48 protein-coding genes and 1 tRNA gene (1 of these 49 running past the window's edge) are annotated in these 57,671 nt (G+C 61.3%); 28 read left to right on the plus strand and 21 right to left on the minus strand.

From position 1 onward, the window contains the following. Positions 1 to 98: EF-Tu C-terminal domain-related protein (locus ACR0FC_RS07460; RefSeq protein ID WP_480636862.1), on the plus strand; the 98-nt coding region annotated here is incomplete at its 5' end. Between the two features lie 6 nt (positions 99 to 104). Here ACR0FC_RS07460 and ACR0FC_RS07465 read toward each other — a convergent pair. Continuing rightward, complete coding sequence (locus tag ACR0FC_RS07465; protein WP_170339496.1) at positions 105 to 494, minus strand: hypothetical protein; 390 nt, start codon at positions 492 to 494, stop codon at positions 105 to 107. A gap of 45 nt (positions 495 to 539) precedes the next feature. Continuing rightward, positions 540 to 1,244, minus strand: coding sequence for a lysophospholipid acyltransferase family protein (locus tag ACR0FC_RS07470; RefSeq protein WP_170339498.1), 705 nt, complete (start codon positions 1,242 to 1,244; stop codon positions 540 to 542). 144 nt (positions 1,245 to 1,388) lie between these two features. Between ACR0FC_RS07470 and ACR0FC_RS07475 the strand changes: the two genes are divergently transcribed. The 8 genes from ACR0FC_RS07475 (at position 1,389) to lptF (ending at position 14,107) form a co-directional block, all read left to right on the plus strand. Further along, positions 1,389 to 1,464, plus strand: a tRNA-Trp gene (locus ACR0FC_RS07475). A gap of 204 nt (positions 1,465 to 1,668) precedes the next feature. Further along, entirely contained in the window at positions 1,669 to 4,983 is a 3,315-nt protein-coding gene (locus ACR0FC_RS07480; RefSeq protein ID WP_170339499.1) for an AAA family ATPase, read from the plus strand. Positions 4,984 to 5,106: 123 nt separating this feature from the next. After that, a complete protein-coding gene (locus ACR0FC_RS07485) occupies positions 5,107 to 6,666 on the plus strand; it encodes an FAD-binding oxidoreductase (RefSeq protein ID WP_170339501.1) in 1,560 nt (519 codons plus the stop codon). A 44-nt stretch (positions 6,667 to 6,710) separates the two neighbouring features. Beyond that, positions 6,711 to 8,411 (plus strand): hypothetical protein, encoded by a 1,701-nt coding sequence (locus ACR0FC_RS07490; RefSeq protein ID WP_170339503.1) that lies wholly within the window; start codon positions 6,711 to 6,713, stop codon positions 8,409 to 8,411. Further along, complete coding sequence (locus tag ACR0FC_RS07495; RefSeq protein WP_170339505.1) at positions 8,404 to 10,161, plus strand: ferritin-like domain-containing protein; 1,758 nt, start codon at positions 8,404 to 8,406, stop codon at positions 10,159 to 10,161. Before ACR0FC_RS07490 ends, ACR0FC_RS07495 begins: the two co-directional genes overlap by 8 nt. Continuing rightward, positions 10,158 to 11,465 (plus strand): radical SAM/SPASM domain-containing protein, encoded by a 1,308-nt coding sequence (locus ACR0FC_RS07500; protein WP_170339507.1) that lies wholly within the window; start codon positions 10,158 to 10,160, stop codon positions 11,463 to 11,465. Before ACR0FC_RS07495 ends, ACR0FC_RS07500 begins: the two co-directional genes overlap by 4 nt. 11 nt (positions 11,466 to 11,476) lie before the next feature. Beyond that, positions 11,477 to 12,916 carry a flavin-dependent monooxygenase QhpG gene (qhpG, locus tag ACR0FC_RS07505; protein WP_170339509.1) on the plus strand — a complete coding sequence of 480 codons (1,440 nt, stop codon included), beginning with the start codon at positions 11,477 to 11,479 and terminating at the stop codon, positions 12,914 to 12,916. A gap of 51 nt (positions 12,917 to 12,967) precedes the next feature. Then, positions 12,968 to 14,107, plus strand: a complete 1,140-nt coding sequence (lptF, locus tag ACR0FC_RS07510) for an LPS export ABC transporter permease LptF (protein WP_170339511.1) — start codon at positions 12,968 to 12,970, stop codon at positions 14,105 to 14,107. Positions 14,108 to 14,109: 2 nt separating this feature from the next. Here the strand turns inward: lptF and ACR0FC_RS07515 are convergent, their stop codons facing one another. Then, positions 14,110 to 14,952 (minus strand): LysR family transcriptional regulator, encoded by an 843-nt coding sequence (locus ACR0FC_RS07515; RefSeq protein ID WP_170339513.1) that lies wholly within the window; start codon positions 14,950 to 14,952, stop codon positions 14,110 to 14,112. A 98-nt stretch (positions 14,953 to 15,050) separates the two neighbouring features. Here ACR0FC_RS07515 and ACR0FC_RS07520 point away from each other — a divergent pair, with 98 nt between their 5' ends. Beyond that, positions 15,051 to 15,641, plus strand: coding sequence for an HD domain-containing protein (locus tag ACR0FC_RS07520; RefSeq protein ID WP_170339515.1), 591 nt, complete (start codon positions 15,051 to 15,053; stop codon positions 15,639 to 15,641). On the opposite strand, the gene speB (ACR0FC_RS07525) is transcribed toward ACR0FC_RS07520, so the two are convergent. The 10 genes from speB (ACR0FC_RS07525) to ACR0FC_RS07570 all read right to left on the minus strand — a co-directional run bounded on the left by speB (ACR0FC_RS07525) (position 15,638) and on the right by ACR0FC_RS07570 (position 26,728). Then, positions 15,638 to 16,480: an agmatinase gene (speB, locus tag ACR0FC_RS07525; RefSeq protein WP_170339517.1), complete on the minus strand. Its 843-nt coding sequence runs from the start codon at positions 16,478 to 16,480 to the stop codon at positions 15,638 to 15,640. The two genes, ACR0FC_RS07520 and speB (ACR0FC_RS07525), sit on opposite strands and share 4 nt — an antisense overlap. After that, complete coding sequence (gene nspC, locus ACR0FC_RS07530) at positions 16,477 to 17,646, minus strand: carboxynorspermidine decarboxylase (RefSeq protein ID WP_170339520.1); 1,170 nt, start codon at positions 17,644 to 17,646, stop codon at positions 16,477 to 16,479. The genes speB (ACR0FC_RS07525) and nspC overlap by 4 nt, the downstream gene beginning before the upstream one ends. Positions 17,647 to 17,776: 130 nt before the next feature. Next, the gene (locus ACR0FC_RS07535) at positions 17,777 to 18,988 is read right to left on the minus strand and encodes a saccharopine dehydrogenase family protein (RefSeq protein ID WP_170339522.1); all 1,212 of its coding nucleotides are present in this window, start codon (positions 18,986 to 18,988) and stop codon (positions 17,777 to 17,779) included. A gap of 23 nt (positions 18,989 to 19,011) precedes the next feature. Beyond that, the gene (gene speA, locus ACR0FC_RS07540) at positions 19,012 to 20,901 is read right to left on the minus strand and encodes a biosynthetic arginine decarboxylase (RefSeq protein ID WP_170339524.1); all 1,890 of its coding nucleotides are present in this window, start codon (positions 20,899 to 20,901) and stop codon (positions 19,012 to 19,014) included. A gap of 99 nt (positions 20,902 to 21,000) precedes the next feature. Next, on the minus strand, positions 21,001 to 22,089 hold the full coding sequence (locus ACR0FC_RS07545; protein ID WP_170339525.1) for a DUF1513 domain-containing protein: 1,089 nt from the start codon (positions 22,087 to 22,089) through the stop codon (positions 21,001 to 21,003). Between the two features lie 3 nt (positions 22,090 to 22,092). Next, positions 22,093 to 23,103, minus strand: a complete 1,011-nt coding sequence (locus tag ACR0FC_RS07550; RefSeq protein WP_170339530.1) for an imelysin family protein — start codon at positions 23,101 to 23,103, stop codon at positions 22,093 to 22,095. Positions 23,104 to 23,106: 3 nt separating this feature from the next. Next, entirely contained in the window at positions 23,107 to 24,654 is a 1,548-nt protein-coding gene (locus ACR0FC_RS07555; RefSeq protein ID WP_437342517.1) for a di-heme oxidoreductase family protein, read from the minus strand. Next, positions 24,614 to 25,099, minus strand: a complete 486-nt coding sequence (gene bfr, locus ACR0FC_RS07560; protein WP_149776400.1) for a bacterioferritin — start codon at positions 25,097 to 25,099, stop codon at positions 24,614 to 24,616. The genes ACR0FC_RS07555 and bfr overlap by 41 nt, the downstream gene beginning before the upstream one ends. Beyond that, positions 25,047 to 25,340 carry a (2Fe-2S)-binding protein gene (locus tag ACR0FC_RS07565; RefSeq protein WP_093964444.1) on the minus strand — a complete coding sequence of 98 codons (294 nt, stop codon included), beginning with the start codon at positions 25,338 to 25,340 and terminating at the stop codon, positions 25,047 to 25,049. The genes bfr and ACR0FC_RS07565 overlap by 53 nt, the downstream gene beginning before the upstream one ends. A 116-nt stretch (positions 25,341 to 25,456) precedes the next feature. After that, complete coding sequence (locus ACR0FC_RS07570; RefSeq protein ID WP_170339532.1) at positions 25,457 to 26,728, minus strand: imelysin family protein; 1,272 nt, start codon at positions 26,726 to 26,728, stop codon at positions 25,457 to 25,459. 284 nt (positions 26,729 to 27,012) lie between these two features. Between ACR0FC_RS07570 and ACR0FC_RS07575 the strand changes: the two genes are divergently transcribed. Continuing rightward, positions 27,013 to 27,531, plus strand: coding sequence for a ZrgA family zinc uptake protein (locus tag ACR0FC_RS07575; RefSeq protein ID WP_170339533.1), 519 nt, complete (start codon positions 27,013 to 27,015; stop codon positions 27,529 to 27,531). Between the two features lie 12 nt (positions 27,532 to 27,543). Here the strand turns inward: ACR0FC_RS07575 and speB (ACR0FC_RS07580) are convergent, their stop codons facing one another. After that, complete coding sequence (speB, locus tag ACR0FC_RS07580; protein ID WP_170339534.1) at positions 27,544 to 28,509, minus strand: agmatinase; 966 nt, start codon at positions 28,507 to 28,509, stop codon at positions 27,544 to 27,546. A gap of 350 nt (positions 28,510 to 28,859) precedes the next feature. Between speB (ACR0FC_RS07580) and ACR0FC_RS07585 the strand changes: the two genes are divergently transcribed. Beyond that, on the plus strand, positions 28,860 to 32,528 hold the full coding sequence (locus ACR0FC_RS07585; RefSeq protein WP_170339543.1) for a flavoprotein: 3,669 nt from the start codon (positions 28,860 to 28,862) through the stop codon (positions 32,526 to 32,528). On the opposite strand, the gene ACR0FC_RS07590 is transcribed toward ACR0FC_RS07585, so the two are convergent. Next, positions 32,509 to 33,681: a hypothetical protein gene (locus ACR0FC_RS07590; protein ID WP_170339545.1), complete on the minus strand. Its 1,173-nt coding sequence runs from the start codon at positions 33,679 to 33,681 to the stop codon at positions 32,509 to 32,511. The two genes, ACR0FC_RS07585 and ACR0FC_RS07590, sit on opposite strands and share 20 nt — an antisense overlap. Positions 33,682 to 33,722: 41 nt before the next feature. Beyond that, positions 33,723 to 37,022 (minus strand): adenylate/guanylate cyclase domain-containing protein, encoded by a 3,300-nt coding sequence (locus tag ACR0FC_RS07595; protein WP_170339547.1) that lies wholly within the window; start codon positions 37,020 to 37,022, stop codon positions 33,723 to 33,725. Positions 37,023 to 37,303: 281 nt separating this feature from the next. On the opposite strand from ACR0FC_RS07595, the gene napF reads away from it, so the two are divergent. From napF to ACR0FC_RS07635, 8 genes are read left to right on the plus strand one after another with little or no spacing between them, the layout of a single operon-like run. Further along, positions 37,304 to 37,816, plus strand: coding sequence for a ferredoxin-type protein NapF (napF, locus tag ACR0FC_RS07600; protein WP_170339549.1), 513 nt, complete (start codon positions 37,304 to 37,306; stop codon positions 37,814 to 37,816). Then, complete coding sequence (locus ACR0FC_RS07605) at positions 37,813 to 38,106, plus strand: chaperone NapD (protein WP_093964450.1); 294 nt, start codon at positions 37,813 to 37,815, stop codon at positions 38,104 to 38,106. Before napF ends, ACR0FC_RS07605 begins: the two co-directional genes overlap by 4 nt. Next, on the plus strand, positions 38,103 to 40,595 hold the full coding sequence (gene napA / locus ACR0FC_RS07610) for a nitrate reductase catalytic subunit NapA (protein WP_170339551.1): 2,493 nt from the start codon (positions 38,103 to 38,105) through the stop codon (positions 40,593 to 40,595). The genes ACR0FC_RS07605 and napA overlap by 4 nt, the downstream gene beginning before the upstream one ends. 27 nt (positions 40,596 to 40,622) lie before the next feature. Then, positions 40,623 to 41,441 carry a ferredoxin-type protein NapG gene (gene napG, locus ACR0FC_RS07615; RefSeq protein WP_170339552.1) on the plus strand — a complete coding sequence of 273 codons (819 nt, stop codon included), beginning with the start codon at positions 40,623 to 40,625 and terminating at the stop codon, positions 41,439 to 41,441. Next, positions 41,438 to 42,355 carry a quinol dehydrogenase ferredoxin subunit NapH gene (gene napH / locus ACR0FC_RS07620; protein WP_170339554.1) on the plus strand — a complete coding sequence of 306 codons (918 nt, stop codon included), beginning with the start codon at positions 41,438 to 41,440 and terminating at the stop codon, positions 42,353 to 42,355. Before napG ends, napH begins: the two co-directional genes overlap by 4 nt. A 12-nt stretch (positions 42,356 to 42,367) precedes the next feature. Beyond that, positions 42,368 to 42,805, plus strand: a complete 438-nt coding sequence (locus ACR0FC_RS07625; protein WP_170339556.1) for a nitrate reductase cytochrome c-type subunit — start codon at positions 42,368 to 42,370, stop codon at positions 42,803 to 42,805. Positions 42,806 to 42,835: 30 nt separating this feature from the next. Continuing rightward, a complete protein-coding gene (locus tag ACR0FC_RS07630) occupies positions 42,836 to 43,531 on the plus strand; it encodes a NapC/NirT family cytochrome c (protein WP_170339558.1) in 696 nt (231 codons plus the stop codon). 12 nt (positions 43,532 to 43,543) lie between these two features. After that, positions 43,544 to 43,801 (plus strand): hypothetical protein, encoded by a 258-nt coding sequence (locus tag ACR0FC_RS07635; protein WP_093964456.1) that lies wholly within the window; start codon positions 43,544 to 43,546, stop codon positions 43,799 to 43,801. Positions 43,802 to 43,815: 14 nt separating this feature from the next. Here the strand turns inward: ACR0FC_RS07635 and ACR0FC_RS07640 are convergent, their stop codons facing one another. From ACR0FC_RS07640 to ACR0FC_RS07650, 3 genes are all read right to left on the minus strand, one after another. Next, positions 43,816 to 44,286, minus strand: a complete 471-nt coding sequence (locus tag ACR0FC_RS07640; RefSeq protein WP_170339560.1) for a phage holin family protein — start codon at positions 44,284 to 44,286, stop codon at positions 43,816 to 43,818. Positions 44,287 to 44,297: 11 nt separating this feature from the next. Continuing rightward, the gene (locus ACR0FC_RS07645; RefSeq protein WP_170339561.1) at positions 44,298 to 44,573 is read right to left on the minus strand and encodes a hypothetical protein; all 276 of its coding nucleotides are present in this window, start codon (positions 44,571 to 44,573) and stop codon (positions 44,298 to 44,300) included. 72 nt (positions 44,574 to 44,645) lie between these two features. Next, the gene (locus ACR0FC_RS07650; protein WP_170339564.1) at positions 44,646 to 45,728 is read right to left on the minus strand and encodes an AI-2E family transporter; all 1,083 of its coding nucleotides are present in this window, start codon (positions 45,726 to 45,728) and stop codon (positions 44,646 to 44,648) included. 173 nt (positions 45,729 to 45,901) lie between these two features. On the opposite strand from ACR0FC_RS07650, the gene ACR0FC_RS07655 reads away from it, so the two are divergent. The 4 genes from ACR0FC_RS07655 (at position 45,902) to ACR0FC_RS07670 (ending at position 51,575) form a co-directional block, all read left to right on the plus strand. Then, positions 45,902 to 47,395, plus strand: a complete 1,494-nt coding sequence (locus tag ACR0FC_RS07655) for a BCCT family transporter (RefSeq protein ID WP_170339566.1) — start codon at positions 45,902 to 45,904, stop codon at positions 47,393 to 47,395. A 474-nt stretch (positions 47,396 to 47,869) separates the two neighbouring features. After that, a complete protein-coding gene (xylB, locus tag ACR0FC_RS07660; RefSeq protein ID WP_170339568.1) occupies positions 47,870 to 49,324 on the plus strand; it encodes a xylulokinase in 1,455 nt (484 codons plus the stop codon). After that, positions 49,324 to 50,277 (plus strand): aldose epimerase family protein, encoded by a 954-nt coding sequence (locus ACR0FC_RS07665; RefSeq protein WP_302476844.1) that lies wholly within the window; start codon positions 49,324 to 49,326, stop codon positions 50,275 to 50,277. Before xylB ends, ACR0FC_RS07665 begins: the two co-directional genes overlap by 1 nt. After that, positions 50,274 to 51,575 (plus strand): cytochrome-c peroxidase, encoded by a 1,302-nt coding sequence (locus ACR0FC_RS07670; protein ID WP_170339572.1) that lies wholly within the window; start codon positions 50,274 to 50,276, stop codon positions 51,573 to 51,575. Before ACR0FC_RS07665 ends, ACR0FC_RS07670 begins: the two co-directional genes overlap by 4 nt. Here the strand turns inward: ACR0FC_RS07670 and ACR0FC_RS07675 are convergent, their stop codons facing one another. Continuing rightward, complete coding sequence (locus tag ACR0FC_RS07675) at positions 51,576 to 53,087, minus strand: CRTAC1 family protein (RefSeq protein WP_170339574.1); 1,512 nt, start codon at positions 53,085 to 53,087, stop codon at positions 51,576 to 51,578. Then, positions 53,077 to 54,294 (minus strand): ROK family transcriptional regulator, encoded by a 1,218-nt coding sequence (locus ACR0FC_RS07680; RefSeq protein WP_170339576.1) that lies wholly within the window; start codon positions 54,292 to 54,294, stop codon positions 53,077 to 53,079. The genes ACR0FC_RS07675 and ACR0FC_RS07680 overlap by 11 nt, the downstream gene beginning before the upstream one ends. Before the next feature lie 151 nt (positions 54,295 to 54,445). Here ACR0FC_RS07680 and xylF point away from each other — a divergent pair, with 151 nt between their 5' ends. The 4 genes from xylF to xylA all read left to right on the plus strand — a co-directional run. After that, the gene (gene xylF, locus ACR0FC_RS07685) at positions 54,446 to 55,465 is read left to right on the plus strand and encodes a D-xylose ABC transporter substrate-binding protein (RefSeq protein ID WP_093965002.1); all 1,020 of its coding nucleotides are present in this window, start codon (positions 54,446 to 54,448) and stop codon (positions 55,463 to 55,465) included. 63 nt (positions 55,466 to 55,528) lie between these two features. Further along, positions 55,529 to 56,827 (plus strand): sugar ABC transporter permease, encoded by a 1,299-nt coding sequence (locus ACR0FC_RS07690; RefSeq protein WP_170339578.1) that lies wholly within the window; start codon positions 55,529 to 55,531, stop codon positions 56,825 to 56,827. Between the two features lie 71 nt (positions 56,828 to 56,898). After that, positions 56,899 to 57,630, plus strand: a complete 732-nt coding sequence (locus tag ACR0FC_RS07695; RefSeq protein ID WP_093965003.1) for an ATP-binding cassette domain-containing protein — start codon at positions 56,899 to 56,901, stop codon at positions 57,628 to 57,630. A gap of 9 nt (positions 57,631 to 57,639) precedes the next feature. Further along, positions 57,640 to 57,671: the 5' end (the start) of a xylose isomerase gene (gene xylA / locus ACR0FC_RS07700; protein WP_170339580.1), read on the plus strand. Its footprint extends 1,276 nt past the window's final position; the window shows 32 of its 1,308 coding nt (coding positions 1–32); it begins with the start codon at positions 57,640 to 57,642; its stop codon lies beyond the right edge, outside the window.

Consider the following 57,671-nt stretch of genomic DNA (forward strand, 5'->3'; position numbering starts at 1 on the left):
TGATCGCCCCGATCGCCATGGAAAACGGTCTGCGCTTCGCCATCCGCGAAGGCGGCCGCACCGTCGGCGCAGGCGTCGTGTCCAAAATCATCGAGTAAGGCGCATCAGCGCATATTGATGAAAAGGGCGTCCCTTGGGGCGCCCTTTTTCTTATTGGGAAGCCGATCAGACGGTTCCAAGTCTGCCAGTGTTTTCGATTTGATGGTGCCCCCGACCCTCGGCTTGAGAAATCTTAACCTTCCGCCCATCTGCTCCAGAAGCTGAACGTCTACCTGATGTGCAACGCCGAAAGCGACCTGTGCACGCTCGGCAGAATGCCCGAACAGCAGGAGGACGCGATGTTTGGCTTTGAGTTTCTGAAATACGGGGCGCAAATCCTTCACAACAAGGACCTGGAAGATATGCGCGAGGCCATTCTCAGCGATGATGATCACGAAGTCGACTGCACCGTCAGAGATTTTTTTCGGGAACGCAGAAGGCTTGGGGGCAAGCAAACCGGTGCCCTTCGCCGTGACTTTGGCGGAAAGCAGGCGGGCTGATCAGAGCTTTGGTTCCCACGGGGCGCGACCGACCATACGATCGGCCTCGGCGGTGATGTCATTCATGTGCTTCTCGAGGCTTTGGCGCAGTTGCTCGATCTGCTCGTCCGTGGCCTTGCGGGGTACGGTCTCAGTCCATTCGCGGCACAGAAAGACGCCTTCGTTGCGCCAGGGGCGCGGCAGCAGCAGCCGGTCCCAGGTGCCTGCCTCACGGCCATGGCGGGCCGAATAGGTGATGCCAAAAACGCGTTTTCCTGAGCTGCGCGCCCAGACCAGCGGGACGGTCGAGCACACCCGTTCCGGGCCGCGTGGACCGTCGGCAGCTATGCCGATCGAGATCCCTTGTTTCATCTTGCCCAGCACTTCACGCGACAGGGCCACGTGACGCTTGTGGCTGGACATGGCGATGGTGTCCATGCCGAAGAGCTTCTGCACCCGGCCCACCATGCTGCCGGCGCGCGCGGCCGATGTGATCGAGCAGATGCGCCCTTTGTCCAGCGGAAAGAAATAGGGCGATTGTGCCAGCCGCTGGTGCCACAGCACGACGATGACCGGCTCGCCCTGTTCCGCGAGCTTGTCCAGTTCATCATAGCCGATCCGCTTCCATTTGGTGTTACGATGGACCATCCTGATGTAGCTGGCGATGCGGCGCGCGGCCCAGTTCAGGGTCGTCTCGCTGTCGGCAATCTTCTTGCGAAGGCTCAAGGGTAATTTCCTCTCGGTGGGCCGAACCTTGTCTTATAGAACTGCACGACGCACGCAACTTCTTTGTCGATTGCATATGTGTCCGAGAAACTGAAAAAGCCTCTTGAGTCCGTCGCGCCGCTGGCATATCTGATGGCGCACCACAGGGGTATAGCTCAGTTGGTAGAGCGACGGTCTCCAAAACCGTAGGTCGCGGGTTCGAACCCTGCTGCCCCTGCCATTCTCCAAGCAATTCAGCAATGCTGCCTCCAAGGTCAACCGTGCTGTGCCGGTTTGGTTCGCCAAACCTCTTGACGTGCGGGTAAAGAACGAAAAGGCTGTTCAGTCAGTTGGATAATGAACGGGTCACGGTTTGCGACGCGCGATCTGCGCGGGGTGGACCGAGCCAAAACAAACCGGCGTTGGACAGGCCGTTGGGGGAGAAATGACGGATATCGCCGCTTTTCTGGAGAAGTTGGGGCTGTCCAAATACGCCCCCGCTTTCGCTGCGGCAGAAGTGGCCTTGTCCGACCTCGTTCATCTGTCCGAGCATGATCTGATCGATCTCGGGCTGCCGCTGGGTCCGCGACGTCGCCTAATTGCCGCAACCGCGCGTTTTGCCCAGGATACGGCCGGTGACGCCGTGCACACTCGCCGACAGGGGAAAATCGTGGCCGAGCGCCGGCAATTGACGGTCATGTTCGTTGACCTCGTCGGCTCGACGGCAATGTCCGAGCGCCTGGATCCGGAAGACCTGGGCGAACTGGTGCGTCGATTCAAAGAGACTTGCACAACCGCCGTCTCGAAATTCGGTGGTCACATCGCCTGTTTCATGGGGGATGGTGCGATGATCTATTTCGGCTATCCGCACGCGCAGGAGGATGCGGCCTCGCGTGCGATCGAGGCCGGGTTGCAGATTTTGGACGAACTCCCCGCGATCGACCGAAAGGAAGAGCTGCAGGCGCGGATCGGAATCGCCACGGGACTTGTGGTGGTCGGCACAATCTATGGGGACGGGTTGCGGGAAAACGACGTGGTCATGGGGCGGACGCCGAATCTGGCCGCCCGCCTGCAGGGTTTGGCCGAACCAAATTCGCTGATCATCAGCCCCTCGACGCGCCGCCTGATCGGGGGCGCTTTCCGGCTGAAGGATGCGGGCAGGCATGTTCTGAAGGGGTTTGCGGACGAGGTTCAGGCCTGGACCGTGGAGGGTGCCGCACGGATCGAACGGCGGTTCGAGATCAATCCCGAAGCGGGTTCCGGCCGTCTGATCGGTCGCGGCTCCGAGTTTCGCAAGCTGTGTGACAAGTGGAACGAAGCCAGTCACGGGGCGGGTCAATCCGTTCTGATCTCAGGTGAGGCGGGGATCGGAAAGTCCCGGCTGATCGAAGGGTTGGCGCACGAGTTGCAGGGTCAGGACATTCTGCGTCTGAATTTTCAATGCTCGCCGCTGCACTCAAGCAGTGCTCTGTATCCGATCGTGCAGCAACTGGAACGTTCAGCCGGGTTCGCGCCGGCGGATACGGACGCCCAAAAGCTGGACAAGCTTCTGCCGCTGCTGCGGTACCTGACGTCCGAACAGCAGCGCCTGATTGCGGATTTGTTGAGCATCGATGCCGATGATGCACTAGGACCCTTGGACTTGCCGCCGCAGGTCAAGTTGGAAAAGACGCTGGAAGCCGTAACGCAGCAATTGGTGTCGATGGCCCGAAGCAAACCCGTTCTGTTGCTGTTCGAAGACGCGCATTGGGTGGACCCGACCACGCTTTCGCTGACGGATAGGGTGATCGAGCGGATTCGTGACCTGCCGGTTCTTATCGTGGTCACGGCCCGGCAGGGGTTTGACCCCAGCTGGGGGCACCACCACAACACGTTGCACATCCCCCTGACCCGATTGTCGAATGCCGAGGTGGCGGAAATCGTCACGGATGTCGCGGGGGGCAAGCCTTTGCCGGGACCGGTCTGCGACCTGATTGCCGCCAAGACCGATGGGATCCCGCTCTTTGTACAGGAGGTGACGCGCGGCCTTCTGGAATCCGGCCAGTTGCGGCTGACCGAGGATGGCTATGTCCTGCGCGGTCCGCTGCCGTCGCTGTCGGTGCCCAGCACGCTCAAGGATTCGCTGATGGAGCGACTCGACCGCCTGGGTATGGCAAAGGACGTGGCGCAGACCGGCGCCGTGTTCGGGCGACGCTTTTCGGTGGCTCTGGTCGCGGCGGTCTCCATGCTGCCGGCGGCGTCGATGCAGGCCAGCCTGGAACAATTGGCAATGGCGGGCATCATCCAGCGGCCACCGGACGGGGCCGAGGACGAATACCTGTTTCGCCATGCCCTGATCCGGGACATGGCCTATGACAGCCTTCTGCGATCCGAGCGGCAGGTCCTGCACGACCAGGCTGCGGGTGTATTGCTGGACCAGCAACCCTATCTTGCACAGACCCAGCCCGAAGTTCTGGCCCAGCACTATACGCTGGCAAATCGCCCCGAAGAGGCCGTTACTCATTGGCAAAACGCCGGTCAGAGAGCGATCGAGCGGTCGGCCCTGTCCGAAGCACTGACCCATTTGTCCAAGGCGCTCGGTCTTGTCTCAGACCTGCCGAAAAGCCGCGACCGCGACTTGCGCGAGATTGACCTGCAAGTGCTTCGGGCCGGTGTCTTGCGCTCGACTGACGGGATTGCAGGCGAAGCGACAGGCGAGGCCTATGGCCGGCTGCGCGAGCTGTGCCGTCGGGCCCGCGAGACGGAACGCCTTTTCCCGGTTCTCAATGGGCTTTATGCGTTTCACCTTGTGCGGGCCGAGTACCGCCTGGCCGGTGAGGTGGCGGACCAGATCCTGGACCTGGCTGAAGTCAGCGGCCGGACCGAGCACCGGATGGTAGGGCACCGCGCCATGGGGGCCGTACAACTGCACATCGGCAATCTGACCGATGCCAGAGCGCACCTTGAGCAGGCCTGGACCCTTTACGATTTCAAAACACATGGGAAGCTGGCCTATGTCTATGGCACCGACCATGCGGCCATCACAGCTGGCTTCCTGGGGGTCTGTTACAGCCTGATGGGTGAGCCGGCCCGTGCGCGAAAGGTTCAGGCGCAAGCTTTGGACTGGGCCAATGAATTGCAACACGCGCACAGCGTAGCCCAGGTCTTGACCTATACGTGCATGGTCCATCTGTTGCACCGTGATATCGACGCACTGATCGCGACCGTCGCACCGCTGGAGGAGATTTCTCGCGAGCACAGGTTGGCCTTCATGTCGATCACCGCCCGCATGTGGCTCGGTTGGGCGCGGGCGCACCGGACCCCGGACGCCGAGCACATCGCGGCCCTGCGGCAGGCGTCGGATGACTGGTGGTCTAGTGGCGCCGGAAACTACAAAAGCTTCTTTCTATCGCTGATCGCGGAACTTCTGGTGCGTGCCGGGGGGCTCAAGGCCGCCAAGCAGGCGCTGACGCAGGCTGAACTTTGGCGCAAAGATACCGACGAAGGCTGGGCCGATGCCGAGGTTTTCAGGGTCCGCTCGTTGCTTGACGATCATGAGCGGAAAGATCCTGAACCGATCCTCAAACAGGCGGTGTCCGAGGCGCGCAAATGCGGGGCCAGCCTGTTCGAACTGCGCGCAGCCGTGGCGCTGACGCGCCACGTTTCCAAAACCGCGGGGAAGCCGGGGCCATGGCTGTCGGATGCCCTGGAACGTTTCGACCCAAAGGCCGACATCCCGGAATTGCTTGAAGCCCGGGCATTGCTTGAAACGATCTCTTGACCGGTACGGAAGCTTTCTGCCAGCTTGGGACGGGCAGAAATGGGTTGATGGAAAGACCGTAAAACGTGCGCGCAGTGTTTTTTCCCTGCGCGTTCTGCATGTTATGCCAAGGGAGCGCCCATCATGCGCAAGATAAGCAAGACCATTCTGGCCAAGGATCGCGTCGCCTCCAGCCGAACGGACCTATCGCTGCAGCGCTATCATCCGATTACGCCCGAGCAGATACGGGAGTTTGAAAAAGGCCTGGTTGGATCGGTCGTTTTGCCGACGGACCCGAACTACAACACGGATCGCCAACTTTGGAACCCGGCCTTTCAGGACTACCCGGAAATCATTGTCTATTGCGAAACCATTCAGGACGTGCGGGCCAGTCTGGCCTTCGCGCGGGCCCATGATCTGTGGGTGGTCAGCCGATCGGGCCGGCACAGTACGGCGGGGTACTCGGTCAACAATGCGATGGTGCTGGATACCAGCAGGATGTGTTACGTGACGGTCGATCCAGATACCCCGATGGCCTATGTCGGCCCCGGTACCCCGTTCAAAGTCCTGAACTCGGTGCTGGATTCCTATCACCTGCATGTGCCGGGTGGCGCGTGTCAGGATGTCTGCGTGGCCGGATTCATGATGGGCGGAGGATACGGGTTCACGTCGCGCCTGTTCGGAATGGCCTGCGACAATGTCCTGGGCGTGACGGTTATGCTGTGGGATGGCAGTATCGTAATCGCGGATGACACGACCAACCCCGATCTTTTCTGGGCGATCCGGGGAGGCACCGGCAACAATTTCGGGGTGCTTCTGGAAATCCGGTTCAAGCTGCACAACCTTTACGAAGTTTGGGGCGTTCATATCAAATGGCCGCTGGACAGGGCTGCCAAGGCTTTGGAGTTTCTGCAGGCCAACTACATGAAGGACGGACTCTCGGACAAATTTGGGGCCTACATCTTTCTGGCTTATCAAGGAGACCAGAAGGTTCTTTTGGTCTCGGCCCTATATCACGGCCCCGAAGACGAAGGGCGCCGGGTCATCCAGCCGCTGCTGGACGAACCCATCGGCGGCCACATGGAAAACAGCAAGACAGGAACCTACCAGCAGATCAATTCCTGGCTGTATGACGAGAAATACGACATCCCGGTGGTCCCGGATCAAGCCCGCGAAGACAAGCAGGGCGGGTATATCGCCCGCCAGTTGTCGCAAGATGAATGGCAAAGGGTCGTCGATTATCTGGACAGCACGCCGAACGCCTACGGGGCGGTGGCGATCGAGCCGTATGGCGGGGCGATCAACCGAATGCCGGTTGGCAAACAGGGAAACGCCTTCATTCACCGCGACGTGTCGATGAATTTCTACGTTGACGTGTTTTGGTTGTCCGAGGATGAGAAAGACGTCGTGGTCCCATGGCTGGATGGGTTCATGCAGATGATGACGGACGAGGGCTTCTTCATCGACCGCTGTTATCAAAATTATCCGCGGCGCACTCAGCTGAACTATCGATGGCTCTATTGGGGCGACAACTTCAACTCACTTCTGTTCGTGAAGCAGAAATTCGACCCCCAGAACTTCTTTCACTACCAGCAGAGCATTTCTCCGGTTCCGGACGACGCGCCGCCGGACATCATTCGGGATAAGTCGACTCCGTTCTTCTCGGACCCGACGATCACCTATCAAAGCTATTCGTACCCCTGAAAACAGGTTGCGGAGCGGCATGGCCAAACTGGAGAGGGCCCGGCATGGACACGATACAGGAAATCTTCTTTTTGCCGCCGATGGCCGTTGCCAGGCTTGGTCCGGGCGAGACCCCGCTGGAAAGCTACGAATGGCAGCAGGATCTGGACGCGCATGGCAACAACAAGACGGTCATACGCTCGAACGTGACTTTGCGGGAAAACGAGGATGGGAGTGTCTCGGCCCACCTGCCGGACCCGCGGAAGATCCGATTTCGGGATGAAGGCACCGGCGCCCTGCGCCCGGTCGCGCCGTTCTTTGAGCTGTGGGCGCGGATGTTCGATGCTGAAACCGGCGAGGCCTATGAAACTCCTGTCACTCTGAACCTTCTTGAAGGGCAGGGGCTGTCGCTGAAGAACATCCGCTACACTGTCGCTGTAGGCAATCAGAAAGCCGCCCGCCGCACCGGAGATGCAGCCTGCGGGTTTCGCGCCCGGGTCGAGATCGCGGCCGAGGACTTTTCTCCCAAACCCTTGCTGGCCTTCAGCCCGCACACGTCGGAACAGCAGCCGCTGGTCTATGAACACAACCCGATCCCGCTGGGCTCGGTGCGGGTTGTCCGCCCGGTCCAAGGGACGGACGAGCCGGTGCCCGGCGAGATGGTGGACCGCAGTCTTCTGCGTTTGCGGTTCACTCCGCCCAAGGGCGAGGTATACGGCCCGCCCGATGCCGCCTTCGGCCCTGCAACCCTTGCTGTGCCGGGATACAAGAATGACCCGCCCAAATCGGAATATGGCCGGATTCATGAGATCGTGCCGGCGCAGAACCGCATCCTGAACCCGGACACGCCCTGGTCGAAATGGATCATGATGTCGGGGTTGTCTGATGATCCCGAACCGCATGACAGTTATGATGGTGCCCGAGTCGGCAACGATCAGTCCTGGGGGGTGGTTGACGACACCTGTGATGGAACGATCGAAGCCACGCTGGCTGTTCGAGGTCAGCGTTTGGTCGCCCGGGCGCGCATCTTCACCGGACCGCCGGATTTCGCTCCGGATTGCCGGCCTTTCTACAGCCTCGAAGACGATCTGGCGGATCGCGACATGTCGTTGATCTCGGTCACCGCAGAAAACTACCTTGATGCAAAAACCGAAGTGGTCGACATCTTCCGAAAGGCGTTCGAGACCAACAGCCTGATCAATCTGGATGACATCCGGGCACAAGGCCTCAAAGACAACGCCTCTCTTCAGGCTCAGACCAATATCGCTCCCACACCGGGCCTGCCGTCCACCGATGCGGCATCGATGACGGAAAAGGACGCGGTGCCTCCCGACAAGATCGACGAGTTGATCCGCCCACAGCCGGTGTCGGTTTTCTCGAACTCGGTCCCGAATGAACAGCTGCCCTATACGGTCGCCACCAAGTTTGTGCACGAGCAGTTGATCGATGAGGAAAACCTTTTGGACTTTCTGCGCCGCAGGCCTGATTTCGTGCGGCGATTGATGCGCCCGCCCTTTGGCATTCTGGCCCAGTTCGAAGAGGATCCGAACCCTGACCAGACACCCGATCCCGCCTTCCGCGACCCGCGGATCGTGCGCGACATGATGCACGACGCCCGCATGCCGCCCTACATGCGGGATTCCAACTATTTTCCGCTCTCGCTGTCACGGCGGCAGTACCATCTGGTGATGTCTTTCATCGATTACCTCGAGGCGCACCCGCCCGCGCCCGGAACCGAACCGGTAGGAGAGCCTCGGGATGTCTGACAAACCAGCGCCGATCCGCATCAAACCCCGCAATCTGACGGCCCGTGCGGCCTACAAGGTGCCCGGCAACCCTGACAACACCCGGCTGGACGGGTCGGTCGGAAATTGTTTCCCGGGGCTGGAAATGGACGTACGCGACCTTGATCGCCGGTTCTTTCCGGGATTGGTTTTCAATGCCGTACGTGTCCCACTGAACCCGGTTCCGGAAGCACCCGAAAACACGCAAGGGTTTCATCTGGTCTATGTCGACTATTTCTATGACCCGATGTTGCCCGATGACAGTTCGGCACCTTGGGTGCAGGACTTGCTGGACGCCTATCGTGGCGAAATCGGCGCCGAGCTGTCCAGCGGCCGGTGGTTTCTGGCCTGGGTCGAACAAGGCGGTCGACGTATCTCGTTCCGCGACGACAAGGGCAAACCCTACGACGGCATGCTGGTCTGGCGGTTCATCCGCAGCCTTGAATGCGGCGACGACCATCCGGTGACCATCGCACTGGAGCGGCGCAATCACGACGGTGTCGTCGACGCACCGCCGGTCGTCCTGCATGGATACCGCCGGCAGTACCGCACCGAAGCCGGCGTGTTCGATACGGCCTACGACCCCGGAGAGCTGACCCAAAGCCTGTGCAATCCCTGGTCGCATGACTTTCGGGATTGCGGCTGCCACTACTGGCCATCAAACCACCCGGATGTGGTCACTGCCGAAGTACCGCATGACACCCGCCTGCCGACTGGTGCGCCCGACGATCCGGTTGTGGCCGAAACCTATCTGGATTGGCTGCGCTCGGACAAATCGCCCTCGGGCAATGTGGCGGCGTTGAATACCGTCGAACAGAACCGCCCGTTTCAGATCGACCATTACGAGGTCAACCAGATGTGGAGCGACCTGCCGATCGTAGTCGAGGGACGCGAGACCGGCGAAGTCTATGAGGCCGACACGGACCTGCCCGGTGTCGAACCGTATGAAAGCGTAGCGGCGATGGTCAAAGACCTGCAGACCCGTCTGGCGCCGATGGAGATGACGCTCAGCCTGCAATACCTCTATGCCTATTTTTCGCTGGCCGATCCCGAAACCGTCGGTTCCGAGCGCTGGCCAACGCTGAAGGATGATCTGATCTTTGCGCGGCGCGCCCTGCTTGAAGTTGCGATCGGCGAGATGACCCACATGCGCTGGGCAAACCAGTTGCTGTGGTCGTTGCAGGGCAAGGATTACGAACCGGTGCTGACGCCCGCGCTTGCCCTGCCCATCGGACCCAAGCGGATCATCCCACGGTCGTTGCGCCCTTTGACGCCTGAGGCCATCGACGACTTCATCGAGATCGAACGCCCCGACGGGTTCATAGACCGCGCTTATGCCCAGTGCGTGGCGACACTGGAACACAAGGCGTTCACCGATCGGCGCCTGTATGCTTTGGCCGTGCGGATCGACACCGACGGCGACGAACATTTTCTGCGGTTCCGCCAGATGAAGGACGTTCTGGCCAAATACCAAACGGGCCGCGGCACACCTGCCTATCTGCGCCCGATCCAAGTGGGCTCGGAAACGCAGGCGAAAGAGGCACTGGATCTGTTCCGCCGCATCACCGATGGGCTGGAACAGGCCTATCAAAACGAGGCTCAGAACCGATTCACCGAAGCGCAGGAGTATATCCAGCAGGTGCGCGACACGATGAAAAGCTTCCGGGTCGCCGGTGAAGCCTTGGCGGAAAAGGGTATCGGTATCCCGTTCTGGCCCGAGGTCGAGACATGACCCACCCATCTGCCGAGGTGCATTTTTTCGAAACGACCTTGGGCGAGCACATGCTGGCCGTAGATGGCTCGCGCGTGTTCGACGTGCCCGACGGAACGGCGGATCACTTCGCCCGTATGACCGCCGAAGGACAGCGAGGGTTTCTGTCGAAGATGGGTCTTGATGGTGTGCCGTTCATTGACGCCGCGCCGCCGCGCCGCATGCCGGTCAGGTCTTTGTCGCTGGCGGTCGCGCAGAAATGCAACTTGGCGTGCACATATTGCTATGCCTCGCAGGGCAGCTTTGGTGGTCCTGCCCGCAGTATGGAATGGGAGGTCGCGAAAGCCTCGGTCGATCGGCTGATCATGGACGCGGAACCCCGCTCCCGGATCAATCTTGCCTTCCTGGGAGGCGAGCCGTTGATCAATCGCGACCTGATCCGAAAAACGACGATTTATGCTGCCGAACACGCGCAACGCAACAACGTGGATGTGGGCTTTTCGATCACGACGAACGGCACGTTGCTGCGCCCGGAGGACGCTGAGTTTTTCGAAGACCACGCCTTTGCCGTCACCATCAGTCTGGATGGTGTTGGCAAGGCACATGACCGGCTGCGCCCCAACCGGGGTGGGCGCGGCAGCTACGACATCATTCTGCGCAAGGTGCAGCCGTTGCTGGACAAACAACATCGCATGCAGGTGGGCGCTCGGGTCACCGTGACACCGCGCAACCTCGAGCTGCCTGAGACCCTGAACCATTTCATAGGCTTGGGTTTCCACTCGGTCGGGTTCTCACCCATGCTGGCTTCGCCAACTGGGCGCGAAGAAATGAGCAGCAAGGACATGGCCGAAATGCTTTCGCAGATGATCCGCTGCGGACGCGTTTTCGAAGACGCCGTGCTGCAGGGCCGCCGCTTTCCCTTCTCGAACATGGCCGCCGCAATGCACGAGATCCACCGTGGCACGCACCGGCCCTACGCTTGCGGAGCCGGTGGCGGATATTTCGGGGTTTCGGCGGATGGCGATCTGTTCGCCTGCCACCGCTTCGTCGAGGATGACTTGGCCGCGATGGGCAACGTCCATGACGGCCCGGATGCGCGACGAGAAGCCTGGCTGGCCGAGCGCCACGTGCACAACCAATCGCCGTGCAACACCTGTTGGGCACGGTACATGTGCGGTGGCGGTTGCCATCACGAGGTCATTCATCGTGGCCGCCCGGCATGTGATTATATCCGCGGTTGGCTGGATTTTTGCCTGCAGGCCTATGTCCGGCTGTCGGCTGCCCGCCCGGATTTCTTCGGCGACGCAGCCCGCCGTTCGGCCTGAGGGCGCAGCGGATGGCGGCCGAGATTGAAACCGAGATCTGCGTGATCGGCGGTGGTCCGGCCGGGGCTATGACGGCGATGCGGCTGGCACAGCTGGGGCGACGAGTCTGTCTGCTGGAACGCGCCATCTTCCCACGCCCACATATCGGCGAGTCACTTCCTTCCTCCATCTGGCCCATTCTGCGGTTTCTGGGTGTGGACGATGCGATGAAAGCTGCGGGATTCCTGCAATCGTCGGGTTCCGTCCTTATGTGGGGCGCGGCGTTTGAAAGGAGAGGTGAGCCAGTTGACGATCCGGGCCTTCTGGTGGATCGCAGCCGGTTCGATGCCATCCTACTGGACGCTGCACGCCAGTCGGGTGTTCGTGTGTTGCAACCCGCACGCGCCTATCGACCACGGCGCACCGGCTCCGGTTGGGAGGTTCCGATCCTGACTGCGCAGGGAAAAAGCCGACTGCGCGCCGACCTTTTGGTGGATGCGGCGGGCAAGCATGCGGGCCTGGGTCGAAGGTTCCGCCCGGCCTCAGCGCCATTGACAGCGCTCTATGCCTATTGGCAAGCCCCTCCGGGTTTTGGCACGCAGGCCCGCGTGGAGGCTGGTGATGCCCATTGGTATTGGGGCGCAGCACAGCCGGATGGTACGGTCAACGCTTGCATTTTCATTGACCCGTCGGATTGCACTGGTTTGTCGCCGGCAGCCCGGCGTGATCTGTATCTGAACCTTCTGGCACGATCGACTCTTCTGGCCGGCTGTCTGGAGCAGGCGCGGATGGGCCCGGTGCGCCGGTGTGATGCCAGCAGCCAATGTGAATTGACACCGCCCGCCGATGATCTGCTGCGTGTGGGCGAAGCGAGTTTCTCGGTCGATGCGCTGTCATCGCAAGGGGTGCAACTGTCTATGGCGCAGGCCATGCAGGCGGCAGTGGTTGCGAACACGATTCTGACTCGGCCCTGCGACACCAACATCGCGCTGGGATTCTATTCGGGACGACAGCGCGAACGCGTAGAAACCCACGCCGAATTGGCGGCGGCATTCTATGCACGTCACCACGAGGTCACCTCTGGTCCGTTCTGGAGCCAGCGCGCACAGCCTCTGGACTGGCTTCGCCGCCCGCCTGCGGACCTGCAGAACGCCGAGTTGTCCCCGGGCGAGGTGCTTCGCCGGTCGCCGGAGGCGAAGCTGATACAGGGCGGTGTGCAAGGCGACGCGTATGTTGTGCGGTCAGAGATTCTGACCCACCCCAATTTGCCGCGCCCGGTCCACTCGCTGGCGGGGGCCGAACTGGCGCCGTTGATATCCGATCTGCGCGACTCACGCTCTGTGCCCGATATTCTGCAGCGATGGTCGAGCCGCATCGGACCCACCTCGGCGGCACAGGTCCTGCGGTGGCTGTGGCACACCAAAATCCTTGTGCCGGCCGGTGAGTTGGGGCGCAATCGCGGTTCCCCTTGACTGGCGAATGGCCTAATGTCCCGCCAGGATAAAACAGCCGAAAGAGGTCACATGTCGCGCTTTGATGGGTATTTCCTGCGGCAGCTATTGGTTCTTTTCGGCTTTTTCACGCTTGTTCTGGTGGGCGTGTTCTGGATCACCCGCTCGGTCAGCCTGTTCGAACACGTCATCAGTGGCGGCCAGTCGGCTATGGTTTTTCTGGAGTTCACGGCGCTGACCCTGCCAACACTTGTCCGAACGGTCATGCCGATGGCGGTCTTTGCCGCCGCAGTCTATGCCACCAACCGGCTGAGCCGGGAAAGCGAACTGACCGTGATGCTGGCCACCGGTTCCAGCCCATGGCGGCTGGGCCGGGCGGTGTTGCTGTTTGGTCTGGTGGCGGGGCTGATGATGGCGATCGTCAGCGTCATTCTGCGGCCCGCTTCCGTAGAACAGCTGGAATTGCGCCAGGCCGAGGTGGCAGGTGACATCACCGCGCAGTTGCTCAACGAGGGGGAGTTCATGCACCCGGCTCGGGGCGTGACCGTCTATATCGGTCGGATTGATCTGGATGGCACATTGCACGAGGTGTTCGTGTCCGACCGTCGCGATCAGGAAAACCCCGCCACATACTCCAGCACGTCCGCCTATCTGGTGAACAACGGATCCGGCGTTCATCTGGTGATGGTGGATGGGGTTGCACTGCGGTTGAACAAGGAAGGCAAGACCCTGTCGTCGACCCTTTTCGACGATGCATCATACGACATTTCGGAGCTGTCCCGAAACACCGACAATGGACGCCGCAGTCTTGAGGCGATTCCGACGATCGAGTTGTTGGGCGATCTTGACGCCGTCGCTGCGGCGGATGGCTACCCGTTGGGGGAATTGGTGGAAGAGCTGCACCAGCGGTTTTCCTGGATCGCGATCTGCATCACCGTGGCGCTGGTGGGGTATTCGACTCTGATGCTGGGTAGTTTTTCCCGGTTCGGCCTTTGGCCACAGATATTCGCAGCATTCACGATTCTTGTCTTGTTGGAAGGCGTGCGTGGGTTCGTATCTCCGGTGGTGATCAAGGATGCGAAGCTATGGCCGATGCTCTATGGTCCAGCCGTTGTCGGGTTCGCAATATCGGCCGTGTTCCTGGCTTTCGCCGGAAGACCGATCATTCGCCGGCGGGTGAGAGCCGCCGCACCCGCGCCATCCCCGGTCTGAGATTAGCCCCGCAACTCCGACAGGCACTGGTGTAGTTCACCCAACAGTTTTTGGTGGTCATCCTCTGCGCGCGAGACAAGGTGGACTGGTAGAATTAGCGGTGCCGCTTCGTCGACCTTGCGAAGCGCGCCATTCGCAAGGTGTGGGGCGACGACGCTGTGCGGGAAAAAACCGCGCCCGCCGCGTTGCAGGATATAGCGCAGTGCCATCATGCAATTGCCCAGAAACACGGTTTGCCCAGCAGACAACCGGGCCAGACCGCGTACATGCTCCTGATAGCCTTCACCAAGTTCGAGGTTGATGAAAACAGGATCGCTGCCGGACTTAGCCAGATGGGGCGTCTCGACAAGGATCAAATGCTCAGGCGGCAAGTCCTGGCACGAGATCCCGGACCGCGATGGCCTCTCATGTGTGAAAGCCACGTCCAGAACGTGCGAAGCAACGGCCTCGGCCATGTTCAGCGTGTGGTCATAGTTGAGCGTCAACAGAAGTTTGCCAAACCTCTGCTCGAACCGGACGGCCAGATCGACCAGAAGCGGGTCCCAGATGCTGAGCTGAGCGCCCAGGCGAAGGGCCACACGACCTTGACTTTGGGCCGGCAGGTCTTGCGAGGCGAAGGACCAAAGCGACAGCATCTGTTCGGCATAGGGTTTGAACTGCGCCCCGAAGTCGGTGAGGCTGGTACCGCCGGCACCACGTGAAAACAGGGCTTTGCCCGTGGCCGCCTCAAGCTGGCGGATCCGTGCACTGACAGCCGTCTGTGTCACGTTCATCCGTCGGGCCGCAGCATGGAAACCACCGGCTTCCGCCACACATAAAAACGTTTCGAGCTCACGCATCTGCATGTGAAACTATTTTTTGATCGGCGTGATAAAATCAATTCATTTTTTCTATTGGGTGGTCGCGACTAGTCTGGCAGTGACCCGCAGACAAAGGACCCGCCATGCTGGACAAAAGCCACAAACCCACCTGGACCAGTTTCGAAGAGGCCACCAAGGCCGATTGGGACGCCGTCATGGAATATGAAGAGGCGTACAACGCGGCTTTGCCCGACCGGATTCTGGACGCGATCCGGTCCTTGGACGAGGAATGGACACCCTATCCGGTCAACCGGTATCAGCACAGCCTGCAGGCCGCGACGCGGGCCTACGAGGATGGCGCGGATGAGGAACTGGTCGTGGCTGCTCTGATCCATGACACCGGGGACATCCTGTCACCCTACAACCACGGCGAGCTGTCAGCGGCGATGATGAAGCCCTATGTCAGCGAACGCACCCATTGGATTTTGAAACATCACTGTGTGTTCCAGGGCTATTACTACAATCACCATCTGGGCGGAGACCGCAATGCGCGCGACAAGTATCGCGACAGCCCTTACTGGGAGGACTGCCGCTATTTCTGCCACGAATACGATCAGAAGGCGTTCGACCCGGACTATCCGACCAGGCCACTGGAGTTCTTCGAGCCCATGCTGCGCCGCGTGTTGAACAAGGGCGAGGGGCACATGGAACTCAACGAAACCGCCGAGGACTAGCAGGACGCCATCAGGCGATAAACGATCTGTGCCGTGGTGAAATCCCACGCCGCGTTGCCGTCCGGGGCCAGTTCGACCACGTCGAAGCCCACGCAGCGGCGGCCTTTCAAGGCGTGTTCGACCAGATGCAGCGCCTGATAGTATCCCAGCCCGCCCGGAACCGGCGTGCCGGTTGCGGGCATCAATGACGGGTCCAGCCCGTCGACGTCAAAGCTGACATAGACCAGTTCGGGAAAGTCCTCGGGCAGGTCGACGGCATGAATGTTGCCGGTGACCAGCTCTTCGGCATCCACATGGAAGACACGGTTCCTCAGACGGCTTTTGGCTTCTTCGGTCGAGAAGGCGCGTACGCCGAATTGCGCCAGACGGACGCCTTCCTCGGCCAGCAGGTGCATGACCGAGGCGTGGCTGTGTTTCTCGCCCTGATAGGCGTTGCGCAGGTCGGCATGGGCGTCGATTTGCACGATGCCGAGGGGCTGACCCAATGCGCGGGCCACGCCCATCACCGCGCCATAGCTCAGCGAGTGTTCACCGCCCAGCGTGACCGGCACCGTGCCGGCGCGGATCGCGGCCTCGGTGCGCTGGGCCAGACGCTCCATGACGTCCGGCAGCGGGCCGGTGCAATCCAGCGAAGGTTCGGTGAAGATGCCATCGACACAGGGTTCGGAATGTCCAGTGATGCGTTCGAGTTCATTGCTGGCTGCGATGATCGCGGCGGGGCCGCATGCAGTGCCCGAACCGTAGGAGACCGTCCGTTCCAACGGCACCGGGATGACACGGAACCGGGCGTCTTCGCTGCGTTCGGCCTCGGTCAGTTCGCTGTCGAGGAAAATGCTCATGAAAGCCTCTCTTTGAAGTCGTCGTAGCCGAATTCCCTGATGATCTTCAGGTCATCGGTTTCGCTGTTCCACAGGGCGATGGTGGGCAGAGGCACACCGTTGAACGTGTTGGTCTTGACCATCGAGTAATGCGCCTGATCGAGGAAGGCAAAGCGCTGCCCGATCTGCAGCGGCTCGGCCCAAGTGTAGTCGCCGATCACGTCGCCCGCGAGGCACGAGGGGCCGCCCAGGCGATAGGTGTGGCCGGTTTCGGCTTCGTCCATCAGGGCGGGGCGGTAGGGGGCCTCGATCACGTCGGGCATGTGGCAGGTGGCCGAGATGTCGGTGATTGCCAGATCCATGCCATTGTGCGGCAGGTCGAGGATTTCGCCCACCAGGATGCCCGCATCCAGTGCCACGGCCTCGCCGGGTTCCAGATAGACCTCGACGCCGTATTTGGCGCGGATGGTCTTGATGAACTCCACCAGCCCGTCGCGGTCATAGTCGCTGCGGGTGATATGGTGGCCGCCGCCGAAATTCAGCCATTTCAACCCGTTCAGGAAGGGGGCGAGTTTCGGTTCGATCGCCGCCCATGTGCGCGCCAGCGGCTCGAACCCCTGTTCGCAGAGCGTGTGCATGTGCAGGCCATCCACGCCCTCCAGCGCCTTGGCGTCTAGTTGGCTGACCGGGGTGCCGAGGCGCGAGCACGGGGCGCAGGGGTCGTATTTCGCAACCTCGCCTTCGGAATGCTCGGGGTTGATGCGCAGCCCGACCTGCCGCCCGGCGGCCTGTGCCTTGGCCAAAAAGCGGTCTTTCTGCGCGGGGCTGTTGAAGATGATGTGATCCGACAGCGCGAGGATTTCGTCGATATCGGCGTCCTTGTAGCCCGCGCAGAAAGTCGCGACCTCGCCGCCATATTCCTCGCGCCCCAGCCGCGCCTCAAAGATGCCGCTGGCGCAGGTGCCGCCGAGATACTGGCGCACCAGCGGGGCCAGCGCGAACATCGAAAAGGCCTTGAGCGCCGACAGGATATGCGCGCCGGAATGCTCTCCGATATCGGCCAGAACCGCCAGGTTCCGCTCCACCGCCTTTTCGTCGACGACGAAGCAGGGAGAGGGGACGCGGGTCAGGTCGAAGTGGCGGAAGGCGCCGGCGTCTCCGGCTTGTGTCTGCATCAGTTGGGTCATGTCCGGCGTCTCCGATTGGTGGATAGGCCAGGGGTGCGACTTGTCGCCATTGGCGCTCGGACCAATGGCGACCCCCCGGGATATTTTGGGCCAGATGAAGCAGGGCGGTCGCGAGGACCGCCCCGCGGGTTCAGAACTCGACCGGGCCGTCGAGTTCGTGGACCTGCCAAGGCAGGCCGTGCTTGTTCAGCATGTCCATGAAGTCATCCGGGTCGAGCTGTTCCATGTTCCACACGCCCGGCTCGCGCCAGTTGCCTTTCAGTATCTGTGCCGCGCCGATCATGGCGGGGACGCCGGTGGTGTAGCTGACGGCCTGGCTGCCGACCTCGCGGTAGCATTCCTCGTGGTCGCAGATGTTGTAGATGTAATAGGTCTTTTCGCCCGAGCCGTCCTTGGCCTGACCGGTGGCGATGTCGCCGATGCAGGCCTTGCCCTTGGTTTCGGCGCCCAGATCGCCGGGATCGGGCAGCAGGGTTTTCAGGAACTGGATCGGGATGATCTCGACGCCGTTGTGCACCACCGGGTCGATCCGGGTCATGCCGACATTCTGCAGCACCTTGGCATGGGTGATGTAGGCGTCACCGAAGGTCATCCAGAACCGGGCGCGCTCGATCTCGGGGAAGTGGGTCGACAGCGACTCCAGTTCCTCGTGATACATCAGGTACATGTTCTTCGGGCCGATACCGGGGAAGTCGAACTCGACCTTGTGGGTCATGGCCGGTGTCACCTTCCACTCGCCGCCTTCCCAGTGGCGGGCGTCGGCCAGAACCTCGCGCAGGTTGATCTCGGGGTTGAAGTTGGTGGCGAATTCCTGATCGTTCTGGCCGCCATTGGCGTCCAGAACGTCGATCTGGCGGATCGTGTCCAGCTTGTGTTTCTTGAGCCATTTGGCGAAGACGGATGTAACGCCCGGATCAAAGCCCGAGCCGAGGATCGCGGTCAGGCCGGCCTGCTTGAACTTGTCCTGATAGGCCCATTGCCAATGGTATTCGAACTTGGCCTCGTCCTCGGGCTCGTAGTTTGCGGTGTCGAGGTAGTGGCACCCGGCCTCGAGGCAGGCGTCCATCAGAACCAGGTCCTGATAGGGCAGGGCCAGGTTCACTAGAAGCTCGGCCTCGGTGTCCTTGATCAGCTTGACGGTGTCGGCGACGTTGTAGGCGTCAAGCTCGGCCGTCTTGATGTCGACGCCGGTGCGTTCCTTGACCGATTTGGCGATGGCGTCGCATTTCGCCTTGGTGCGGCTGGCCAGCGTGATCTCGGTGAAGATGTCGGAATTCATCGCCATCTTGTGCACGGCGGCGTGGCTGACGCCACCTGCGCCAACAACCAGTGTCTTGCCCATGGAAAATTCTCCTTTCGCCGGGGTTATTCGTAGTAGGTATAGCCGTTGATGCTGTCGCGGTAAGCGCTCATCAGGGTTTTGCGGTCTTTGGCCTGAAGCGTGCCGGTCGAGATCGCCTCGTCCACCATCTTGCGGAAGGCAGCGATGCAGTCGCTGGGGTCGAACTCGACATAGGACAGGACTTCGCTGATCGTATCACCCTCTTGTTCGTGCAGCAGGTCGAACCCGCCGTCGGCGCGCAGGTCAATCGTGACCACGTTCGTGTCGCCGAACAGGTTGTGCAGATCGCCAAGTGTTTCCTGATAGGCGCCGACGAAGAAGACACCCATGTAGTAATCGCGATCTTCCGGCAGGGAATGCACGGGCAGGCTGGGCGAGACGCCGTCGGCCAGGATGAACCGGTCGATCTTGCCGTCGCTGTCGCAGGTGATGTCGGACAGCACCGCGCGGCGGTCGGGGGCCTGGTCCAGCATCTGCAGCGGCACGATCGGGTGCAACTGGTCGATCGCCCAGACATCGGGCAGCGACTGGAACAGCGAGAAGTTGCAGTGATAGATGTCGGCCAGCTTCTCCAACTGGTCGTCCACATCGGTTTCGACCTCGTCCGAGGCCGCCAGTGCCTTGATCCGCGCCATAAGCGACAGGTAGATGCGCTCGGCCCGGGCCATCTGGCGCAGGTCGACATAGCCACGGCGGAACAGGGCGCGCAGCTCGTTGCGATAGAAGGTGGCGTCGTTCCAGCATTCCTGCAGCCGGTCGTGGCTGAGATAACCGTTCACCGCCGCCAGATCGGACACCATGTGGTGATCGTCGGGTTCCACCTCGGGGCCATCGGGCGCGTCATAGAGCGTGCTTTCCAGCACGTTGAACACCAGCATCGACGAGGTCGCCACCACGGCGCGGCCGCTCTCGGTCACCAGCGTGGGGTGGTCCACCTCGGCCTCGTCCATGGCATAGGCCACGGTCTCCACCACATTGGCGCAGTATTCCTCGACCGTGTAGTTGATCGAGTTCTCGGTCGCCTTCTTCTCGCCCGTGTAGTCGACGCCCATGCCGCCGCCCAGATCCAGGTGCGTCAGCGGCACGCCTTCGCGGGTCAGCTCGGTGTAATAACGGCAGGCCTCACCCACGGCGCGGCGCACGTCGTTCACGTCGGGCACCTGGCTGCCCAGATGCGAATGCTGCAGCTTCAGGCAATGCAGCAGGCCCGCATCGCGCAGCTTGTCGACGACCGCGACCAGCTGATCGGTGTTCATGCCAAAGGTCGACCGATCCCCCGAGCTTTCCTGCCATTTGCCGCTGATCTGGTTGGTCAGTTTCACCCGCACGCCAAGCAGCGGCTCGATGCCCAGCCGTTCGTAGACCTCGATGACCGTGTCGGCCTCTTTCGGGCTCTCCAACACGATGACCGTGTTGAACCCGATCTTGCGGCTGAGAATGGCCAACTCGATGAACTCTGCGTCCTTGACTCCGTTGCACACGATCAGCGCCTCCGGGGCCAGACGGTGCGCCAGGGCGATCACCAGTTCGGGTTTCGAACCGGCCTCGAGCCCGTAATTGTATTGCTTGCCGAACTCGACGATCCGGTCGACGACCTGCGCCTGCTGGTTCACCTTGATCGGGAACACGCCGCGATAGGACCCCTTGTAGCCGGTGCGCGCAATCGCATCGCGGAAGCTTTCGTTGATATGCGCGATCTCGTGCTCCAGATACGAGCTGATGCGCAGGATTATCGGCGCCTTGATCCCGCGCTGATCAAGGTCGTGCAGAATGCCAGGCAGGCTGATGGCCGCCGCATCGGGTGCCATGGGATTGCGCAGACCGATCTCGCCGTCCTCCGTCACCTCGATGAGGCCCTTGCCCCATTTTTCAACTCCGTAGATGGAATGCGGTGCGACGGGCGTCTGTTTCAATCAAGTCAGTCCTTGCGTTGCAGGCGTGGAAATTTCGCCCGCCAATACGGCAGCCGTTCGATTCTTCCAAGTGTAATCTGTATCGGAGGTTAGCCCAATTCAGATCGCAGGGCGAATGGGAACCAGATGGTTGTCCCAACGGACCCGAGGATGGGGCGATATCGCCGGGTTTGGCCCGACCAAATGCCCCACATCGCCATGCCCGGCGGTAAAGACAAAGCCGGATGGCCCGGGGCCCAACCCGCACACGTCGCTGAGCGAATGGGCGCGTTCAAAACGGGCTGCCTCGGCATCAAAGACGTGCAGCGCGTTGCCGCGTGGGCAGGTGATGGCGACCTGCCGCCCCTCGGCGGAAAAGGCGACACTGCCTGCATAGCCGGCCAGCGTCGCCTGTATGTCTTCCGGTGCGGACAGCAGGTGGTAACGGCCACCTCGCCGATGCAGCCCCAGCAGCGCCGGGTCGTGGGACAGGTCGCCCTGCCACTGCATCGCAAAGGCCAGCAGGCCATCCGCGCGAACGGCCAGATGCCGGATCGAATTCTTGTGCAGCGCCGCAGGCAGTTCGACCTGCTCCAGAACCGATCCGTCGAGGCTGACATAGGTCAGGTTCGGGCGCATGGTCGGCAGGTTCAGCTTGGTGCGGCCTGTGTCCGGATGGGTTTCGATGCCGCCGTTGGCGATGGCCAGAGATTTGCCGTCGGGCATCAACACCACATCATGGGGGCCGACCCCCGCTGAAGAAAACTCGCCCATCCGGGCATAGCCCTTGGCAGCGTCCCAGACGCCGATGACACCGGTGCCTGCCTCATAGTCGTTTTCGGTGGTGAACAACCGGCGGCCGTCGGGCGAAAACGCGCCGTGGCCGTAGAAGTGACGCCCGTCTGGCGCCTCGAGCTGGGCAAGCTGGTCCCCGGTCGCGCAATCGATCACCAGCGCAAACCGCCCCGGACGGCGCGCAAATGCAACGGCCCGCGCCAGATGGGGATGGGCGGCGGCGGCGTGCCCGCGGCCGGGCAGGGGGATCGAGAACCGAACCTCCCCTGAAATGGTCAATCCGACCAGGCGGTACGACCCATCGTCGAACAGCGCAGCTGACAGGAAATCGGGCGAACCGACCGCAGCCCAGCCCGGCAGGGGGGCAAGAGTCGCCGCTGCCAAACCGGTCAGGAATCTTCGGCGGCTGGTCATCGGTCAGTCTCCGTCCAGCGAATTGAAGCCTGCACTGATACCCAAGGTCGGACCCAACTGCGCGGCGGCAAGGCCGCGGATGTCGTTGATCGATTGCTGCAGGGCCTCGATCCGCAGCCGCCCCTGTGGCTCGGACACGCCAGCCAGCGCGGGATCGTCCAGCGCCTGCGCCCGGGCGATGCTGCGGGCAAAGGCATCATCCAGCGAGGCGGCAATCTGCGGGTGGTCGGCCGCCAGCCGCGCCGCCAGATCGCGCAGCGCCACCAGCGACAGTTCCACATGCCGCAGCGACCGCAGCGACCGCCGGGCCTCGGCCCGGTTGGGGCGGGGGCGGTCGAAACTGCCCATCGGGCGGCCCAGGCGCGTATCGGCTGTGAATTCGAGCCCGGTGACAAGGGCCTTGTAGAGCTCCTGCAGGGTTTCGTCTTCCGATCGGTAAACGCTGCCGGTACCGGGCTGGTTCAAGTTCACTGCATAATCTGCCCAGTCGGCAGCGATCGCGGCGGCATTTCGGTGAATGTCGGACGCAATCGCACGGATCAGGTCGCAGTGATATGCTGCATCTCCCCGCCTGGAAAATTCGGGGTCGTACAACATGAGTTCCAGTGCAAAAAAGCCGCGCCCCGCGATCGATGTTTCGGCAAACGCAACTGCATCGGTGACCGCAGAATCCTGAGCCGAGATCATTCCGGCCAGAGCCTTGGGCGTAAAGCCCTTGGTGTCCGGCCAGAAGGCAAGGGCAAAAGCGCGATCATCGACTTCGGACGGACCAAATCGCAAATGGCTGGCAGAAATCCATGCATCGAACGCCGAATGGAATGCAGCGCGGAGGTTTTCGGAGTCCGAAGAACAGTCCTGTTGCGCAACCTCGGAGAGTTCTGCCGATCTGTCGGAAAGCTCTTCAAATCTTGGAAGGATGTGGTTCTGCGTAACGTCCTCAGGAACTGTCGCCCGATCTTGAGCGGCAACAGCCAGGGGAACCAGAACGGCGATGATCAGGGGGACAAGGCGCATCGGTCATAGGCTTTCAAGAAATTCGATCAGGGCGTCCCGATCTGGTTTTGGCATGGAAACAACCGCATCGCGCGCGGCCTGGGCCTCGCCCCCGTGCCACAGGACCGCTTCGAGCAGCGAGCGCGCGCGGCCGTCATGCAGGAACTGGGTGTGGCCCGAAACGCGTCGTGTCAGGCCGATGCCCCATAGTGGAGCGGTGCGCCATTCTCGGCCCGTTGCGCGGGCCTCGGGGCGGTTGTCGGCCAGTCCTTCGCCCATGTCGTGCAGCAGCAGGTCACTGTAGGGCCAGATCAGCTGGAAACTGTGCTCGGGCCGGTCGGGCAGGCGGTGGGTGACGAAAGCGGGCGAGTGACAGGACGCGCAGCCAATGGTGTGGAACACCTCTTTCCCGCGCAGAACCTGCGGGTCATTCACATCGCGCCGGGCGGGAACGCCCAGGTTGCGGCTGTAGAAGGCCACCAAATCCATGCCCTGCTGGTCGATCTCGAAGCCGCGTTCGTCGCCGTCACCATGCGAGGCGGCCTGGCAATCGGCCTGCGCCGGGGTGCAATCGCCAAAAGGCGCGGGGTAAAGCGGGCTGGAAATGCCGATATCTCCGGAGAAGGCCGCGGCCGACTGCTCCATGATCGTCGGCATGCCCGCCTTCAGCCCGAACCGGCCCAGCATGGGTTCGCCGAATTCCGTCGACCACACGATGTTGGGCCGCCCCGAGATCCCGTCTCCATCGGCATCGTCGGGGTCGGCCTTGGCCAGGATGTCCTCGGCCGGGATCGCCTCGAGCAGACCCAGACCGATCATCTGCGGCGCCACGCGCGGGCTGAGCATCGCGTCGGGGTGCAATGGCCCATAGCCCAGATCCGCCGCCCTGTAGGTAGGCTTGCGCAGCGACACGGTTTCGCCATCGGACAGCTCCACTGGTATTTCCTCGTAGGTGATGTCCAGCCGGTATTCGGCCTTGTGGCCGGGTAGGGCGAAATCCTGCATCTGGCCGCCATAGCTGGGTTCGGGCAGGGTGGCGAGATACCCCTCGATCCCTTCCGGCGCGTCCGCGGGCGTCCCGGGGATGGAAACGCGCAGGAACATCGAAATGGCGTTGTCCTCCGGCCCGGCAGGGGTGTGGCCACGCCCGTCCTTGATGTGACAGCGCTGACACGACCGCGCGTTGAACAGCGGCCCCAACCCATCCGAGGCCAGGGTCGAGGACGGGGACGACACCCAGACCTTCTTGAACAGCCCGTTGCCGACTTTGAAACCCAGTTCCTGCTCAAAGCTCAGGTTGGCCGAGGGTTGCGAGAATGCATCCGCATCGGTCCGGGCGCGCACCGTTGCGGCGCCTGCCGGCAGGTCCTCATAGCGCTGGGGCTGTGTGAAATCCGACGGCGCTGCGGTGACTGTGGCAATCCGTGCCCGTTCAGCGTCGGTTCGGGGGAGGGGGTTCAAATGACTGTCCCGCAGATCCTGCGACAGGGAAGGGGTGGCCGCAAGGACGGCCACCGCCAGAAAACCAGACCTATTCGGCCTCGTCCATTTTCGATGCATTGAGTTGCGCATAATTTGCTTCGCCGAGTCTTTCGTACAGATCGAGCTGGGTTTCGAGGAAATCGATATGGCCTTCTTCATCGGCCATCAGTTGTTCGAACAGCGCCATCGACACGAAGTCGCCGGCCTGTTGGCAGTATTCGCGCGCTTCCTTGTACAGGGCCCGGGCGTCGATCTCGGCCGCCAGGTCGCATTCCAGGGTTTCCTTGGGCGTCTGGCCGATGCGCAGCGGGTCGAGCTTTTGCAAGTTGGGGTGGCCGCCCAGGAAGATGATCCTCTCGATCAGCTTGTCCGCGTGCTGCATCTCTTCGATGCTTTCCTCGCGGCTTTTCTTGGCCATGTGGCCCAGGCCCCAGTCCTCCTGCAGGCGGTAATGCAGCCAGTACTGGCTGACTGCGGTCAATTCATGCCGCAGGGACTTGTTTAGGTATTCGATGACTTTGGGGTCGCCCTTCATCTGCACTCTCCTGTGTAGCATCCACGCGCAGGGCGCGGAGTTGCATGGGTACTTCGAGGTTATCGGTTGCGCGCATCGTGTCCAGAAACAGCGGCATACACCCGCCACAATCCGCCGATTTTCCCAAAGCATGGTAAATCTTGCCCGGCGTGATGATGGTTTGAGGATCTGCCGCGCGCATCCAGTCGATTGCCGCGCGGATGTCGTGATCCGTGATGTTGGTGCAGTGGCAGACGATCATGGCGACTCGGCTCTTTTTAATTCCTAGTCAAATAGTAGGGTATTTGCTTCGGGTCCAGACACAGCTTGTCGCAGGGCCGGGCGCAAGCAGTCGCCACGCCCGGCCGCTTTGGTTCATCAGTGGAAAACGGCGTCGGGGTTGTCGAGGCTGTCGGACCCTTCGAATGCGACATTGCCCAAGCCCAGCACGGACACGATGCGTTCGATCGTCTTGGTCTGATCGATCAGACCTTCGACGCCGCCCATGATCAGCGTTTCGCCACCGACGTTCCCGCGCTCGAGCATCTGATCGTATGCAAATCCGGCCTCGGCTGCGGTTTTGATCTGGCCGAGCGCGTACATTGTGGTGGCCAGCTTGGTCTTCATCTCGGTGTCCAGAGCCGGGTCCGAGGCTGCAACCAGATCCGACAGGGACGGACCCGAAACCGGAGTGCCGTCAATCCGGACATACCGACCCAGATAGACGTTCTGAATCCCCAAACCGTCATAATAGTGGCTGTTGTGCGTGTTGTCCGAGAAACAGTCATGCTCTTCTTCCGGGTCGTTCAGCATCAGTCCAAGACGCATGCGCTCACCGGCCTGTTCGCCATAGGACAGGGATCCCATGCCTGTCAGAATTGCACTGATGCCCGAGTCGGCGTCGTCGGTCAGGGCCGCGCGTGCGGCACCGTCGTCCTGCCATTGGGCGGCCATCCACTCCAGATCCGAGACCAGCAGGTCGGTCGCCGCCACCAGATACTGGGCCCGGCGATCGCAGTTGCCGCCGGTGCAGGACTCGTCCTGCGCATAGTCCGTCCAAGGACGGTTGCCGGCGCCCTCGCCGTGACCGTTCAGATCCTGGCCCCACAGCAGGAACTCGATGGCGTGATAGCCAGTTGCCACATTGGCCTCGATCCCGTCGGCCTCGTGTAGTGTTTCTGACAACAGTTCGGGCGTGATCTCGGTCGCGTCGACCGGCTGGCCAGACAGCTCAAAGCTGGGCGAGGCAATCACGTTCAGAACCGCAAGCTCGTTTTCGTCCGTCGCGCCGCCATAGGCCGCATCCACATAGTCGATCAGACCCTCGTCCAGAGGCCACGCGTTCACCTTGCCTTCCCATTCGTCGACGATGGGATTGCCGAAGCGATAGACCTCGGTCTGTTGGTAGGGAACGCGCGCCGCAATCCAGGCCTGGCGTGCGGCGGTCAGGTTTTCAGCAGAAGGCTGTTCAACCAGTGCGGCAACGGCGGCCTGCAACCTGCGGGCAGCACGCAAACTGTCGTCATATTTTGCTTCGGCAATGTCAGCATAGGTGTCCAGGATGTCGACCTTGGCAGGGGCGTCGCCGGCGGCTGCCGCTGTTGCCATCAGCAAGGCTGCCAGGCTGGTCGTCGAAAATACGCGGGTCATGAAGTTCAGGCCTTCCTGTCGAAAAAAATGGGCAAGAGCACCCGGTGCGGGTGCAGAGATGAATATTAACTGAGTGAAATTGTAAGTTATGTCAACCCGAGTCTTTAAGTCGGGAATAAATTGGGAAACACGCCGCTGTTTTGGCCAAATGCGGATTGGCTGGATGGGTTCTCCGGATCTGTCTAGCCATTTCCGGCGGGGTCAGACGGGGTTGCGCGCCGTTGCCTGCCGATGGCGCGCAGATAAAATGATGGTGTGATTCTTGAGTTGGTGGTGGTTGCGTGATGAGATCCCTGGCGTTTGCCCTTTGCGTGTTTCCCCTTGCGTTGGACGCGCAGCAGGAAGGGGCGCCAAAGCCCGCAGCACTGGAGATCGCGTTTTTGGCTTCGGGGTACACGCTGTCTCTGTCTGTTCCCGCGTCAGAAATCGTTGACTTTGATCTTCCCGCTTCGAGCGCAGAGGAAAAGGCGAAGGTCGCGGTCGCCATTTCGGACCTGTCACAGCCCATGACCCTGTTCGCGGTCACGGCCGAGGCGGGTTGTGCCGCGTCCACGGCGAACGTGGCGCTGGTGGGCGGTGAAGCCGGGTCGGCCTTGGGGTCTGACGATCACCGGCCCGAATTTCAGGCCGAATACACGATCAGGTGCAGCAACCTTCAGGCGCTTGGTGAAATGAGATTTGATTACTTCGACCGGTTTTCGCAGGCTGAACGCGTGGACGTGCGGGTTCAGTCCCCGGGTGGTAGTCACGCCGTCGCGGTCACACGAGAGACCCCGTTGGTTGATCTCTCCGAGTTGATGTGACCGGGGTTTCTTTCATTCCTTGTGGTGAAAGATGAAGCCGATGAAGTTCAGCAACAGCTGCGCGGCAAGGATCTGCGTGCTTTCGGTCGGGTCATAGGCCGGGGCAACTTCGACGAGGTCGATGCCGGCGACCTGCCCTTTCCGGGCAAGGCCCTGCAGGATTTCCAGAACGTCGTAGTACAAAAAACCGCCGTGGCTTGGTGTTCCGGTGCCCGGTGCAATGGATGGGCAAAACGCGTCAATGTCGATGGTCACGTAGTATCGGACGCCCGAGGGGATGCGGTCCAATACCCCCTGGGTTCCCAGGTTGCGGACCTGCCGTACCGACAAGATGTCGGAGCCGCGCGCGCGTGCATCCTCGTAACCTTCTTTCGCGGTCGATGAGACATTGCGGATGCCCAGTTGGGTCATACCCGAGACATAGTCCTTTTCGATCGCCCGCCGCATCGGGTTTCCATGGCCCGCCGTAACGCCATGACGCTCGTCCACGAAATCCAGGTGTGCGTCGATCTGGACCACGTGAATGGGACCGTTTCGGGCGCAGTCTTGATCAAAGGCGTTGATGCAAGGAATGTTGACGGAATGGTCACCACCGATCGTCACGGGCAGAGCGCCGGCCTCAAGGATCTTGCGCACCCCGTATTCGATATTCGCGTGGCTGGCTTCGGTTTTGGTGTGGATGATGTCTGCATCCCCCAGATCGACGATGCGCACCTCTTCGCCCAAATAGGTGGCATCGTCCTCGTGATCATAAGCACCTGCATGACCAAAGCTGAACAGAGTCGATGCCTCGCGCACCGCACGCGGGCCGAACCGGGCTCCGGACCGGTATTGGCAGCCGAAGTCGAACGGGGCGCCCAGGATGGCGACATCGGCATCGATCCGGTCCCAATCCTGCACATATGGCTTCTTACCGAATGTGGCGATGCCGACGAATGGCAGATTCAGGCGGCCGGATTCATATCCATGTTTTGACATTGGGGGCTCCGTTGCTTTGAACCGGCCGCGGGTCTGGCGGGTTGCTTGCACGTTGGCGTCTATCACCCGATCAATCAAGGCCGCTTTGCCGCAGCGGCGCATCAAGCTGCGAAGCCGGGTAAACCCCACAATCCCAGTGATTTTTCTACAAATCTGTACTAAGAATGCAGGTATCGCTCGTATTGCCTGTGCAAATTGAGGGGTGGAGTCAGCATTGAATGGCGCCACGCGTCGGGCGGTCTGCCGTTTGTCCGGCGGGGGAGACTGCAAAGTGCAAATGCTGATTTCAGGAAAGTGACCACGAAATACGAAACCATTGCGCCACTGACTTTTTGGGGGAGGAACTGGCCGTGACCACACAAACGATTTCCAATTCAAAACCGATTGAAGCCACATCTGCCGATTGGGAGAAGATATTCGCCGTCTTGCCCGGCGAAAAGGTGCGGCAGAGCGCCGAGCGGCTCAGGCAGCATTTCGATCTGTTCGAAGTTCTTGAGGACACGGTACTACCGCCGCGCGGGATGTATGTGGTTTTGGACGGCATCGTGAAGCTGCGCCAGAATGACGTTGATCTGGCGACCGCCGATACCGGGGACTATTTCTACGAAGAGCATCTGGAGATCCGCGACATACCGGTCAGCCTGCAGGCCGTGGCCTTGCCCGGCACTCGGCTTGCCTTTCTGGCCAGTAACGAGTGGCTGGATATTCCCGCGGAAATTCGACGCGAATGCTACGCCACGCTGTTCGGCGATCTGGTCAGTGTGCATCTTCAAAATTTCCAGCAGCCGATCAACTGCTGCAGCGTGACCGCGGCCGCGCTGAGCATGTCGGCGCTGGGCTTCAGCTGCGAGGTGAACGACATCTTCCGGGTCTGCGAACTGCCCACCAGCTTTGTCGTCAATGACGGCATCTCGCTGGGTGAACTGTTCGATGTGGCCTGCACCTATATCCATTCGCAAGGTCTGCGCGACCTGGTGCAGGTCCAGGCCTATTTCATGGACGAGGCGACGACCTCGGTGCCGCTGCTGCTTGAGGCGATTGACGAATCCAATCGCCTGGGTGGGGACAACGACATTCTGGTGGCGAATTTTCAGGTTGGGGTCGCGCATGGCAAGCCCACCATGCCCGGCGGCCATTTCGCGGTGATCGCCAAGTGCAACCCCAGCACCGGTCTGGTGCACATGATGGATGTGCATCCCGAAAAATACGGCAAGCTTTGGGTCACCACGATCGACCGCCTGTACGCGGCCATGTCCGACCGCGACGGCACCTCGATGCGGGCGCGCGGGCTGCTGCGGTTCTCTGCACGCGAAGCGGTCAAGACTACGCTGCAGACCTTCCGGCAGAACTGCAACTATGTGGACAGCACCCGGTATCTGGCCCGCGATCCCAAGAAGCGCCGCAACCTGTTCCGGAGGGCCAGCCCGAACATGAACAGCCTGGGCGTTCTGGCGGAAAGCCTGCAGATACTGGGCGATGTCCAGGTCACCGAAGACAAGCTGCTGATCGCGACCCAGACCTCGTACACCGAGGCGCTGAGCCGGGTTTCGACCGCCAAGAAGATGAGCGAGATGGCCCAGCGGTATCTGGCTGGAACGTCCGAGGTGCATATTGGCAGCACCTTCCGCAGCTATGCGAAACGACCCGGGAAGGACAAAAGGTCGCCGCAAGACTGGTTCCGGGATCAGCTGCGCAGTCTGAACGAACATGAGGGGCGCCACCTGATGATCAACATCGACTTCAACCGCGTGTTGGGGTTCGAGGTGATCCGGCCGCCCGAAAACGTGTTCCGCGAGACGGCGCTGCTGGAAGAGTTCTGGTGCCTGTGCGTGGCCTATGACGAGAAGGCCGATCTTGTCACGGTCGTAGATATGAGCCCGGCCACATCGCAGGTCTGGCAGGCGCCACGCGGGCATATCTTTCGCGGGCTGCGCGACCTGAAAAGCCCGGCCATGCTGGTGATCGAAGAGACTCAGCCTCCGGAAGACCCCAGCGACGTGGCGCGGATCGTCCGGGAAAACCCGCTGGTTCTGTTCTACGAGGATGAGGATCCGTGGTCGAACATGCTGAAGAACATTCTGGCCAATATCGGCGCGACTGGTCTGAAATTGGTCGATGTCGCCGGGCACGGGGCCAACGCCATGAAGATGCGCCGGCAACTGGTGGCCGAAAGCAGCAAGGAAAAGGTGCCTTACCTGTTCTTCCAAGGGAAATGCCTGGGCAAGCGCAGCGACATCGTCGACATGATCCTGGACGGCAGCCTGCAGGAAGACATGAAGAAAGCCGGTCTGCCTATCTTGCTGCGCCACGAGTCGCCGAGCCTCGACAAGAACATCTTCGGGTATCCCAAGGGCGGGTTGACAGCCCCGCCAAACGGTCGCCGGAACGTTCTGTTGTGCGCCTGCGGCTCGTCGGCTGCGGACAAGGTGCCACAGTTGGTCGCCCGGATCACCGAGGCAGGTCACAATGTGAAACTGATCCCTTCGGTTTCGGCCGAAAAGTTCTTTCGCGATATTGGGACCGACAAGGCCAGCGAGGCCCGCAAGGCAAAAAGGACCGGGAAGAAAACCAAGACGGTCGACGACTACATCACCCACAACGACTACTACCGCGACGATGACGAGTGGAACTTTCGCTATACCGAGTTCGGGATGCCCTTGCGCGCCTCGCATCTTGCGCTGTGCGACTGGGCCGATTGCGTGATCGTCGCGCCGGTAACCTGCAACACAATGGGCAAGATCGCCAACGGCATTGCCGACAACCTGCTGACCTCGGTCTTCGTGGCCTGGCAGTACCGCAACAAGCCGGCGATCCTTTGCCCGGCTTGCAACACCAACATGTGGAACAACGTCACCACCCAGAATAATGTCGAAAAGCTGCGCGATCTGGGGATCGATCTTGTGGGTCCCCGCAAGGGGCGCTTGTCGAACGGGATGATGGGCATCGGCATGATGGCTACGCCCGACCAGATCATGGAGGTGCTGGAAGAAGCCTTCGAAGAGCTGGAAAACCACGAACACAATATCTGCAAATGGGCGCAGGATGCTGCGGCTTCGGATGACTTCGCCCAATGGGAGCCCGTGTTTCAGGCCATAGATGATGGGGTCGCCGGTATCGACATTGTCGATGACCATAATGGCGACACGCTGCTGCACTATGCGGCCGGGGGCGAGGGCGAGCTGACCGAGAACGGGCAAGATCTGGGAAAACCGGACATCGAGGCGGCCAAAGCGCTGATCGCAAGAGGTATCAACGTGAACGCGGTCAATGACCACGGATTTACCAGCCTGCATGTCGCCGTGATGAACAACTCGGCCGAGATGGTCGAAACCCTGCTGGCAGCGGATAGCATCGATGCAAGCCCTCTGATCCACTTTCTGCAGGATCCGGTGCGGTCCAGGGGCATCAGGGTGTCGGACGAGATCCGCGTGATGCTGGACGAATGGGCCAACACGCACGCCCTGTCAGAACCGGAAGAGGTTGAAGACGAAGACGACCTGATCGATGAACGCGAAAAGACCTACCTTTATTTCACCTACGGATCGCTCAAGAAAGGATTTCCCAACCACGACGCTCATGCGGACGTTCTGGATGATTTCGTTGGACAGGCGGTCACTCGGCAGCCCATGCCCCTGATCGTTCCGAAAGAGCCGTTTTGCGACAACCCGAACTGTGCCTACCTGCACCGCATGGCCACACTGGTGGATCGCAAGGGTACTGGCCGTCCGATCAAGGGCGAGGTCTACCGGGTCACCTCGGGCGGGTTGAAGGAACTCGACAAGCTCGAGGGCTTTCACGGACCGGGCGCGGTTGACAATGTCTATGTCCGCAAGCGGATCAATGTCCTGATGGATGGGGTGAAAAAACCGGCCTACGTCTACGTGATCGCCAATCCGGAAAAATACCTTGCCGAACTGGAAAGCGGTGCGTCCGAGTTGGTCGACGAATACTCGATCGACATGGCCACCGGAACGCTCAAGCCCGGGCATGAGGCGGCCGCTAGCCGTCCTGATGCGTGATGGCCTCGGGTACATCCCTTGACGGAGGTGACTTGAGGCTGAGGTTGTAGGCGGTGATCGCGATCATGCAGCTCAGGACAAATGGCCAGAACGCGGCCTTTGGAATCAGGTTGTCACGATAGTGGATCAAGCGCAGCGACGGCGCGGACTCGGAGACGAACAGATAGGTGTTCACCGACACCACAAGCAGCATGAAATACATCAGGAAAAAGAAGGACTCCATGTAGATCACCGGTGACCCGGCAAAACCCTCGCGCAATTGCACATGGGCCAGCAGGATCACGAAGAACAGGACCGAGCAGGTTCCGATCACGCTTGAGGTGCTGAAATCGTGCCGTTCGACCAGGTTTGGCTTCCGCGTCACCGTCATTACGGCGCCGAACAGAAGCATCGTGACCACGATCAATGGGATCATGTGCACCACGAAGGCGTTCGCAAAGTTGCGTTTTATGACAAAGTTGTAGTGCAGCTCGGGCAGTCTGGTCTGAAACTCGTTCTGGTTGATGCCCAGCGTCGTGTCCAAATCGGACAGCTTGTAGTCAAAATAGGTGTTTTCGCGTTCCCAGGTGCCCATGACGATGCGGTTGTCGATCCCGAAAATGTCCTTTGGCCCAGTCGCGGGATAGGCGTCGAAGTCGGGAACCAAGGCGACGTTCACGTCAAACCGGCCCGGCCAGAACCGCACCCAGACGGTTTTGTGGTCGAAAGGATAGCTGGTGTAGTCGAAGGACTGGCGCAGGGTCTGCTCAAAGTACCAGCCAATCACTTCGCCACCGGGTTCTGGCATCCGGTAGGCTTCTTCGATAAGACCGCTCCCGACATCCACGGACTCGGGCAGAAGGAACCCGGCCTGACCGGGTTCGGGTTTGATCGCGTCATGGACGCCGGTTTGATAGTGTTGCCAGACATAGCCCGTGACGTGGATATCGCTTGCATCGACGAAACTGAAGGATTTGAGGAATATTCCCGTCCTGACCCGATAATCCGGCGCGTTCTCCAGCGACTCCAGATAGGAATCGACCGAGGCCTGATCCGGCAATTGGGTCGGGTCCTGCTCGAAATGGTTCAGCGATGCCCAAAGGTAGAACAATACGGCCGTCAGTATCAGCGACACGAGGCCTGACAGGCCCCAGACCTTTTTCTCTACCGCCATTCCGCGCCCTGTTTTTTCGTGTTGTTCTATCGTCATGCGGTTCATGCCGTCGGTTGACCGGCCATCCCGGCCACCGGGAAATCCAGATGCCCCATCAGCGACCGCACCACGCCCAGGTCATCGAACTGCGATCGAAGTTCGGGAAACTCGGCGTGGTCAGACAGGGCGAGGCCCTGTTGCCCGGTCGCAGCCAGAAGGCGCGTGTGACGGATGGACAGATCGGCCATCGGCAGCGGTTCTGGGGCGGTGAACTCGGACAAGGCGTCGGCAAAGCGGATCGCGCGGTCCCAATCCTGGCGGGCCAGCATCACTGCGCAGGCATCTGCGTAGAAATGCAAGTGGCTATGCCCAACGCAGCCTTCACTCAGTATCCTGACGCCCTGATCCAACAAATCATCCTGGGCATCCGGATCGTCCAAAGCCAAGGCCAATGCCGACAGTGCCTTGGGGCCGACAAAGTTGCGGCCATGTTCCAACGCGATTTCCACGGCGCGGAGCCCCACCTGTTCAGCCTCGTGCCTTTGCCCGGCATAAACCTGCGCCCGCGCCAAGTGTTCCAGCGCCTGAGCCTCGAGTCGCTTGGCACCGACGCGCTGGGCGATATCGGCGGATCGGATGAAGGCCTGCAGCGCGCCGTCCATGTCATCCTGAAAGGTGCACGCGACGCCCAAGCAGGTCTGCGCGACACATTCCGGTACGAATGCAAAGTACTTCTGCGAGATTTCGATGGCTTCCTGCGCATCGGCCCGGCCCTGCGCAACGTCACCTGAGTAACTGCGGGCAACACTGAGATTGTGAAGGTTGGCGGCCAGGTCCCGGACCAATCCTTTGTCTCGCGCTCTTTCGACGGCCTGAGTGTAGAACCCTGCGGCGGTGCGCATTGCGGCATTCATGAAATTTGCATCGCCAAAGCCGCTGAGCGCGCCGACCTCCAGCCGGACGGATTCCAGTTTGCGGGCCAGCGTCAGCGCTTTTTCGTTGCTTTGCAGAGCATCCGAGACCCGTCCCAGCGGGAAATAGATGTTTCCGCGGACATAGCTGATCTGGGCCAGATCCCGTTCCGATCCGATACGGTCAGCGGCGGCCTCGGCGATGTCGAGGCTGTGCAGCGCATCCTGGTACAGGCTGGCCTGGCGCGCGGCCTGTGCCAGACCGATATGAACGCGGCAGATCTGCGCGTCAGTCTCGGCCAGGGCGGCGGCTTCGTTGAACTCGCTCAGGGCCTTGTCCGACAGGCCCTGAAGGCGATGGGTTTCCGCCCGGGCACACATCAGGTCAAACCGGATACCCGGCGGAGCCGAAAGCTCGAGCGCGCGTTCGATCAGCGGGCTGGCCTCGTCAAACTGGAAGGCCTGGATCAGGTTTTCAGCGGCCTCCAGATAGGCTTCGGCTGCATTGGAGGCGTCGGCACGGTCCAGGTGTTGGGCGCGCAATGTGGCGTCCTTGCCTTCGTACCAGCTTGCTGCTTGCCGGTGCAGCCGGGCGCGCTCGGACTTGACCAGCGTCGCATAGGATCCGTCGCGGATCAGAGCATGCGCAAACATCAGATCTGCCCCGGCCTCGCGGATCAGGGCCGAGCGGATCAGGTCGGACGTGTCCAGATGGCCTTCACCCAGCAGATAATTCAGAACTTCGGGAGAGAACCGTTGCCCCAGAACCGATGCTGCCTGAATCGCCGTTCTGCTACGACGATCCAACCCGTCCAGACGGGATTGCACGATGCCTTGGATGCTGCCGGGGACGGTGTCGCGGGTCAGGCCGTCGATATTGCGCAGCAGTTGCTCGAGAAAAAGCGGATTGCCTCCGGCACGTTGCACGCAGGTTTCCAACAGCTCTGGGTCGATGGCGGTGAATTCCTCGACCAGTTTCCGCGCCTGTTCGTCACCCATCGGCGACAGCTCCAGCTTGGATACCAGCGCACCATCCGTTCCCATCTGCCATTCCCGATCGATCGGGTCACCTTCGACCCGGCTGGTCATCATCAGAACGCAAGGCAGGTCCCGCGTCGCGGCAGCCATGTAAGAACACATGGTCAGAATGTCCGATGGCGCCCAATGGATGTCCTCGACCTGGAGCAGAAGGGGGGCCTCGCGGCTGCGGGCCTGCAGCAGTTCGTCGATGACCTGTCGCCGACCCCGCATGCGTGCGGCGTTGTCCATCGCGGCATAGACTTCGGCCAGCCCGGGATCCTGTTCAAGTTCGAGCAGGGCGCTCAGATGGGCTGAACTGGCGGGGTTGATCCACCCCCGGTCGATCGCGTCATGAGCGGCCGCGGTGCTGGCATCGGAGTTGTCGGTCGGGTCGAGGCCCAGAAGGCTGCGGGCGATGGACTGGATGGCCGAATGTCCCTCGCGTGTGCCGAAATCCATCACCACGCCCCCGTGGATCGAATAGGACCGGTTTGCGGCCAGCTCGGCCACCTGTTCCGAAAAGTGGGTCTTGCCGATACCGGGTTCGCCAAGAATGATGTGAACCTCACCCTTTCCATGGCGCTGGCACCGGTCGAATGTTGCCGAGAACAGCGACATCTCGCGTTCCCGCCCGATGAATTTGTGGCGCCGCGTGCGAATGTTCCGGGCCAGACGGTCCAGACGCCAGATTCCGACCTCCTTGTTAAGGCCCTTGATTGCCTTGGTGCCGATCGCCTCGCCGACGAACAGTGGGCCAAGCGCGCGCTGGATGTCATCCGACACCAGCGTCTGACCCGGCGCAGAAATGTCGGTCAGGCGGGACGCTAGATTCACGCCGTCCCCGGTCACGGTGTATTCGGTATGGGCCTCGCTTCCGGTGGTGCTGGCGATGACCTGCCCCGAGGCGATGCCGATATGGCACGACAGGGGCGGCTCAAGTGTGGGCAGCGCGGCGTGAATCTCCAGCGCGGCGCGGGCCGCCCGTTCGGTGTCATTGGTGTGCGAGATCGGCGCCCCGAACACCGCCATGACGGCGTCTCCGATATGCTTGTCGATCCGGCCTCCAAATTTCTCGACGGCGCGGTCGACCTTGCCGAAGAATGCATTCAGCAGCGCGTGCATGTCTTCGGCGTCGTGTTCGCTGGACAATTTGGTAAAGCCGGTCAGGTCCGCGAACAGAACCGTGACCTGACGTTTTGCCGGTTCCAGTTCAACCTCGGGTTCAAACGCGCCGACGGTTTCCGGGACGTCCAGCTCGGATATCGCGCGCAGCAACCGGCGACGGTCGCCGACGGCAGTCACTCCGATCTCGCGCAAATCCTCGCCCGTAAGTTCAGGAAGAATTGCAAAGTCGATTTTGTTTTCCGCGAACGCTTGGGTGTAATCGGACAACCCAAGGGCGCTCAGCCATTCCCTTAGGTCGCCAGACATTGGTGCCCTCAGAAGTATCCACCCGCAGGCAGCCTAGTACAGACCACCGGGTCGAGTCTGCATTTTTTATAGTAATATTCGATTATGACTGCGCAATCCGCCGTTTCCGGTTTTTCGGATCAGCTTTGTGCCGCGCCTTTCCAGAGTTGGATTTCAGGAAGGATTCGTTTGCTCAATCCATGAGCAAATCTGATCAAGATCAAGTCAGAGTTGACTCGTATCCGCTATCCACGCAGCATGAACGGAGTACCACAAATGTTTCTAGAACAGGTGGGCGGCACATGTCTGCAGTAGCCAGCAGGCGCGCGTTCCTGACAGGACGCCTGCCTCGCGAAGACGACAGCGTGAAGCGGCCGCCAGGAGCGGCGCGCGAAAACTTCCACGATCTCTGCACTCGATGCGGCGACTGTGTCTCGGTTTGCCCCGAGGATGTCCTGGCGATGGACGACGCGGGCTTGCCGGTGTTTCAGCCGCAGCAGGGTGGCTGCACCTTTTGCGGAGGCTGCGCGGATGCCTGCAAGACCGACGCATTGAGCCTGGACCGGTTCGCCGAGTGGCCGTGGCGCGCGAAAGTGTCCGACACCTGCCTTTCGGCAAATGGAGTCAGTTGCCGGGTGTGCCAGGACAGCTGCGATCAAGGGGCCATCCGATTCCGCCTGAAAACCGGAGGCCGCGCCGAAGTGAACCTGGACCTGGCATCATGTGTCGGTTGCGGGGCCTGCTCGGCCGCATGCCCGACCGGTGCCGTTTCCCTCGAGAGATACCAGCCCGCCACAGTGGAGGTGCGTGAATGAATATCTGTGGATGCCTCGTGCATGTCGCGCCGGACCAGACCTCAGCGGCACGGTCGGCGATGACCGCGTTCGACGGGGTCGAAATCCATGCCGAATCCGACGACAGCCGGTTCGTTGTCGTCGTCGAGGACACGCCGACACGGTTGGCGTCCGAGATCATCATGGACCTGCACCAGATCCCCGGGGTCGTTTCACTGACCCTGACATATCACCATTTCGAAGATCTCGCGGAGACCCGTCCGCGTCCTGAAACTCCCAGCCAAGATTCCAGCCGGAGGCCCTTGTCATGACCATTTCCGAATCTCGCCGTACGTTTCTGAAAGCAACCGCCGCCGCAGCGACAGCGTCCGCGGCCGGTATCCCGCTGGCGACTGGCCAAGCTGCCGCCCAAGTCGCCAATGCCGACATCCGCTGGGACAAGGCACCTTGCCGGTTCTGCGGCACGGGCTGCTCGGTTTTGGTGGGCACCAAGGAAGACCGCGTGGTTGCCACGCAAGGCGACCCGGACGCTCCGGTGAACCGGGGGCTGAACTGCATCAAGGGCTATTTCCTCTCCAAGATCATGTACGGCAAGGACCGTCTGACCACCCCGTTGCTGCGCAAATCTAACGGCGTCTATGACAAGAACGGTGACTTCGAACCTGTCAGCTGGGACGAAGCCTTCGACGTGATGGCCGAGAAGTGGAAAGAGGCGCTGGCCAAGAAAGGCCCGACCAGCGTGGGCATGTTCGGCTCGGGACAGTGGACCGTGTGGGAGGGCTACGCTGCGGCCAAGTTGATGAAGGCCGGGTTCCGCACGAACAACATCGACCCGAACGCGCGGCACTGCATGGCCTCGGCCGTGGTGGGCTTCATGCGTACCTTCGGCATTGATGAACCGATGGGCTGCTATGACGACCTCGAACATGCCGACACGTTCGTGCTGTGGGGTTCGAACATGGCCGAGATGCACCCGATCCTGTGGTCGCGCCTGACCGACACGCGCCTGACCAAGCCGGGCGCGCAGGTACATGCGCTGTCGACCTTCGAGCACCGCTCGTTCGAGCTGGCCGACAACGGTATCATCTTCAAGCCGCAGACCGATCTGGCGATCCTGAACTACATCGCAAACCACATCATCCAGACCGGCGCGGTGAACGAGGAGTTCGTCAAGAACCACGTCAACATCACCAAGACCGCTACCGACATCGGTTACGGCCTGCGCGAGACCAACCCGCTGCAACAGGCCGCTGCGAACCCGGACTCGGGCAAGCTGGAGCCGATCTCGTTCGAGGAATACGCCGCCTCGGTTGCCGACTACACGCTGGAGTACGTCTCCGAGTTGTCGGGCGTGCCGGCGAACCAGCTTGAGCAACTGGCCAAGGAATATGCCGACCCGAACCGCAAGGTCATGAGCCTGTGGACCATGGGCTTCAATCAGCACACACGAGGGTCCTGGGTGAACTCGTTGATGTACAACGTGCACCTGCTGGTGGGCAAAATCTCCGAGCCGGGCAACTCGCCGTTCTCGCTGACCGGTCAGCCTTCGGCCTGTGGCACCGCGCGCGAGGTTGGCACTTTTGCGCACCGTCTGCCCGCCGACATGGTGGTGACCAATGATGAACACCGCAAGATCACCGAGACCAAGTGGAACATTCCCGCAGGCACCATTCCGCCCAAGCCGGGTTTCCACGCGGTTCTGCAGAACCGCAAGCTGAAGGATGGTGACCTGAACGTCTATTGGGTGCAGTGCAACAACAACATGCAGGCCGCGCCCAATATCAACGAGGAAGGCTATCCCGGCTATCGCAACCCAGAAAACTTCATCGTCGTATCGGATCCGTACCCAACGGTGACTGCCGTTGCGGCCGACCTGATCCTGCCCACCGCCATGTGGGTCGAGAAAGAAGGCGCCTATGGCAACGCCGAACGCCGCACCCAGTTCTGGCGTCAGCAGGTCAAGGCCCCGGGCGAGGCCAAGTCGGACCTGTGGCAGCTGATGGAGTTCTCGAAACGCTTCACCGTCGAGGAGGTTTGGGACGAAGAGCTGCTGGCCAAGATGCCCGAGCATCGCGGCAAGACCCTGTTCGACGTACTGTTTGCCAACGGCAAGATCGACCAGTATCCGCTGTCGGAAACCGCCGAAGGGTTCCACAACGATGAGTCCGAGCATTTCGGCTTCTACGTCCAGAAGGGCCTGTTCGAGGAATATGCCAGCTTTGGCCGCGGCCACGGGCACGATCTGGCGCCCTTCGAAACCTATCATCAGGCTCGCGGGCTGCGCTGGCCGGTCGTGGACGGGAAAGAGACGCTCTATCGCTTCCGCGAGGGCTACGATTCCTATGTGCCTGAGGGTGCCGGCGTCAAATTCTATGGTCACAAAGACGGCAAGGCCAAAATCATCTTTGCGCCCTACGAACCGGCAGCAGAGGAGCCGGACGAAGAGTTCGATCTGTGGCTGTGCACCGGCCGGGTGCTGGAGCACTGGCATTCCGGGTCGATGACCCGCCGCGTACCCGAGCTTCACCGCGCCTTCCCCGCCGCCGTGGTGTTCATGCACCCCGAGGACGCCAAGGAACGCGGTGTGCGCCGCGGGCAGGAGATCGTGCTGTCCACGCGCCGCGGCGAGGTGATCAGCCGGGTCGAGACCCGCGGGCGCAACAAGGTGCCGCGTGGCCTCGTGTTCATGCCGTGGTTCGACGAGGGCCAGCTTACCAACAAGCTGACGCTGGATGCGACCTGCCCGCTGTCCAAAGAGACGGACTTCAAGAAATGCGCCTGCAAGGTCGAGCGGGCGTAAGGGCAGGAATCGCAGAGGACGGGTGTGATGTCTCTGGTCGGCAAACCTCTTTCGCCGCAACGGCGCCGGTTCCTGCAGGATTCGGCGCGCGCGGCGGGTGGCTGTTTGGTCGCCGGGTCTTTGCTGGCCTATCTGGCCCGCGACGCCCGCGCCCTGCCGGCCGAGGCCTTGCGCCCACCGGGGGCGTTGCCCGAAGATGGCTTTCTGGGCGCCTGCGTTCGCTGCGGGCTGTGCGTCCGTGATTGTCCCTATGACACGCTGAAGCTGGCCGAGTTGGGCATCGATGCGGTTGCGACAGGTACGCCGTACTTCATCGCCCGCGACGTGCCCTGCGAAATGTGCGAAGACATCCCCTGTGTTGCGGCCTGCCCGACCGGGGCGCTGGACAAGGGGTTGCAGGACATTGACGACGCCAAGATGGGTGTTGCGGTTCTTGTGGACCAGGAGAACTGCCTGAACTTCCTGGGGCTGCGCTGCGACGTGTGCTATCGGGTCTGCCCTGTCATCGACGAGGCGATCACGCTGGAGCTGTCGCACAATGACCGGTCCGGCCACCATGCGATCTTTGCGCCGACGGTTCATGCCGACCGCTGCACCGGCTGTGGCGTCTGCGAGAAAAGCTGCGTTTTGCCCGAGGCCGCGATCAAGGTTTTGCCCGCCCGCCTGGCGCGCGGCAGTTCGGCCGAACATTACCGCAAGGGATGGGAAGAAAAGGCCGAAAAGGGCGGACCGCTGGTCGAAGGCATCATCGACCTGCCCGATCGCCTGCCCGGACCGGGCGCGGACAACCTTGCCGCGCCGGGCGGATACGAACCGGGCTACAACCTTCCGGGGGCAGGCCAATGACGGCGCGGACACATATGCCCGTCGGGCACGAGGCCCGCGAGGTCAAGGGATGGTTCGGCGCCCATCGGTTCCTGCTGCTGCGGCGGTTCAGTCAGGTGTTCTTTCTGGTCCTGTTCCTGCTGGGGCCGTGGTTCGGCATCTGGATCGTCAAGGGCACGCTGGCCGGATCGCTGACGCTGGACGTGCTGCCGCTGACCGATCCGTTCATCCTGCTGCAGGGGCTGGTGGCCGGCCATTGGCCGGAAATGACCGCGCTGGTCGGCGGGCTGATCGTTCTGGTGGCCTATGCGCTGATCGGCGGGCGGGTCTATTGCTCGTGGGTGTGCCCGATCAACCCGGTTACGGATGCCGCGCATTGGCTGCACCGTCGGCTGGACCTGCCCAAGGGCTGGCAGCCCAAACGCAGCACCCGGCTGTGGATATTGGCGACCGTTTTGATCGTGTCAGCCCTTACCGGCGTGATTGCATGGGAACTGGTGAACCCCATCACCATGCTGCACCGCGGGCTGGTCTTTGGCATGGGTTTTGTCTGGGCGATGGTCGTGGCGATCTTTGTCTTTGACCTTTTCGTGGCCCGGCATGGATGGTGTGGCCATATCTGCCCGGTCGGGGCCTTCTACGGCCTGATTGGCGCCAAAAGCCTGCTGCGGGTCAGCGCCAGCAACCGTGCCGCCTGTGACGACTGCATGGATTGCTATTCGGTCTGTCCGGAGAGCCAGGTTATTTCGCCCGCACTGAAGGGCAAGCCGGGATCCAGCCCGCTGATCCTATCGCCCGATTGCACCACGTGCGGCCGCTGCATCGATGTGTGCTCGGTCGATGTCTTCAAACTTACCCACCGGTTCGATGACGCCGTCGTCGCGCCACCCGATCCAGCCGCCGCGCCAGAACTGCGCGCCGCCAGACCTGCCTAAGGGAGTGCCAAGATGAAAAAATCAATAGCGACAGGCGCAATAGCCCTGATCCCTGTTCTTCTTGTGACCGGGCTTGCCTTTGCGCAATCCGCGTCCGTGACCACGTTGCGAGGCGTGGACATCGATGATCCGGCCATCCTAGATGATGTGCACCGCAACATCGAAGGGCGCATGCAGCGCAACTATCGCCAGCAGCCGCCGCTGATTCCGCACAAGATCGACCAGTACCAAATCGACATCCGCACCAATCAGTGCCTGTCCTGCCACGACTGGACCAAGGCCGGCGAGCGCAACGCGCCGACCCTGTCGATGACCCACTACCTGGACCGCGAAGGCAACGAGCTCGATCAGATCGCGGGCACCCGTTATTTCTGCAACCAGTGCCATGTGCCGCAGGCGGATGCGCCGGCCCTGGTCGACAACCTGTTCCAGCCCTCGGCCGGAAACTGATCCAGCTTTGGACTGAAAGGAGCACCGAATATGGCAGACTCTCCTGAAAAGCGCGGCTTGATCGGCCGCATCTGGGCGTGGATCTGGACTCCGGCCGCCGCGTTCAGCGCAGGCTTTCTGGTTCTGGCGGGCTTTCTGGCCGGCATCCTGTTCTGGGGTGGGTTCCACTGGACGCTCGAGATGACGAATACCGAAGAATTCTGCGTCTCGTGCCACACGATGGAAACCAACCTTGGCGAATACCGGGAAACGATCCACTACAACAACCATTCCGGCGTACGGGCCATCTGTTCCGATTGCCACGTGCCCAAGGAATGGAGCTTCAAGATCGAAGCCAAGATCATGGCGGTGAAAGACGTCTATCACGAGCTGGTCGGCACCATCAGCACGCCCGAGAAATACGAGGATCACCGCCTGCAGATGGCCTCGGCCGTGTGGAAAAAGATGAAGGCCTCGGACAGCCGCGAATGCCGCAACTGTCACAATTTCGAATACATGGACTTCACCATTCAGGAAACGCGCGCCGCCAACGAACATCAGCGTGCGATCGACGAGAACATGACCTGCATCGACTGCCACCAGGGCATCGCGCACAGCCTGCCGCCGGGCTATCTGGAGGAGTATCGGAAAGTGGTCGCCTCGCTGGATCCGGTGACCGGCACTGAAATTGCGCAGAGTACCGGCGCGGCCGAGATCCGATCATTCCTGAACAGCGCATCCGACTAGGAGTGGCACGACATGCTTGAGATTCTTGGAACAATCGGCGGCAACATCCTGAGCCTGCCCGGCATTCTGGGCCTTGCGGTGGGCATGATGACCCGCCAACTGTGGTTGGCCGCGACGATGGGCGCGGTGATCGGCATACTGGAAACCCTGGCTTTCGCGCATTGGACCTTTGCCAAGGTCGAGCCCATGGAGCTGATCATCGGCGTTCTGGTCGGTGTTTGCGCCAGCAGCATTGGTTGTCTGATCCGCCAGAAAGGGGCGACCGTCTAGGCGACAGTCGCCGCTTACTCTTTGCGGTTCTTCAGGTGTTTCAGAACGGCGCTTGCGATCATGGTCACCAACCCGGGGGCAAGCGTTCCCAGAGGGTCGCGTGAGACGGTTCTAAGGTCGCGGACCGTCTCGCGAGCCTCTGACATCATGTCCTGAACCTCGGCCTCGATATCGCCGATCGCCATGTCGCGCAGTTCTGCTACTGGCGCAGTGTCGGCCTCGGCGCTGACCGAGTTGGCGATAGCCGCGAGTATCAGCGCCACGATCAGGTTGATCAGGGCGATGACCAGTGCAGCCAACGGCTTGGACATCACTGACGCCAGAGCAAGATAGCCCGCGACATTCAGCATGATGATGGCCAACCCGCCCGCCAATCCGGCTGCGGCGAAAAAGCCCGCGCGTTTGGCCAAGACGGTCATGTTCCGCTGAGCGATCAGCCGTTCGGTACGCAGGATGATGGAAATGTTTCGGGAAATGCGGCTCATCTGACTGTCTCCTACCTGGACCGACCGATCACGTAGCCCAGAGCGAAAACGCCCAGGGCGAACAGGATGGCTTTCTTGTGTGGCATGGCATCCAGCTCGGCCAGCGCGGTCTCGATCTCACCGGACCAGTCTTCGAACTCGGCCGACAACTTATCGGGAATGTCCTGGACGGCCTCTTTCACCTTTTCGCCCGCCTTGCGCGCGCCCGACTTTTTGTCCTCGGCCTGCTCTTCAAGCTGTCGCTTCAACTCAGCAACCTGCTGTTCAAGTTCCGCTTTGGTAACCATCGGCTTTGTCCTTTCGTGAAGCGGCCAGTCGCGCGGGCGATGGGCCGATAATCCGGTTTGTCGGCACCGAGATCAGTCTTTGGGACCCACACGGCCATCGCCCGACATCAGTATGGCGATGGGGCGCGTGGCCGGAATGTGGGTCAGAATGATCATGATGCAGACAGTGATCGGCACGCTCATCAGCGCACCGGGAATGCCCCAGATCGCGGTCCAGAATGTCAGGGCCAGTATGACCATGAGAGGGGACAAGTTCAGGCTTTTGCCCAGCAAGGTCGGCTCAAGAATGTTTCCGACCGAGAATTGCACGGCCCCGCACCCCAACAGCACCATCAGGAAGGGGCTCAGTTCCTCGAACTGGACAAGAGCGACCAGAGAGGGCAGGGCGACACCGATGATCGAGCCGACCGTGGGGATGAAATTCAACAGAAAGGCCAGAACCGCCCAGGTCTCGGCGAAATCCAACCCAACCGCCCACATGACAAAAAAGCTGCCGAACCCGGTTAGCGCGCTGACGAAAGTCTTGATCCCGACATAGCGCTGGATGCTGGCGGACGTGCTGTGCAGCACGTTGCGAACTTTGTTGGCAAGCATTGGATCCGAGATCGCGAGGTCAATCTTGGTTTGCATCGGCAGGCGTTCGACCAGCATGAACGGCACATAGAGCAGCACAAGGAAAAAGGCGCTGAGAAAGGCGCCAGCGGACCCGATGATGCTGCCGGCAAAACCCGACAGGTTGATCTGGCTCAGCGCCTTCTGGGCCGCGGCATAGTTCTCGTTGCCGACGAGGGCGACAAGTTTTGCCAGGATACCGGACAGGCGCTCTTCGTATTTCGGGAAAGCCTCGGACACCAGACCGGCCTGGCTGGACAGGATCGACAGGATGATCAGCAATCCAAAAAGGATCAGGCACAAGGCCCCAAGATGCGCCATCCATTTCGGTACGGAATGGCCCAGAATGACGATCCGGTGGATACGGTCAGATGTTGCAGTGAGCAACACAAACAACAGTATGGCGAAAGAAAGCGGTATCAGAACCGAGGACGCCAGCACCAATGACGCGATGGTCAGAAACAGCAGAACAACCAGCTGATACCAGAAGGTCAGCCCAGGCTTGCCCACGCGCTGGTTGTCGGCCTTGGGTTGAGTTGCCATGCACGTCTCCTGCGGGCTCAGCACCATTGCGGCCCGCCACCGTTGATCGGTTCCGCCATTAGGCACAGATATTCGGCTGTTCTCAAACAAAATTCTCGAAAGAGTTGATTTCTGGACAGGTTGCAAGCGGGTCTCTACGCTCGGCCTTGGATCAAATCCAAGGACCAAAGCCCATGCGCCGCACATCTACCAACTCGCTGCTTGTCATCGCGCTTGCGATCAGCGCAGGCATTGCGATTTGGGGTCTTGTCGACCCGGCGGGGCTGGGCCGGTTGGCGTCTGCCGCGGTTGCGACGCAGTTCGTAAGCCGGGGTTGGTTCATCATGCTCGAGGCCAGCGGCCTGTTGTTCGTTGCGCTGTTTCTGGCCTTTTCGCGCTTTGGGTGCATCCGGTTGGGGCCGGATGGTGCCGAGCCCGAGTTTTCGACTCCCGCATGGATCGCCATGCTGTTCGCGGCCGGGATGGGGGTTGGGCTGCTGTTTTATGGTGCGGCCGAGCCGCTGACCCATTTCGAAGAGCTCAGAAAATACGAGCCAGATCCGAGGGCCGCCGGATACGCGCTGTTCGTAACCTACCTGAACTGGGGCTTTCATGCCTGGGCAATCTACGGGGTGGTCGGTCTGATCATTGCCTATTTCGCCTTCCGCCGTGGGGGCACTCTGCTGCTGAGCGCGCCGTTGAACGACGCTCTTGGGTCGGCCCCGTGGGTTCGGGCGATGGGCTGGGGCTTTGATCTTCTGTCAATCGTTGCCATTGCCGTGGGGTTGGCTGGCTCGCTGGCAATGGGAGTGTTTCAGGTTCAAACCGGGCTGGCCGGATTGCTCGGCGTGGCGGATTCGGGGGCTCTGACGCTTCCGGTCTTTTTCGCCATGTGTGTGGCCTTTGTCATCCCTCTGCGCCGGGATTTGGGGGACGGCATGGCCAAACTGTCCAATGCTGCGATGCTGATTGCCGTGGCAATGATGATCTATCTGTTGATCCTTGGCCCCACCTCATACCTGATGAACGGTATCGTGAGCGGCTTCGGGAGATACGTGTTCCACGTTCTGCCCGCCGGGTTTGCCACAGCCGAGTTCTTTGGTGACGATCTCGTCAACTGGTTCCAGGATTGGACTCTGAACTATATGATCTGGTGGCTGGCCTGGTCGCCGTTCGTCGGTATCTTCATCGCCCGGATTTCCCGGGGCAGAACGATCCGGGCGTTTCTTCTGGGTGTGATCGTCGCACCAACCTTGTTCTCGATCCTTTGGTTTGGCGTGTTTGGCGGGCTTGGGTTTTTTGATGCGCTGCGGCAGCAAGGCTCCCTGTCCGTGGTCAATCAGCAGAACCTGGATGCGACCACATTCGCGTTGCTTCAGCGGTTTCCACTGTCGGGGCTAACGCAGACAGCGACCATCGTCGCGGCGTTTCTGTTTGTGGTCACCAGCGTTGTCAGCGCCGGATTTACCCTTGCGATGATCGGAACCGGTGGTGATGAAAACCCGTCTCCCCGGATCCGCACGGTGTGGGGGGCAATTCTGGGTGCGTTGGGGCTTGCCATGGTCTTTGTCGGAGATATCGGGCTGGTGCGATCTGTCATCGCAATTTCGGCGATCGCCTTTGTTTTCATCGTTCCGGTTCTGGTGGTCTGTCTGTTCCGGGTGCTGGCGCTGGAGGAAGGGCCATGACAGGCGAGTTTCTGGATACCGTTCTGAACGTCACCGTCTTTCTTTACTTGGGCTTTCTGATCTGGCTGTGCCTGCGCCCGGATCCTTGAGGCCCGTTTGCCGGGAAAGGGGATGTCACCATCCGTCAAACCTGATGGACGTAACCCAAAGAACGCGCGCGTTTTCCCTGCAGGTTGAATTGCAGCCATGCCCCATGCTGCGGTCGTCATGCAACGAGACACCCGCCTCGATCTCCGAGATATAGGGCAGCATGCGCAAGAGTAGACAACCAACAGCGAACTAAGTCTTGAGCGCCCAAACAGCGTTTTGGCGGAGAACCTTTTGATCTGCTGCCGATCAAGGAAACCGGGTGAGGACCTGGCATTCCGCCCTATTTGCGTCATATGAATATGCGCGCCGGATTCCGGTGTTGACATTTTCTGATCTCGGTTAATAATTTTACCAACTAAAATAATGTGGGTGAGGGCGCGTCTCGTGTATCTGGGTTTGGATCTGGGGACCTCGGGTCTCAGGGGAATTCTTGTGGACGAGGCCGGGCAGGTTCTGGCCGAGGCCGAGGCTGAGATCGCCACGTCGAACCCGCAACCGGGCTGGTCCGAACAAGCCCCGCAGGACTGGATCGACGCCTGTGTAACCGTAATGGGCCGACTGCATGAGACGAACGGCGATGCGCTGGCGCAACTGCGGGCGATCGGACTGAGCGGCCATATGCACGGCGCAACGCTGTTGGATCGGGACGGCGCCGTCCTGCGGCCGTGCGTTCTGTGGAATGACACCAGATCCGCGCAAGAGGCCAAAGAATTGGACCAGACCCCAGGGATGCGCGAGATCACGGGCAATATCGTGTTTCCCGGGTTCACCGCGCCCAAGCTGGAATGGGTCCGTGCCCATGAGCCCGACCTGTTCGCCCGTACGGCCATGGTGTTGTTGCCGAAGGATTATCTGCGGTTCTGGCTGACCGGGGAGTATGTCAGTGACATGTCCGACAGCGCGGGAACGTCGTGGCTGGATGTCGGCGCGCGAGACTGGTCGGACAGGGCGCTGGAGTTGGGTCACATGAGGCCCGATCAGATGCCGCGGCTGGTCGAGGGCGCCGACCCCGGTGGCGAGCTGCGGGAGGAACTGCTCCGGGAGTGGGGGCTGTCCGGCCCGGTTGTGGTCGCTGGCAGCGCTGGCGACAACGCCGCGGCCGCTTGCGGTATCGGCAGCATCGACGAAGGGTCCGGGTTTTTGTCCCTTGGCACCTCGGGTGTGCTGCTGATGGCCCGGAATAGCTATGCACCTGCCCCCGAGACGGCGGTTCATTGCTTTTGCCATGCGGTCCCCCGGCGTTGGATACAGATGGGCGTCATCCTGTCGGCGACCAACAGCCTGAACTGGCTGTCACGCAACCTCGGCCAGTCGGTCGAGGCGCTGGCAGGGGCGCTGCCCGCCCAGCCAAACGGGCCGTCGTCGTTGACCTTTCTGCCCTACCTGTCCGGCGAGCGGACGCCGCACAATGACAGCGCCATCCGAGGGGCTTTTCTGGGCCTCGACATCGCCTCGGGGTCGGCGGATCTGGTGCAGGCGGTGATGGAGGGCGTCGGTTTCGCAATGCGGGATTGCCTTGAGGCCCTGAGGAGCACAGGCACCGAACCGTCGCAGTTGATTGCCGTAGGCGGCGGTGCGCGGTCCCGGTATTGGCTTGAGACCATCGCCACCACGCTGAATGTGCCGCTGGCCCTGCCCAAGGGGAGCGCGTTCGGGGCTGCGACTGGTGCCGCGCGGCTGGCCATGTGCGCTGCCGGGGACGCAACACCCGAACAGGTCATGACCCCACCAGAGATCGACGCCGTCATCGAGCCGCAGAGTGATTTGACCGAAGCCTATGACAGCGCCTACAGACGATACAGAGCGTATTACAAGGCCCTGGCGCCATTGGCTGGATGATGAACAAAAGTCGCAATGATTGCACTGATATCCCGGTTGCCGACCTGCGAGATGGGGACATGCGGGTGTCATTGCTGGGCTATGGGGCGATCACGCAAGGGTGGTGGTACAAGGACCAACCGCTGATCCTTGGCTATGACGACCCGACCGAATACCTGAACGACCCGTTCTATCTGGGCGCGCTCGTCGGGCGGGTCGCCAACCGGATCGGCGGCGCAGGGTTCGATTTGGACGGCACCCATCATGCGCTGATTGCGAACGAAGGGTCGAATACGCTGCATGGGGGGCATGAAGGGCTCTCGCGCCAGTTTTGGCAGGTCGAGCAGCTCTCGCCGCGCGAGGCGGTGCTGGTCCATGTCTCACCTCACGGCGTGGGCGGATTTCCGGGGGCTGTTCGGTTCGAGGTCGGGGTCCGGTTGGAATTCCCTCGCCTGACATATTCGATCTCCGCCTGGCCGGACAGGCCGACCCCGATCAGCATCGCGCAACACAACTACTATACGTTGGGGTCTGCTCAAGGCATCTCCGAGCACCGATTGCAGTTGGCGTCGGATCGTCACTTGGAGCTGGACGATCAGGGGATACCGCATGGCGGGATCGTCGACTCTGCATCGGTCGGGCTGGATTTCGCCGCCCCCCAACCGATCGGGCAGGCCGCCATGGACCTCGATCATTTCTTTCTGTCCCGCACCCGCGGTATGGTGGCCCAACCGGTGGCCACCCTTGCGGCGTCGTCGGGTCTGACGATGACGGTCCATTCCGATCAGCCCGGGGCGCAGGTCTACTCTGCCGCCCATCTGTCCGCGCCATTTGCGCCGCATGCCGGGGTCTGTATCGAACCATCAGGCTATCCGAATGCGCCGAACGTCGCCGCGTTCCCTTCGATCATATGCACGCCCGACAAGCCGTATCACCAGACGCTGATACTTGAGATCTCCGAGGCAGGGGCATGAGCGTGATCCGTTCCTTATCGGCCTTGGCTGTTCTCGCCAGCTTTGCCACCGGGACAGCGGCCCAGAACCTGGGCCCGCCTCCCGAGTTCATCGAGCCCGACCTTGCCATCGTGGAACTGGGTCAAATGCTGTTCTACGACCCGATCCTGTCGGGAAACGAAAACATCAGTTGCGCCACCTGCCACCACCCAAGGTTTGGGACCTCGGACGGGATGTCGCTGGGCGTCGGAGAAGGCGGGGTGGGGCTGGGCAGCGCCCGCGGGCTTGGGTCCGACAACCTGCCCGAACAGCGCATCCCGCGCAACTCCCCGGCCCTCTGGAACCTTGGCGCGACCGAGTTCACGACGTTCTTCCACGATGGCAGGCTCGAGGATGATCCAGAGCAACCTTTCGGCATCAGAACACCGTTGGGGCAGCATATGCGGCCGGGGTTCCGCTCGGCATTGGCGGCTCAGGCCATGTTCCCGGTTCTGTCGCCGGATGAGATGGCCGGACATTACTCGGAAAACCCGATCAGCAAGGCGGTGCGCCTGGGCCTTCTGACGCAACAGGGTGGTGCATGGGACCTGATCGCCGGGCGGGTGGTTGCGGTTACGGAGTATCAACGGATGTTCCGCGACGTGACCCCCGAAAAGGAGGTCTCGTTCGCAGCCATCGCCAACGCGATTGCCGATTTCATCGCCTTTGAATGGCGTGCCGACAACAGCCCCTTTGATCGCGCGATGCGCGGAGAGGAACCACTGCCGCCCGACGCGGCGCGCGGTATGCAGCTGTTTTACGGCAAGGCCGGCTGCGGATCGTGCCATTCGGGGTGGTTTCAGACCGACCACGGGTTTCATGCGATCGCGATGCCGCAGATCGGCCCGGGAAAGGCTGCTCGGTTTGAAAACCACTTCCGAGATGATGGCCGACTGCGCGTAACCGGTGCAGCCGAAGATGCGTTTGCGTTCCGAACGCCGTCGCTGCGCAATGTCACGCTGACTGCGCCCTATGGCCACGATGGCGCCTATGCTCGGCTCGAGGACGTGGTTAGGCACCACCTTGACCCCGAAGGCGCGTTGCGGCGCTACTCGATCGAAATGGCAGAGCTGCCCGCCTTTCCCGGAGCCGATGATCAACGGCCGCTACAGGATCCGGCCTTGGTCGATGCCATCGCCGCGGCCAACGAGTTGCAACCGATTGCTCTGTCAGACGCAGAGATCAACGACATCCTGAGTTTTCTGGCCGCGCTGGAGGATCCCGCCGAACGGCTGGGTGTACCAGAGCGGGTGCCCAGTGGGCTGCCAGTCGACAAGTGATCAGCGCCGCAGTCGGATGATCCGGTTGGTGTCGTATGTCTCCCAGTCCGAGGGGTCTCCGCCGGGCCAGACAACACGAGTGTCCACGGTCTTGGCATTGCCCAGACCGAAATGCTGCGGCCCGGCCATCCCGCTGGCATGGCCGCCGCCGATCGTGATCTCGCGGGTCTGAATTCCGGCAGCGGTCCGGACTTCGACAAAGGCACCGATGGCCTGCGAATTGACGTCATGCTGGCCCAGATCCACCATGATCCAGTTCCCCGCGGCGGGCTGGTTCTGATAGATTTCGGCCGGTGATCCGCGATTGACCACAACCAGGTCCAGCCAGCCGTCATTGTTCAGATCATGCAGTGCGGCGCCGCGAGATTTTGCCATCGATGCCACACCGGCCTCAGCCGCGGATTCGAAAAACTGACCGGATTCCAGCTGCAGCAACAGGCTGTTGGGGTCGTCCTGCGCCGCATCCGGCATCTGCTCGACATTGCCCTTGGCGACGAAAATGTCGTCACGCCCATCGTTGTTCACATCCGCGAATTGCGCGTGCCAACCGGTCGATGGTCGCCCGTCCGCGCCGATGTGCGGCCGGTGTGCGGTCGTGCCCTTGTCATAGGTCGCATCACGCCATGTGGGACCGCCGGCTTCGGGGTCGAAAATCTGGAACTTTTGATCTCCCATCGAGGTCAGGTAGACATCGGGATAGCCATCCCCCGTCAGATCGCGCGACGCGATGCCCATGCCCCAGATCGAATAGGGCAGCCAGCCTTCGGCTTGATCATACAGGCGCGGAGTATCTTCCATCGCCCACATCTGTTCCTGTCCGTCTCGGACATAGTAGTGCCGATCGTTGCTGATCCGCAGATCCGCGCGCCCGGTCCGGCCCCAATCCGAGAACAAAGCCGACAGCGCACAGTATCCGGGTTCCAGCCGAACGGGCGGGCCATAGGTTTCGCCAAGGGGGCGGTACAGCAGAGTGGGGCCGCATGCCTCGAATGGGCCATTCGGATTATCGCGGTCCACATAGGTTCCGAAGGCCAGAGTGGGCAGTGTCTGCCCGGGTTCCCATGTTGCCGAGAAGGCCGTGGTCCAATGGTCATCGGAGTTAAAACCAAGCCCCGCGAATGGGCTGAACCGGCAATCGGGCCCACCTTTGAGCAACAGGTCCGCCCCAACGCGCAGAACCACAAGGTCCAGGATGGCGTCGCCGTCGATGTCCATCGGGTAGGCGCCGGTCACACCTGTCAGTGACAGCGGCTCCGGCGTGTTTGCCTGAAAGGAGATTTGCGCCTGAGAGGTGTTTCGGAACAGCTGCGATGGGTTCGCCCCACCAGCAAGGAAGAGTTCCGGCAAGCCGTCCCCGCTGCAGTCGAAAACCGCGACGCCGCCACCCACAAAATGCTCCCAGCCGCCGTCGTAGACATGAGAGGGAATGTCGATCGGTTGATACCGGGGGATGGCAGGATCGGCACTGGCGGTCGTGGCGAAGGCCGCCACCAAGGCGAGTTCAGCTCGCATGGGCTGCGATCTCTTGCACCTTTAGGATCGACACTTGTTCGATCCCGTAGGCCGCCGCGCCCTTGGCCCACATGAGGTCGCCCCAATGATGTACCTTGATCTCGGGCAGGGCGGTGTCGACATTCACCACTCCGTTTCGAATGCGCGCCATCACGTCGTCCGAACACAGGTGCTCAAAGCTGACCCGGGCTCCGGACAGAATGATGCAATCGGGGGCAAACAGATTGATCAGGTTGGACAGGCCCAAGCCGAACATCTGGCCCGCGCGGGCCAGAACGGAAATCGCCCGTTGGTCCCCGGCGTGCGCGCGGTCGTGAATGTCGGAAACGGTTTCCAGCGCGCTGCTTTGCCCGGCGACCGTCATTTCTCGGATCAATGCATAGTCGCCGACATAGGCCTCGAGGCATCCCCGTTGCCCGCATTGGCACAGCGCCCCGTCCAACTGGACCTTGGCGTGCCCGAATTCGGCCCCGCAGCCATGGTTGCCCCGGAACAGCTTGCCGTCCAGAACGATGCCCAGTCCGACACCGTGTTCGATCGTGACGACAAGAAAGTTCGACAGGCCCTTGCCCAAGCCGAAGAGCTGTTCGGCCTTGGCCACCAGGTTTGCATCGTTTTCAATGAAGGCCGGGCAGGGCAGGCCTTCGTCCAGAAACGCGGCGAAGTTCACATTGCGCTCGGTGATCGAAGATGACCAGTGCACGAAATTCCTTTCGGCATCGACCAATCCGGCGATGCCTATGGAAACACCTGAAAGCCCGTCGATCGTACGGTCGATCTTTGCGCAGGTCTCCTCAAGCGCAAGGCGCACGGTGCGGACGAAATCGCGCGGGGACATCCTGGCATCTTGCAGGGCGTACATGTGCGAGGTGACTTCGTTGCCTTCGAAATCGACCAGAATGACCGAGATGACCTGACGCGCGACCTTGAGGCCCGCCACAAGATAGGAGGGCCCGTCCAGTTGCAGAAGAACCCGCGGCCGCCCGCGTTTGGCCGATCTGGAATGCGCCTCGCCCTCGGTCTCTCGCACCAGGCCGGCGGAAATCAGGTCAGCGGTTGCGGCGGTGACGGTGGCCGGGCTGGTCTGCAGGGCCGATGCGATATCGATCCGCGAAATCGACCCCTTGGTTCGGATATGCTCCAACACCCGCAGGCGCGTGGCATTCCGTTGGTCCAGCGAGTTTTGAGAAGCCTTGCTTTTCAGCATCTTGTCTCCGCGAATCTTCTGTTGGCCTCAATCTATTGGGATTTGGAGCCTGCGAACAGAGTAAATATTTTACCCGCTGAAATAAATATGATACGCAGAAACACGAGGGCCGCGAATCATGACGCGATGGCCCCATCAACGGGAGGAAATCATGAAACGAATTCTCAGCTTTTCAGCTGCTGTTGCCATGGTTGGCTCGGCTGTCTTTGCCGAGCCGGTCGTCGGCGTAAGCTGGTCCAACTTTCAGGAAGAGCGCTGGAAAACGGACGAAGCGGCAATCAAGTCTGCGCTTGAGGCCGGTGGGGCCGAATATATCTCGGCGGACGCCCAGTCGTCCTCGGCCAAGCAGCTGTCCGACATCGAAAGCCTGATCGCACAGGGTGTGGACGCCCTGATCATTCTGGCGCAGGACGCGCAGGCCATCGGTCCGGCCGTACAGGCCGCCGCGGATGAGGGCATTCCCGTCATCGCCTACGACCGCCTGATCGAGGACGATCGCGCCTTCTACCTGACCTTCGACAATGTCGAAGTGGGGCGCATGCAGGCGCGCGCCGTGTACGAGGCGATGCCCAAGGGAAACTACGTCATGATCAAGGGTTCGCCTACGGATCCGAACGCGGACTTCCTGCGCGGTGGCCAGCAGGAAATCCTTCAGGCGGCGCTGGACAGTGGTGACATCGTGATCGTCGGTGAAGCCTATACCGATGGCTGGTTGCCCGCCAATGCGCAGCGGAACATGGAACAGATCCTGACCGCCAATGAAAACAAGGTCGATGCGGTTGTCGCGTCGAATGACGGGACCGCAGGTGGCGTTGTCGCGGCGCTGACCGCGCAGGGCATGGAAGGTATCCCAGTGTCGGGTCAGGATGGCGATCACGCCGCGCTGAACCGCGTGGCCTTGGGTACGCAGACCGTTTCCGTCTGGAAGGACGCACGCGAGCTGGGCAAGGCCGCCGGCGAGATTGCCGTCGCACTCAGCAGTGGCACCGACCCGTCGGAAATCGACGGAGTGGTCAGCTGGACCTCGCCGGGTGGAACGACGATGAATTCTGTCTTCCTGGCTCCGGTTCCGATCACCAAGGACAATCTGTCGGTTGTTGTGGATGCCGGATGGATCGCGCTGGAAGATCTGTGCCAAGGCGTCGAGAACGGCCCCGCACCCTGCAACTAAACTCCAAAGTCCCCGGCCTGCATGGGCGGGCCGGGGACCCTTGCTGAATTTGAAAGATCGGAAATGACCGAAACTTCGTCTCAGCCGATACCTCAGAAAACCAAGCCAAGCCTGTTCCAACAGCTGGAACTGGACATGCGGCTTTTGGGCATGATCGGCGCATTCGTGATCCTGTGCATCGGGTTCAATATCGTCACTGACGGACGGTTCCTGACGCCCCGCAACCTGTTCAACCTGTCGATCCAATCGGTTTCGGTGGCGATCATGGCCTGTGGTATGGTGTTCATCATCGTAACCCGGCACATCGACCTGTCCGTTGGCGCGTTGCTGGCGACCACCTCGGCGGTGATGGCCATGACGCAGACCGAGTTGTTGCCGCGCGTGTTGGGGATGGGGCTGGACCATCCCGCCACCTGGATCATCACCATCCTGGTCGGTCTTGCCATCGGAACGCTGATCGGAGCGTTTCACGGCTGGATGGTCGGCTACCTGACCATTCCGGCGTTCATCGTGACTTTGGGAGGCTTTCTGGTCTGGCGCAACGTCGCCTGGTATCTGACCAGCGGGCAGACAATCGGGCCGCTGGACAGCAATTTCTTGATGTTCGGGGGAACGAACGGAACCTTGGGAACAACGGCAAGCTGGCTGTTCGGGTTGTTTGCGGCGGCCATTGCGATCTGGGCGCTGTGGGGCAGTCGCCGGGCCAAGGCGGCGCATGGCTTCCCGGTCAAACCCGTCTGGGCCGAGGCAACGCTCGCCGGTATCATTGCGGCGAGCATCCTGGGATATGTGTACATCCTGAACAGCTATGCCATTCCGACGCGCCGGTTGCAGCGTATGTTCGAAGCCCGTGGCGAGACGATGCCCGAGGGCCTGATCGTCGGGTACGGCATCCCGATCTCGGTCCTGATCCTGATCATTGTCGCCGTGACCCTGACGGTCGTGGCCCGCAAAACCCGGTTTGGGCGCTACATCTTCGCGACCGGCGGCAACCCGGACGCAGCCGAGCTGTCCGGCATAAATACCCGCCTGCTGACCGTCAAGATCTTTGCGCTGATGGGCTTCCTTTGCGCGGTTTCGGCGGTGGTCGCCTCGGCGCGGCTGGCCAACCATTCCAACGACATCGGAACACTGGACGAACTGCGGGTGATCGCGGCAGCGGTCATTGGCGGAACCGCCCTGTCTGGTGGCATCGGCACCATCTATGGCGCGATCCTTGGTGCGCTGATCATGCAGGCACTGCAATCGGGCATGGCCATGGTCGGCGTGGATGCGCCGTTCCAGAACATCGTCGTCGGCAGTGTGCTGGTTCTGGCCGTCTATATCGACATCGTCTACCGCAAGCGATTGGGTGGAAAATGACGCAAGCGCAGGGAACTAAGAAAACGCCGCCGGCATCCGGTCGCGGATCCGGGCAACCACCTCTGGTCGAGATGCGAGACATTTCGATCTCGTTCGGCGGGATCAAGGCCGTCGACCAAGTCTCGGTCGACCTGTATCCCGGCGAGGTGGTGGGACTGCTGGGGCACAACGGGGCTGGCAAATCGACGCTGATCAAGGTCCTGTCCGGAGCCTATCAGATGGACCACGGGCAGATCCTGATCGATGGCAAACCGGTCGAGATCAACAACCCGCGCGACGCGCGGGCCAACAATATCGAGACGATCTACCAGACCTTGGCCCTGGCCGACAATCTGGACGCCACCTCGAACCTGTTCCTGGGACGCGAAATGACGACGCCTTTCGGTCTGGTCAACGACGCGGCGATGGAGGCCGAATGCCGTAAAATCATGGCGCAGCTGAACCCCAACTTTCAGAAGTTCAACGATCCGGTTTCGGCTCTGTCCGGTGGCCAGAGACAGTCGGTGGCCATCGCGCGGGCTGTCTATTTCAACGCCCGCATCCTGATCATGGACGAACCGACGGCCGCCTTGGGTCCGCACGAGACGCAGATGGTGGCCGATCTGATTCACCAGCTCAAGGCGCAGGGGATCGGAATTTTCCTGATCGACCACGACGTACACGCAGTCATGGATTTGTGTGATCGGGCCTCGGTCATGAAGAACGGCAAGCTGGTCGGCACGGTCGATATCGCGGACGTGACCGACGACGATCTGCTGTCGATGATCATTCTGGGTAAGCAGCCCGGGCAAAACTCGGAATAGGGGGCAGGTATGACAAGCGGATTCTTCGAGGGTATCGAAAA

Source organism: Ruegeria sp. BB9 (genome assembly GCF_056539345.1).

What these genes read in the sequence shown, in the direction of transcription:
- ACR0FC_RS07480 (WP_170339499.1), top strand. Translation starts at nt 1,669, where the DNA reads ATGACGGATATCGCCGCTTTTCTGGAGAAGTTGGGGCTGTCCAAATAC.
- ACR0FC_RS07485 (WP_170339501.1), top strand. Translation starts at nt 5,107, where the DNA reads ATGCGCAAGATAAGCAAGACCATTCTGGCCAAGGATCGCGTCGCCTCC.
- ACR0FC_RS07490 (WP_170339503.1), top strand. Translation starts at nt 6,711, where the DNA reads ATGGACACGATACAGGAAATCTTCTTTTTGCCGCCGATGGCCGTTGCC.
- ACR0FC_RS07495 (WP_170339505.1), top strand. Translation starts at nt 8,404, where the DNA reads ATGTCTGACAAACCAGCGCCGATCCGCATCAAACCCCGCAATCTGACG.
- ACR0FC_RS07500 (WP_170339507.1), top strand. Translation starts at nt 10,158, where the DNA reads ATGACCCACCCATCTGCCGAGGTGCATTTTTTCGAAACGACCTTGGGC.
- qhpG (WP_170339509.1), top strand. Translation starts at nt 11,477, where the DNA reads ATGGCGGCCGAGATTGAAACCGAGATCTGCGTGATCGGCGGTGGTCCG.
- lptF (WP_170339511.1), top strand. Translation starts at nt 12,968, where the DNA reads ATGTCGCGCTTTGATGGGTATTTCCTGCGGCAGCTATTGGTTCTTTTC.
- ACR0FC_RS07515 (WP_170339513.1), bottom strand. Translation starts at nt 14,952, where the DNA reads ATGCAGATGCGTGAGCTCGAAACGTTTTTATGTGTGGCGGAAGCCGGT.
- ACR0FC_RS07520 (WP_170339515.1), top strand. Translation starts at nt 15,051, where the DNA reads ATGCTGGACAAAAGCCACAAACCCACCTGGACCAGTTTCGAAGAGGCC.
- speB (WP_170339517.1), bottom strand. Translation starts at nt 16,480, where the DNA reads ATGAGCATTTTCCTCGACAGCGAACTGACCGAGGCCGAACGCAGCGAA.
- nspC (WP_170339520.1), bottom strand. Translation starts at nt 17,646, where the DNA reads ATGACCCAACTGATGCAGACACAAGCCGGAGACGCCGGCGCCTTCCGC.
- ACR0FC_RS07535 (WP_170339522.1), bottom strand. Translation starts at nt 18,988, where the DNA reads ATGGGCAAGACACTGGTTGTTGGCGCAGGTGGCGTCAGCCACGCCGCC.
- ACR0FC_RS07545 (WP_170339525.1), bottom strand. Translation starts at nt 22,089, where the DNA reads ATGACCAGCCGCCGAAGATTCCTGACCGGTTTGGCAGCGGCGACTCTT.
- ACR0FC_RS07550 (WP_170339530.1), bottom strand. Translation starts at nt 23,103, where the DNA reads ATGCGCCTTGTCCCCCTGATCATCGCCGTTCTGGTTCCCCTGGCTGTT.
- ACR0FC_RS07555 (WP_437342517.1), bottom strand. Translation starts at nt 24,654, where the DNA reads ATGCGCAACTCAATGCATCGAAAATGGACGAGGCCGAATAGGTCTGGT.
- bfr (WP_149776400.1), bottom strand. Translation starts at nt 25,099, where the DNA reads ATGAAGGGCGACCCCAAAGTCATCGAATACCTAAACAAGTCCCTGCGG.
- ACR0FC_RS07565 (WP_093964444.1), bottom strand. Translation starts at nt 25,340, where the DNA reads ATGATCGTCTGCCACTGCACCAACATCACGGATCACGACATCCGCGCG.
- ACR0FC_RS07570 (WP_170339532.1), bottom strand. Translation starts at nt 26,728, where the DNA reads ATGACCCGCGTATTTTCGACGACCAGCCTGGCAGCCTTGCTGATGGCA.
- ACR0FC_RS07575 (WP_170339533.1), top strand. Translation starts at nt 27,013, where the DNA reads ATGAGATCCCTGGCGTTTGCCCTTTGCGTGTTTCCCCTTGCGTTGGAC.
- speB (WP_170339534.1), bottom strand. Translation starts at nt 28,509, where the DNA reads ATGTCAAAACATGGATATGAATCCGGCCGCCTGAATCTGCCATTCGTC.
- ACR0FC_RS07590 (WP_170339545.1), bottom strand. Translation starts at nt 33,681, where the DNA reads ATGGCGGTAGAGAAAAAGGTCTGGGGCCTGTCAGGCCTCGTGTCGCTG.
- ACR0FC_RS07595 (WP_170339547.1), bottom strand. Translation starts at nt 37,022, where the DNA reads ATGTCTGGCGACCTAAGGGAATGGCTGAGCGCCCTTGGGTTGTCCGAT.
- napF (WP_170339549.1), top strand. Translation starts at nt 37,304, where the DNA reads ATGTCTGCAGTAGCCAGCAGGCGCGCGTTCCTGACAGGACGCCTGCCT.
- ACR0FC_RS07605 (WP_093964450.1), top strand. Translation starts at nt 37,813, where the DNA reads ATGAATATCTGTGGATGCCTCGTGCATGTCGCGCCGGACCAGACCTCA.
- napA (WP_170339551.1), top strand. Translation starts at nt 38,103, where the DNA reads ATGACCATTTCCGAATCTCGCCGTACGTTTCTGAAAGCAACCGCCGCC.
- napG (WP_170339552.1), top strand. Translation starts at nt 40,623, where the DNA reads ATGTCTCTGGTCGGCAAACCTCTTTCGCCGCAACGGCGCCGGTTCCTG.
- napH (WP_170339554.1), top strand. Translation starts at nt 41,438, where the DNA reads ATGACGGCGCGGACACATATGCCCGTCGGGCACGAGGCCCGCGAGGTC.
- ACR0FC_RS07625 (WP_170339556.1), top strand. Translation starts at nt 42,368, where the DNA reads ATGAAAAAATCAATAGCGACAGGCGCAATAGCCCTGATCCCTGTTCTT.
- ACR0FC_RS07630 (WP_170339558.1), top strand. Translation starts at nt 42,836, where the DNA reads ATGGCAGACTCTCCTGAAAAGCGCGGCTTGATCGGCCGCATCTGGGCG.
- ACR0FC_RS07635 (WP_093964456.1), top strand. Translation starts at nt 43,544, where the DNA reads ATGCTTGAGATTCTTGGAACAATCGGCGGCAACATCCTGAGCCTGCCC.
- ACR0FC_RS07640 (WP_170339560.1), bottom strand. Translation starts at nt 44,286, where the DNA reads ATGAGCCGCATTTCCCGAAACATTTCCATCATCCTGCGTACCGAACGG.
- ACR0FC_RS07645 (WP_170339561.1), bottom strand. Translation starts at nt 44,573, where the DNA reads ATGGTTACCAAAGCGGAACTTGAACAGCAGGTTGCTGAGTTGAAGCGA.
- ACR0FC_RS07650 (WP_170339564.1), bottom strand. Translation starts at nt 45,728, where the DNA reads ATGGCAACTCAACCCAAGGCCGACAACCAGCGCGTGGGCAAGCCTGGG.
- ACR0FC_RS07655 (WP_170339566.1), top strand. Translation starts at nt 45,902, where the DNA reads ATGCGCCGCACATCTACCAACTCGCTGCTTGTCATCGCGCTTGCGATC.
- ACR0FC_RS07665 (WP_302476844.1), top strand. Translation starts at nt 49,324, where the DNA reads ATGAACAAAAGTCGCAATGATTGCACTGATATCCCGGTTGCCGACCTG.
- ACR0FC_RS07670 (WP_170339572.1), top strand. Translation starts at nt 50,274, where the DNA reads ATGAGCGTGATCCGTTCCTTATCGGCCTTGGCTGTTCTCGCCAGCTTT.
- ACR0FC_RS07675 (WP_170339574.1), bottom strand. Translation starts at nt 53,087, where the DNA reads ATGCGAGCTGAACTCGCCTTGGTGGCGGCCTTCGCCACGACCGCCAGT.
- ACR0FC_RS07680 (WP_170339576.1), bottom strand. Translation starts at nt 54,294, where the DNA reads ATGCTGAAAAGCAAGGCTTCTCAAAACTCGCTGGACCAACGGAATGCC.
- xylF (WP_093965002.1), top strand. Translation starts at nt 54,446, where the DNA reads ATGAAACGAATTCTCAGCTTTTCAGCTGCTGTTGCCATGGTTGGCTCG.
- ACR0FC_RS07690 (WP_170339578.1), top strand. Translation starts at nt 55,529, where the DNA reads ATGACCGAAACTTCGTCTCAGCCGATACCTCAGAAAACCAAGCCAAGC.
- ACR0FC_RS07695 (WP_093965003.1), top strand. Translation starts at nt 56,899, where the DNA reads ATGCGAGACATTTCGATCTCGTTCGGCGGGATCAAGGCCGTCGACCAA.